Raw genomic sequence first — 54,409 nt, 5'->3', positions numbered from 1 at the left:
AGCCTGATCGAGGCCGTGCGCAACGCGGACGCGGTGGGCGCGCGGTACGCGCAGGCGCGTGCGGCGTTCCGCGAGGAGTTCTGCGACCTGGACGACGGCCAGGCGGCCCGCCGGATCGTCGATCGCATGCTCGAGAGGTAACCCGCGGGAGTGTTCTCCAGACGGGATGCGAACCGGTCCCGGCCCCACCGATGAGTTTCGGGGCCGGGGCCGGTCTGTATCTGCGGGCCGGATTCCCCGCCCCCCCCGCACACTCCGGAGGCAGTCATGGCGAGCAACCCCTTCACCACGTGTCTGTGGTTCGACGGCGCGGCGGAGGCCGCAGCCGACTACTACCTGTCGGTCTTCAAGGACGGCAAGATCGGCCGCGTGGGCCTTTTCCCCGAGCACGGCGGCGGCGTGGTGGGCGAGGTCATGGTCGTCGAGTTCGAGGTCAACGGCCAGAAGTTCGTCGGGCTCAACGGCGGCCCGCAGTTCCCCTTCACCGAGGCCGTTTCCTTCCAGATCAACTGCGCCGACGACGCCGAGGCGGACTACTACTACGAGGCGCTGACCGCCGACGGCGGCCAGGAATCCGCCTGCGGCTGGGTCAAGGACAAGTTCGGGCTGTCCTGGCAGGTCATCCCGGCCGGGGCCATCGACCTGATCTCCGACCCGGACCCGGGGCGGGCCGGCCGGGCGACGGCCGCGATGATGAAGATGAAGAAGCTCGACGTGGCGGAGATGCGACGGGCGGCGGACGCGGGCTGACACGGCCCGGCGCGCGGGCCCGTGCCGGCCGGTGGGCCCGTGCCGGCCGGTGGACCCGCGCGGCTAGAGGCGTGCGCCTTCCGAGGCGATCCGTGCCAGCAGGGCGGGCAGTGCCGTCCCGATGGGCTCGCGGATCACCTCGTCGGCGAGGGGGTCGTACGGGGTCTCCTGCGCGTTCACGATGATCAGGCGGGCCCCGGCCTCCGCGGCCATTGCGGCCAGCGAGGCCGCGGGCTGCACCTGGAGCGTCGAGCCCACGGCCACGAAGACCTGGCACCCCTTGGCGACCGCGACCGCCTGCGCCAGCACCTCGGGGTCCAGCCGCTCCCCGAACATCACGGTCGCCGCCTTCAGGATCCCGCCGCACGCCAGGCAGGCCGGATCCGGCTCCCCGGCGGCGACCCGGGCCAGCGCCTCGTCCATACCGGTACGGGCACGACAGGCCGTGCACACCACCGCCCGCGCCGTGCCGTGCAGCTCGAACACCTTCCGCGCGGTGGTCCCGGCCAGCTGGTGCAGCCCGTCCACGTTCTGGGTGATCACCCGCAGCGGGATCCCGGCACGCTCCAGATCGGCGACGGCGAGGTGCGCGGCGTTCGGCCGCGCCCCCAGGGCGCCGATCTCGGCGCGCATCAGCCAGGACCGGCGCCGGATCTCCGGATCGGCCATGTAGGGCGCGTAGGTCACGAGCTTCTCGGCGTCGGGCTCCCGCCGCCACAAACCCTGCGGCCCCCGGTAGTCGGGAATTCCCGAATCGGTGGACATCCCGGCCCCACTGAACACTGCGACGAGCGGCTTTCCCATGCGCCGAGCCTAGGGAGCGGGCGGGCTCTTCTCCACAGGGTTTCGCTCAGCCCGACGCGGGCGACCGCACGTTCGTGTCCGTGTCCGTGTCCGCGCCCGCGCCCGCGTCCAGGAGCTCCTGGAGGCGCGGGACCGCGAAGTCCACGAGGGCGGCCACCGGAAGGAGGCGGCAGACCGCGCCACCCACCTCGGACTCCGCGATGCCCGCATGGCGTTCGAAATCGGCGCCGAGGACCGGGAAGTGGGTGTCGTTGTCGTTGCCCACGTCCGGGGTTTCGACCCAGACCCGCTCCCCGGCCACCTCCATCGGGAACCGCCGCAGCCTCAGCCGGGGCCGCGGCACCAGGGACTCGACGTAGTGCAGAAACGAGTTGCGGTTGTGGCCGACGCCGATCAGCAGGATGTGCGCGCCCAGGTCGTGCAGCCGGCCGAACGGAGAGGTGCGGCCCAGGGCGAAGCCCAGCGACTGCCCGGCCGTCACCTCCGCGGCCCGGGCGCCCACCGCCGCCACCGAAGCCTGCGGATGTCCGCTGCGCAGGCTCTCGGGCAGGGACCGCAGGGCCTCCGGTACGGCGCCGAGGGCGCGGGTGACCGGCAGATCCGGCCGGAACAGCGGCACCGCCGCCCGCCGCGCCGCGACCGCCGCGTCGGGCACGCCCCCGTGCTCCGGGTCCGGATCGGCCACCTCCCAGGTGAAGGCCGGGACGGCCACCGTCCCGGCCGCCCCCACCGCCTCGCGCAGGCTCGCCACCACCGTCGCCGCCCCGCCGTCCACCCGCCCGAGCGCGGACAGCGAGGCGTGCACCATGAGCGCCATGCCCTCGCCGACGCCGGCCGTCCGCCAGCCCGTGACCAGCCCGTCCATCCCGAGCACGTGCACCCTCCCGCTCTCCCGCCGGCTCCGATCCCGGTGGCCCGTACCGCCGACGGTTGCCGGGGCCACCGAGATCAGATCATCCCGGCGGGCGCCCTGGTCATCCGGCCCCCGCCTCCGCGCCGGAATCCGTAGGGTGGCCGCATGCCGACCACCGTCCTGTACTGCTCCGATCCGCTGAACGGGCGCCGCGCCGACGCCCACTTCGCCGAGGAGGCCCGCGCCGTGCGCGACGCCGGGGGCGGCATCGGGCTCATCGATCACGACGCCCTGCTCGCCGGGGACGCCGGCCGGGCCGTGGCCGGGGTCCCCGCCGGGACGGGGGCGCTCTGGTACCGGGGCTGGATGATTCCGGCGGGCCGGTACGCCGACCTCGACGCGGCCCTGCGCGAGCGCGGCGCCGCACTGCGCGTCACCCCGGAGGCGTACCGACGCGCCCACGAACTCCCCGGCTGGTACGAGGCGTTCGCCGGACTCACCCCGCCCAGCCGCTGGCTGGCGACATCCCCGGGGAAGACCCCGGAACCGGCCCGGCTCGCGGACGCCGCCGCGGCCCTCCCCTCGCGCGCCGGCATCGTCAAGGACTACGTCAAGTCCCGCAAACACGAGTGGGCCGAGGCCTGCCACCTCCCCGACCTCACGGACCGGACCGCCGTCCACCGCGTGGTGAACCGGTTCGTGGAACTCCAGGGCGAGGACCTGGCCGGCGGGGTGGTGCTGCGCGCCTTCGAAGAGTTCACGGCGGCCGAGGGCGAGGCCGGCGAGGCACGGGTCTGGTGGCGCGACGGCGAGCCCCGGCTGGTCACCGCCCACCCCGACAGCCCGTACGCCGTCGCCCCGGCGCCGGACCTGACGCCCGTGCGGGCCGCCGTCGCGGAGCTCGGCTGCGCCTTCGTCACCACGGACCTGGCGCTGCGCGCGGACGGCGTGTGGCGGGTCGTGGAAGTGGGCGACGGGCAGGTGAGCGATCTGCACCGGGATGCCGATCGCACGGCGTTCGCCCGTCTCCTGACGGGTCGTTGAGCCCGGCCTGGGCGCGGGCCGGGGTGCGGGCTGGGACGCGGGCCGGGGCGCGGGCGGATCTGGTACAACATCGGGCATGACGGGACTCGCTGGATTCGAGATCAACGGCGCGAGCGTCGCCGACCTGGCGCTCATCCGGGACTGGGCCGATGAGGAGGGCTGGAATCCCGGGGACTCCGACCGGTTCGCCTTCGCCGTCGCCGATCCGGGCGGATTCCTCGTCGGGCGGCTCCGCGGGGAGCCCGTCGCCTGCATCTCGGCCGTCCGGTACGGGGCCGGATTCGGCTTCATCGGCTTTTACATCGCCCGTCCCGACGTCCGTGGCCAGGGGTACGGGATCCGGCTGTGGAAGGCCGGAATGGAGCGGCTCGACGGACGGCTCGTCGGGCTGGACGGGGTGGTGGAGCAGCAGGACAACTACCGCAAGTCCGGCTTCCGCTCGGCCTGGAACAACGTCCGCCACGAGGGGGTGCCGCAGGCGGCCGGGCTGCCCGGCACAGGAAGCGAGGAGGCCGCGCCCGGGGTGCGGATCGTGGACGCCGCCACCCTGCCCTTCGGGCAACTCGCCGCGTACGACCGGAGGTTCTTCCCCGCGCCGCGCGACGCCTTCCTCGCGGCCTGGGTCGGGCTGCCCGGCCGCACCGCCCTCGCCGCCGTCCGGGACGGCCGGATCGAGGGACTCGGCGTCGTCCGGCCGAGCAGCGGCGCCTCCCGGATCGGCCCGCTCTACGCGGCCGACCCGGCCGTCGCCGCCGCGCTACTGCTCCGGCTCGCGGAGCGGACGCCCGACGGCCTGGTGGCCGTGGACGTGCCGGACGCCCATCCGCGAGCCGCCGCCCTGCTGGGCGGACTGGGCCTGACCCCGACGTTCGAAACCGCCCGGATGTACACGGGCCCGCAGCCGGACCTCGACCTGACCGGCATGTACGGGGTCACGAGCCTGGAACTGGGCTGATCCCGAAGCGGGGCCGATCCCCGAAGCCGGCCCGAGCTCAGATGGCGAAGAGCGTGCCGACGCTGTTCCACAGGGCGCATGGGTTCGCGTAGGTGTAGGAGTAGCTCATCCGGCGGCCCTGCCACACGCCGTCGGCGGTGACGGTCACCGGGCTCCACTCCCGGGTACACGCCGCGTCGGGGCGCGGCTCGGCCAGCGCGTCCAGCTCGGGTGCGTTGGCCCGTAACTCGGCGCACGCCGCGTCCGGGGCCGGGTGGGTTCCGCCGGGCCGGGGCGCGCAGACCAGGGTGACCGCGCGCAGCACCGTACCGCTCGCCGCGTCGTCGCCGTCGGTGACGCTCATGACGAGCGCGGACGGGGCGTACAGGCTTTCGCCGCCGGCGGGCGCGGCTCCGGCGATGCCGGAGCCCGTCAGGGCGGTGAGGGCGGTGAGCCCCATGGCGGCGGACGACAGTCCCAGGGTCCTGGTGACGGATCGCATGTCGAACACTCCTCGCGTCGTTGCGTCGGATAACGGACGCGAGTCTTGCCCATGCGGAACCGGAACGCCCGTTCGCACCTCTACTTCCCGTCACGCACCGCGCACGCATGACCGCAGACCGCAGCGGTCCCGGGTGGCTGACCTGTGGGGGAGCGCCCGGCGGAATCGGCCCGAACCCGACCGGATCAGCTCGCGGCGAGGCGGGGGGCGTACAGGTCCATGAGGCGGGTCCGGGTCTGGTGCAGCCGCAGGGCGAGGACCCGCCCGACCCAGTGGCCGAGGGCGGACCCGAAGGCCGGGTCGGCGTCCATGAGCATCCGTACGGTCGTGGCGTCGAACTCGTACGCGCGCACCGGCGTCATGGCCTCGGCGCCCAGCTGCCACACGTACGGCGGGAAGAGCCACGACCACCCGACCAGTTCTCCGGGGCCCAGGCTCTCGATCGGGGTGGGCCGGCGGCCCGGTACCGGGATCTCCAGGGTCACGGTGCCGGAGCGCACGATCCAGAAGGAATCGGCCCGGCTGCCCTCGTCGAAGATGCGCGCGCCCTCGTGGAAATTGACGTCACGGGCATGGGACATCAGCCGCCCGCGATGCTCGGTCGACAGGACGGCAGCGATCCGGATGGGGGAAGGTGTGCTCACGACGGCCTCCGATCGGGACCCCCCGCTCACCCCAGTGTCGCCGACGGCGGACCGAATCCGGGGCGTCCGTCTCCGGGCAATTGTCCGATTTTCGGCGAGGTAAACCCCGGGGGCCGGAACGGCTGCCCCCGGCTACTCCTCGGCGCCCGCCTCCAGGCAGGCCAGCTCCATGGCGTCGAGCACGGCCTCGTGGGTGCGCCCGCTCAGCTCGGAGACGTTCTCGATCTGCGCCGTCGCCCAGGCCGCCAGGGTCATGACCAGCACGCGGAGCCCGTCGGTGCCGTGCTCGGCGAGGATCTCGTCGGCGGTGTCCATCGCCCTTTCGGGCACCTGTTCCGGTGGTTCGAGCCCGGCCAGGCAGCGGAGCAGGGTCAGGGTGCGGCGGGAGATCTCGGGGGTCATCCTCGCCAGTCGCGTGTCTTCTTCGTCGTTCATCCCGCTCATCCCGCTCCGCCCCTCCGGTTCCGCGCCCGGTTCCGCGCCCGGTTCGGTGCCCGGTTCCGCGCCCGCGTACGTGCCCGGGCGTGCGCTCCTGCCCGAGCCTGTGCCGTCCCCCCAGGGCACCGTAGAGGGGTGCGGGCCCTTGCGGGGCGGCAATCGGGAGAACGGGCCCCGGCGTCCCAGGTTCCGGACGGGTGGATCCGGGCGATGGGTGCGCGATCGGCGCGATTCGGCATCCGATGCGTCAAGTGCGGTGAACGGAAGCGGGATTCCCCCTAGGGTGCCCGTGGCCACGGACGTGGACGTCCGTACGATGGTTTCCGGCCATTCGGCTTTTCACCACGCGTCATCGATTCACCGAACTGGGGGGTTCATGCGTAGATCCAGAGGGCTGGCAGCCGCTCTCACCCTGGCCCTGGCCGGCACCTGCACGGCCATGGGCCTCGGCTTCACCGAAGAGGCCGCGGCCGTCACCCCGCCGGTGGCGTTCACCGCCGACGAACTGCCCACCTGGCAGGCCAACGGTGTCGTCTGGGCCCTCGCCGAGGCCGGCGACCAGGTCTTCGTCGGCGGCACCTTCTCCGCGGTGCGTCCGCCGGAAGGCGCCGCCGGCACCGAGCAGGAGGCGGTGAACTTCGCGACGCTCGACGCCGCGACGGGCGCCCCGACCTCCTGCAAGCTGTCGTTCACCGTCGGCTCCGGCACCGCCACGGTCCGTGCGCTCGTGCTCTCGCCGGACAAGACGACCCTGTACGCCGGCGGCTACTTCGGCGCGGTCAACGGCACCGCGGTCTCCAGCATCGCCGCCGTCGACGTGGCGACCTGCACCGTGAAGACCGGCTTCCGGCCCGCCTTCGCGGCCACCGTCCGGGCCCTCGCCGTCAGCGGCGACACCGTGTACGCGGGCGGGGACTTCCTCACCGTCGCGGGCCAGCCCCGCGAGCGGTTCGCCGCCGTCGACGCGGCCGACGGCACGCTGAAGCCCTTCACCGCGAACGCCGACGAGCCGGGCCGGGCCGTCGAGCTCACCCCGGACGGCGAACACGTGCTCCTGGGCGGTGACTTCTTCACCGTGGGCGGTACGAACAGCCACGCCCTCGCCGTCGTCGACGCGACGAGCGGAGCCGTCACCAAGGCCTACCCGGGCTTCATCGAGACCAACTCGGTGGTCAAGGACATCGCCACCGACGGGACCGGCTTCTACACCGGAAACGAGGGAACGGGCGGAGGCGTCTTCGACGGCCGGATCGCCCTGAACCTGAACGACTTCGGCCAGCGCTGGCGCGACACCTGCCTCGGGGCGACCCAGGCCGTGCTCCCGTACCAGGACGTGCTCTACAGCGCCTCGCACGCGCACGACTGCTCCAGCGTCGGCGAGTACCCGGACGGCCAGCGCCACCACCTGCTCGCGCAGCCGACCGCCGCGACCGGCAAGCTGGGCTGGGCCCCCGACACCAACGACGGCATCGGCGAGGGCATCGGCCCGCGCGTGATGGCGGTCGGCGCCAAGAGCGGCGTCCAGTACCTCTGGGTCGGCGGCGAGTTCACCACCGTCAACGGCGCGGCGCAGCAGAGCCTGACGCGCTTCGCCTCCACCGGGGACACGGGCGCGCCCAGCGTCCCGGTGGTCAGCGCCGTCAGCTTCAAGCCCGGTGAGGTCCAAGTGCGCTGGCGCACCAGCCTCGACCTGGACGACAGCGCGCTCACGTACAAGGTCTACCGGGGCGGTTCGGCCACGCCGATCGCCACGGTCGCGGCGGACTCGCTGTTCTTCCGTCGCCCGCAGGCCTCCTGGACCGACACCAACGTCACGGCGGGGCAGTCCTACACCTACCGGGTGACCGCCACCGACGCGGCCGGCAACGCCAGCGCCCTGTCGGCGACGGCGAGCGTGACGGTCCCGAACTCGGCCGACGCGTACCCCAGCGCGGTCCGCGCGGACGGAGCCCAGCTGTTCTGGCGCTACGACGAGTCGGCCCTGCCCTTCGTGGCGGACTCCTCGGACGGCAACCAGAGCGGTGTGCACCTGAACGCCCCCGCCCTGCGCCAGACGCCCGGTGCGGTCTCGGGCGCGAGCACGGCCATCGGCTTCAACGGCACGGACACCCAGGTGTACGGGGACCGGCGGCAGAACGTCGGCTCGACCTACAGCATCGAGACCTGGTTCAAGACGAACACCACCACCGGCGGCAAGCTCGTCGGGTTCGGCAACAACCAGTCCCGCGGCAGCAGTCAGTACGACAAGCACATCTACATGACCAATGCCGGCCGGCTCGTCTACGGCGTCTACAGCGGCGGCACCCACACCGTCACGACCGCCGCCGCGTACAACGACGACCAGTGGCACCACGTCGTCGCGACCCAGGGCCCGGGTGGCATGACCCTGTACGTGGACGGGGTCCAGAAGGGCACGCTGGGCTTCACCGCGCACGAGAACTTCGCCGGCTACTGGCACGTCGGCGGCGACAGCCTCGGCGGCTGGCCGGACCGTCCGGTCAGCGAGTACTGGGCGGGCAAGCTGGACGAGACCGCCGTCTACCCGACGGTCCTGAGCGCGGCCCAGGTCCAGAACCACCACGCCCTGGCCACCGCCCCGGCCGACTCGGTCGTCGAGGTCCAGGCCGCGGAGGACACGTACGCCAACGCGGGCGCCCCGGGCACCAACTACGGGACGTCCGGCTCGCTCGCGGTCCGCGGAAGCTCGTTCTACGCGAGCTACCTGCGGTTCAACCTGCCGGCCGCGCCCGCCGGCACGGTGCTCAAGTCGGCCACGCTGAGCGTGAAGACCAGCACCATGAGCGGCGCCGGTACGACGGACACGGTCTCCGTGCTCCCGGTCACCGGCTCCTGGACGGAGGCTGGGACCACGTACGCCAACCGCCCGGCGCTCGGCAGCCCGGCGCTCGGCAGCTTCGCGGGTGTCGCGGAGGGGTCGGCCGTCCAGACGACCGGCCTCGACAAGGCCGCGGTCGCCGGAGGGCTCGGCGGTGCGTACAGCCTGGCGCTGAGCAGCGCCGGTACGGACGCGCTGTGGCTGTGGTCCTCGGAGGCCGCGGCCAACGAGGGCTCGCCGAAGCTGACGCTCACCTTCGGCGCCCCGTAGCCGGAGCCGTTCCCACGTCCGGTTCCTACGGGCGTCCGCCGTGGTGGACGTGCGCCAGGATCTGGCGGAGCAGGGCGACGACGTGCTCGTCGTGGAGTTCGTAGATCACGCTGCGTCCGTCGCGCCGGCCGGTCACCAGGTCGAGGTGGCGCAGGAGCCGCAGATGGTTCGAGACGGTGGGCTGGCCGAGGTCGAGTGCCTCGGCCAGCTCGCCGACCGAGCAGGGGGCCCGCAGCAGGCGCGCGAGGATGCGGATCCGGGCCGGGGAGGCCAGGCCCTGCAGGACCTCGGCTACGGCGGCGGCGTCCGGTTCGGTGAGCGGTTCCGGTTCCATGCCCGTCACCTTAGATCAATACATCAGGATCTCTCCAGATCCATATATTTCAACATGCTGATATGTTGATGTCATGAATGAAGTGGAGAATGCGACCACGAGCGGTGCCGCGACCACCCACCGCCACGGATTCCTCGGAGAGCGCGCGGAGCTGGTCAGCGCCCTGCTCGCCCTCGCCGTCTACCTCACGGGCCTCACCCTCCAGCTCACCGGATACGGAGGCCCCGTCCCGCAGGCCCTCTTCGTCGCGGCGTACGCCTTCGGCGGGTTCTTCACCCTCCGCGAGGCCCTGCTCGCCGTGCGCGGCGGCCGCTTCCAGGTCGACTTCCTCATGCTCGTCGCCGCGGCCGGCGCCGCCGCGATCGGGCGCTGGGAGGAGGGGGCCGTCCTGCTCGTCCTGTTCAGCCTCGGCCACGCCCTGGAGGGCTACGCCATGGGCCGGGCCCGCCGCTCCATCGAAGCGCTCGGCGCGCTGGCCCCGCGTACCGCCCTGGTCCGCCGGGGCCCGGGCGCGCCGGTGGAGGTCCCGGTCGAGGAGCTGGCCGTCGGTGACACCGTCGTCGTCCGCCCCCACACCCGTGTCCCGGCCGACGGCTTCGTCGCCGCCGGCTCCGGCAGCGTCGACCAGGCGCCCATCACGGGCGAGAGCGTGCCCGTGGACAAGGTCCCCGTCACCGACCGGGCCGGGGCCCTCGCCGACCCGGGCGCCATCGGCCCGGACAGCCGCGTCTACGCCGGCACGGTCAACGGCTCGGGCGCCCTCGACATCGCCGTCACCCGTCTCGCCGGGGAAAACACCCTGGCCAGGGTCGTCAAGCTGGTTCAGGACGCCGAGGAGCGCACCTCGCCGACTCAGCGGTTCACGGAGCGGTTCACGAAGTTCTTCGTACCGGGCGTCCTCGTACTCGTCGCCGTACTGCTCGCCGTCGGCGCGCTCACCGGCGAGCCCTTCGCCGACACCTTCTACCGCGCCATGGCCGTCCTCGTCGCCGCCAGCCCCTGCGCCCTGGCCATCGCCACCCCGGCCGCCGTGCTCAGCGCGGTGGGCCGGGCGGCGCGCGGGGGCGTACTGGTCAAGGGAGGGGCGCCGCTGGAGGAGTTCGGCCGGCTGCGGACCATCGCCTTCGACAAGACCGGCACCCTGACCGAGGGCCGGCCCCGCCTCACCGAGATCGAGCCCGTCCGCACCGCCGGGCGCGAGGAGCTGCTGCGCACCGCCGTCGCCGCGCAGCGCCTCAGCGACCACCCCCTCGCGCAGGCCGTGGTCCGCGACGGCGCGGCACTCCTGCCGGCCGTCGCCGCCCCGGAGGAGTCGCTCTCCGGGGTCGCCCCTTCGGAGGCCGGCGCTCTGCGCGCCCTCGTCGGCCTCGGGATCGTGGCCGAGATCGACGGGGAGGCCGTCCACATCGGCAGCCTCGCCTACGCGGACACCCTCGAGGGCCCGCCCGTACCGGCCCGGCTCCGCGACCGTACGGAGGAACTCGCCCGGACCGGCCGCACGACGATGCTGGTCCGCCGGGGCGACCGCTGGCTCGGCACGCTCGGCCTGATGGACGCCCCGCGCCCCGAGGCCGCCGCGACGGTGGCCGCCCTGCGCGGGCTCGGGGTGCGGCGGACCGTGATGCTGTCCGGCGACGACCAGCGGGTGGCCGACGCGGTGGGCCGCGCGATCGGCATGGACGAGGTCCGGGGCGGCCTGCTGCCCGAGGACAAGGTCGCCGAGGTGACCCGGCTGCGCCGCACGGCCCGTACGGCGATGATCGGCGACGGCGTGAACGACGCCCCGGCCATGGCCGGAGCCACCGTCGGCGTGGCGATGGGCGCGGCCGGCTCGGCCGTGGCACTGGAGACGGCGGACATCGCCCTGATGTCCGACGACCTGCGCCGGCTCCCCTTCATCACCGGTCTCAGCCGCCGCGCGAGCCGCATCATCCGGCAGAACCTCTGGCTGAGCCTCGGCATCGTGGCGGTGCTCGTCCCGGCCACCGCGCTCGGCCTCGGCATCGGCCCGGCGGTCCTGGTCCACGAGGGCTCCACCCTCGTGGTCGTCGCCAACGCGCTGCGCCTGCTGCGCTACGCCGACTGATCCGCGGGCGCTGCCGCGGGCGCTGCCACGGGCGCTCCCGCGGCCGTTGCCGCCGGCGTGAACGCGAAGTCGAAGGCGTACTCGACCGAGGTGTCGCCGTAGCGGTGGACGAAGGAGCCCGAGCCGCGGAGACCGATCAGGCCGCCGGTGCCCGATCCGGGGACCACGGTGAAGTCGCAGTGGGTGCCGGTGGCGTCGAAGGAGCCGCGTTCCTCCAGAACGAAGGCGCCTTCGCGGCCGTCGACGGTACCGGTGACCAGCTCCATGCCGGCGAAGGTGCCGGCGGCCTCCCCCGTGTAGGCCACGGTGTAGGCGCAGGTCGTCGCGGGGGCGGTGAGGGCGCCGGTGAAGGCGTTGGTGACCTTGGCCTGGGCCAGGCGGGGGAATACCCCTTCCGGGCCCACGGGGTGCTCCTCCCAGTCCTTGAAGGTGAAGCTGTTGGCGGCGGATGCGGTGGTCGGGGTGGTCTCGGTGGTCTGGGTGGTCTGGGGCACGGGGGTCTCCTGGTCCGGGTCCTGCGGGTGCGGGTGTGGTGCGTCCTGCGGGGGCGGGCTGTCGGCCCGTCCGCGCACAGCCTGGGCGGTGTACCTGACACCTCCTGTCAGGTATGCCGGACAATGACCGCATGCGCGCCGACCGGCTCCTCTCCCTCCTCCTGCTGCTCCAGAACCGCGGCCGGATGACCGCCCCCGAACTCGCCGCCGAGCTGGAGGTCTCCGTCCGGACCGTGTACCGGGACGTCGAGGCGCTCGGCGCCTCCGGGATCCCCGTCCACGCGGACCGCGGGCCGGCGGGCGGGTTCCGCCTCGTCGACGGCTACCGGACCCGGCTCACCGGTCTCACCGACGTCCAGGCGGGCTCCCTGTTCCTCGCCGGCGCCCCCGGCCCCGCGCGGGACCTCGGCCTCGGCGCGGACCTCGCCGCCGCCCAGCTGAAGCTCCAGGCCGCCCTGCCGGCAGAACTCGCCGACCGGTCCCGCCGGATCCAGCAGCGCTTCCACCTCGACGCTCCCGCCTGGTTCCGCGACGCCGACCCCGTGCCGCACCTCGCGCGGATCGCCGAGGCGGTGTGGGAGCACCGGATCCTGAAGACCCACTACCGCCGCTGGCGGGGAGCTGTCCACCGGGAGCTGTGGCCCCTCGGACTCGTCCTCAAGGGGGGCATCTGGTACCTGGTCGCCCGGGCCGCGGAGGCGGAGGCGGCTGCGGAGGAGGCCGAGGGCGCCGTGCGGACCTATCGGGTGGGGCGGTTCCTCGCGGTGGACACCCCGGGCGAACGCTTCGAACGCCCCGACGGCTTCGAACTCGCCGCGTACTGGGTGGAGTCCACCCGCCGCATGGAGGCGGCCTCGCGCCGGCAGACCGCCGTCGTACGGCTCTCCCCGCGCGCCCGGCGCCTGCTGCCGATGTGGTTCGGGGCGGCGGGCGTCCGCGCCCTCGCCACCGCGGGCCCGCCCGACGCGGAGGGCTGGGCGGTCGTGGAACTCGCCGTCGAGTCCGATGCCATGGCCGTCGGCGACCTGCTCCGCCTCGCTGCGGAGGCCGAGGTGCTCGGCCCACCGGAACTGCGCCGGGCCCTCACCGCCGCGGTGGCCGAACTGGCCGGGCGCTACCGTGAAAGCGGGCGAGAAGCCGGTGAGAGCTCGTGAGAAACCGGTTGCGCCCGGCCGGCGGCACGGCGAAGATCCACGCCATGACGATGCGAAAGGGCGTTCTGCGCCCGGGGCTTTGAGCCCCCGACCGCCGGGTCCCGAGGGCCCGGCCGGCCTTGTGGACGCCTGGCTGGAAGAGGCCGGGCGGGATCGTACGGGCCATGCCCACGCGGCGGCCCGCTCCGCGGTCTTCGACGCCGTACGCCGTGACGCCGACGGCCCCGAAGCGCGGCGGCTCGCCTCCCTGGCGACCGAGGCACGGGGCGACGCACGGCTGTGGGTGCTCCGGCTGCTCACCGAGCTGACGTCCGGCGCCGAGGACCGTACGGCCGCGGCCCGGACCGCGCTGCCCTTGCTGGCCGACCCCGACCCGCCCGTGCGGCGGGCGGCCGCCTGGCTGCTCGCCGCGGCGGACCGGGCGGGGGCCGTGGAGATCCTGACCGCCCCCGGAGACGACCCCGGCGCACCCGACCCCGGCACACCGGACCTCGCCGCACCCGACCCCGGCGTACCCGACCCGGTGGCCCGCCTCGCGCTCGCCGAGGCCTTGCTCGTACGGGGCGGGGACGGCCTCGTGGAGCGGCTGCGCGGTGACGCCGATCCGGCGGTCAGACTGCGCGCCGCCCCGGCTCCCGAAGGCGAAGCGGTCCTCGAGGACCGCGACGCCGCCGGGAGTCGGATCGCCGGTCCCGGCAGCCTGGTGGCCTGGAGGATCGGCACCGTGTGGGGGATGAATGCGCGCCGCTCCGTGGACGAGAGCACCTGCTACGCGTGGGTCGCCCGGCTCGCGGCCCGGCCGACGGAGGCGGCCCGGCTCGCGGCCGTGGACCTGGCGGCGGAGGCGATGCGCCACTGGCGGGCCGCCCCGGCAGCCCTGGTACCGCACCTGCGGCCGCTGCTGGCGGACCCCGTGGCGGCTCCGGCGGCCGTACGCGTGCTCGGCGCCTCGCTGGAGGCCGCCCGGCTGTGCCGGGAGGAACTGGCGGAGCCGGGCCCCGCCCGGGCGGAGGCGGCCACCTTGGCGCTCGCCCGGATCGGGGACGTACGGGCCCTCCCGGAGCTCTGCCGGGTCGTCCGCGCGGGGGCGTCCGGGCGGCAGCTCGGAGAGGCCGCCAGGGGGCTCGCCGAGGTACCCGGCACGGACCTCGCCCCGCTCGTGGAGGCGGCCGCGGCGGCCGTGGACCTGCCCGGGCCCCACGACGCCGGACGGGCACTGACCGTCCTGAGCGCGTGCGGAGCGGCCGCAGCCCATGCGGTGCCGGTGCTGGTCAGGTTGCTGACCGAGCTGCCGGCCGGGCCGGCGAGCGGCCGGGGGGACGGCGGCCCGCACCACCAGCGGGCGGGCCGTCTGGCGGGCAGCCTGATCGCCGCGCTCGGAGCCATCGGTCCGGCGGCGGCCCCCGCCCTGCCCCTGCTCGACTCGCTCCCCGAGAACGGCCCGGGCACCCGGGGCGGGCAGACCGCCATGGCCCTGATCCGCATCTCCGGGGACCGCCGGCGCGCGGAAGAGACGCTCGGCGGGCTGGGGGACCGGCCGCGCGACATCGACCTGGCGGCCCGGATCCTGGAGTGGCTGGCCGACCACGGCGGGCTGGAGCCCCACCACCTGAGCCGACTCCGGGCGAACGCCGCCGATGCGGAGCGCGCGCACCCGCGACTCCTCGCCACCTTGTGGCTGCACGCCGGGGACGAGCCGACGGGACCGTCGCTCGACGCCTTCCTCGACCATGTGGTGCGCGACGGGTTCGGCCTGTACGTCTGCCGGGTCCTGGGATCCCTGGGTCCCGCCGCGGCACCGGCCCTGTCCACCCTGCGGGCGGTGGCGGAGCAGAGCGTTCGCGTCCCGATGTACTTCGGCGACCAGGAGGAGGAGATGCGCGAGGACGAACGGCTGGCCGAAGCGGTACGGAACACCCTGCGGCGGATCGACGGTCTCCGGACGGAAGGACCGGGCCCGGTCTAGGCGTCTCTTTCGGATCAGGCGGGCGCCGCGGTGTCCGGCGCCCCGCGGACCTTGGCCGACGACCCGGGGCGGGGGACGTCGTCCACCGCGAGGCAGATGCCGAAGACCCGGTCGTGGCCGGTCCAGCCGTTGACGCGGCCGCGGTTGTTGGAGATCTGGACCCGGCGGCGCGGGGCGTCCACGGCCGTGACGAGGTGCAGGTACACCGTGCCGGACACCCGGGCCAGCACGATGTCGCCAGGTTCGAGCAGAGTGGGGTCGGCCGGGGCGACGCGGACCCGTTGGCGGCTGTGGACGAGCGGGACCATGGACGTGCCGGTGGGCCGGAACTCCACCGTCGCGCCCGCGCGGACACGTTCCGCCTGGACTTCGAGCATTCCCATCGGGCGAGTGTGCCCCGGTGCCGGGCCCGGCGGACACCGGATTTCGCCGGCCGCCTCAGGGAGCCGGCGGTGGCTCGACCTCCAGGAAGCGGCGGCGGCGGGGGCCGCGGTACAGCAGGCAGACCCAGCCGAGCCGTTCGAGCGCGGCCGCGCAGGCCGTGAGGCGCTCCTGCTCCTCCTCGGCCGCGCCGCCTCCCGGCGGGCCGAGCCAGGTCACCTCGACGCGGCCGTCCCCCGACGCCGCGGGGCCCACCCGATACCCGGTCCGGGTGCGCGGCCCGTCCGGGTCCCGTGGATCCCGCGCCGACGGCGGGATGCCCGCCGCCTCCAGTGCGAGGGCCACCGCGCGCGGCATCAGCCGGAGCTCCCACGGGGCGGGAACCGCCGCGCCCGACGGGCCGTTGACGAGCCGGCGGATCTGCAGCAGGCCCTCGTAGGCGGTACGGAGCTCCGCCGCGCGGCCCGCTCCGGAGGGCGCGGGGCCGTCGCCGCTCGCCGGTTCGAAGCCCTGCCCGGGTGTGTTCACGTACGGCCGTCCCCTCGTCCGATCCGATCCGGTCCGATCCGGTCCCGTCCGGGTCCGTCCCGTCTCGTCCGGGTCGCTTCTGAGTACCTCACACCCAACGGTCTGAGTATCAGGCCCGATTCCCGGGACGGCCCCCGCTGATGGAATGGGGGCATGACCTCCGAAGCCGGCATCGCCACTGCCACCGCCACCGCGCCCGCCGCGAGCCGCCCGCGGATGCAGCAGCACGTGACCACCGCCGGCTCGGCCCTGGCCGTGGCCCTGGTCCCGCTCGTGGTCGGGGTCCTGGTGGCCAAGGGGCTCGCCGCCGATCCGCACGCACCGGTCAACGCCCTGATCACCGGCGGCGGCCAGCGTGCCGGTCTGCCGCGGGCGGAGTGGCGCCGCCGGGGGCACGCCACTCTGCGCCGGCTGCGCACGGTCCGCCGGGGAGCCGTGCGCGGCACGGTGCGGGGCGCCGCGCGGGGACGTGCCTACGTGACGCCCGGCCGCCCCGCCGGGCGCTGAGCCCGCAGCCAGGCTTCGGCGGCCTTCGGGGAGCGCAGCCGGACCACCCGCAGCGGGGCGAACCGTGCGTCATCGGCCAGCGCGCCGATCTCCGCCCGCCGGGCCCCGTACTGGGACCAGGCCCACCACGCGGGATGGTCGGCGAGCAGCCACTCCCGCCACCGCTCGCGGTTGCCCCCGAACAACCGCTCCCGCAGCAGGCTCCGGCGCAGGGAGCGCACCAGCACCCGGCGCATGACGGTACGGCGCGGCTGGTCCAGCCACACCACGGTGTCGGCCCGCCGCCACAGGAACTCGCGCGCGGCCTCGGGCCCGTGGGAGTCGAGGATCCACCGGTCGCCCTCCGCGATCAGCGCGAGGTCCGCGACGTAGGACGGGCTGACGGCCCACCCGGGCCCGGAGAAGTGCAGTTCGTCCATCTCGTGGTACGGCAGGCCGAACAGTCGGCCCAACTCTCGGGCCAGGGTGGACTTGCCGGCTCCGCTGATGCCGACGACGAGTACGCGTTGCATCAGCGGAGCCTAACCGGGGGAGCGCTCCCTCAGGCGCCGAGGGGTTCCTGGAGTTCGGTGACCCACTGGTCCCGGTCCGCCGGGCAGGACAGGGACACCTCGCGGGCGTAGCCGCAGGAGCGCTCCCCGTTCGCGTCGATCCACTGGGCCAGGGCCTGTGCGGTCGGCAGGACGGAGTCCATCGAACCCCGGTGCACGACCGTCGCCGCCCGCTCGACGGCGGGCAGCACGACGATGCGTACGTCGCCTCCGAGGTCCTCGGCCCGGACGCCGGCGGCGACCGCCACCCCGGCGTGGACCAGGACGGCACCGGGCCGCGACGCGTCACCGGCGTCCTCGTAGTACGCCACGCCCGGCTCCGTCAGCGTGACTCCGGCGGCCTCGACACGGCCGAGCAGCTCGTCGTAGAGCGGGCCGATGACGGGGCCGATGTCCTGCCCCGCGTAGCTGGCGGCCACCCCGCTCAACTCGGCGAGGCGGACCGGCGGAAGGCTTTTGACGACGATGTCGATGGAAGACATGGTTCCCTCGTTCTCGATGATCCGGAGCCTCGTCTCGACCTGGGTCAGCCGGGCCGCCGCGGCGGCCATGGCCGATTCCAGTTCCGCCTGCCGCAGCCGCAGCATGCCGCGCAGCTCCTCCGCGCCGACCAGCTCGTCGAGTATCGACCCCACCTGTTCCAGGCTGAAGCCGAGTTCCTTGAGCGCGATGACACGGTTGAGGCGGGCGAGCTGCCCGGCCTCGTAGTAGCGGTAGCCACTGGCGGGGTCGACACGGGCCGGGTGCAACAGTCCGAGGGCGTCGTAGTGACGCAGCATGCGGACCGATACCCGGCCGTGCTTGGCGAAGTCTCCGATGGTGAACATGACGCCTTCCAGTGCAGGCCCTGACACGGTGTGAGAGTCAAGCGCGGCCAGACTATGCGGGCGTCGGGCCAGGTCAGCGGTCGGCTTGGCGGATGCAGAGATCCACGATGGAAGGCGGCAGAGAACCCTCCGCCGCCGCGCACAGCTCGTCCGTGCGGGGGAGGGGCGGTACGGGGTTGCGGGCGGGGCGGTCGGGCCGGACGGCGGTCGTCTTGGGCGGGTGCGCGCGGCGCGGCGCGGTCGGCTTCGCGCGCCGATCGGCCGCCGGGCGGGGAGCCTTCGCGGGCCGCCGGGAGGGTTCGCGGCCACCGTCCGGGTCGGCGTCGGACCGGTCGGCGGCGGCCCTCGCCGGGAGTTCGCCGAGGGGCGGCGGCTCGGCGGGGAGCCCGACCGGGCCGGCCGTGGAGGAGGCGTCGGCCGGTCGGCTCAGCTCCGGCGCGTCGGCGGGGGTCACGGAGTCACGCGCGGGCACACCGGTGTCCCGCGGGCCGCCGACGGACACGCAGCCGGCGCTCGCGAGGAGGGCGACGAGGGAGAGGGGCAGGGCCCGGCGCAACCGCATCGGACCACCATGCCGCACCGGCGGGCGGGCCGGTTCCCGCTCTCGCGCGTGCGGGCGGGACGGGGACGAGGGCGGAGCGGGCCGGGAAGAGCGCCGCAGGGGCTGCTGAAACGGTTCGGCGAGCTCACTGTGACCGTTTCCGCCGTGACGCGAGGTTCACCGGTCCGGGAGGACGCGCACCTGGACGGGGGTGGACCTGACGGAGAAACCCAGACAAGGTTCGGAGGGGAACGACAGTGCGGATGCCGGGGGAGGCGCGACCTCCGGTGCTCCGCGTTGCCGTGCCGGCTCCCCGGACCGGCGCCCGCCCGAGCGGCGGGAGCGCTCCGGTGGGCCGCCCGCCTGCCCTCCCGCCTGCCCTGTACGGAGTCCCGCCCCATGACCGCAGCCCCCGCGCCCGGCAACGAACCCGACGCCCCGGAGCCGAAGCACCCGCCGAGCCCCGCGCCCGCCTCCGACCCCACCACCACGACCGAGGACCGGGCCGTCGCCGGGTGGCGGGGGTGGGGGGCCGTAGGGGCCGTGGCGCTGGGGATCTTCTGCCTCATCACCTCCGAGTTGCTGCCCGTCGGCCTGCTCACCCCCGTAGGAGCCGATCTCGGTGTGTCCGACGGCACCGCCGGGCTCATGGTCACCGTGCCGGGGCTCGTCGCGGGCCTCTGCGCGCCCCTCGTCACCGTGGGCGCCGGCCGGCTCGACCGGCGCTGGGTACTGGTCGTCCTGATCGCCCTGATGGCCGTCGCCAACCTGGTCGCGGCACTCGCTCCCGGGTTTGGCGTGCTGCTGGCCGCCCGGCTGCTCGTAGGAGTCAGCGTCGGCGGGTTCTGGGCCATAGCCGGCGGCCTCGCCGTCCGCCTCGTTCCCGCGCACCACGTCGGCCGGGCCACCGCGCTCGTCTTCGGCGGAGTCCCCACCGCCTCGGTGCTCGGCGTCCCCGCCGGGACCCTGCTCGGTGAACTGGGCGGCTGGCGCTTCGCCTTCGCGGCCGTGGGCGGGCTCGGAGCGCTCACCCTGGCCGCACTGCTCCTGCTGCTCCCGCCGCTGCCGCCGACCCGGACCATCACCTTCGCCCAACTCCCCGCCCTGCTCCGGCGCAACCGCGCGGTCCGGGCCGGGGTCGCCGTCACCTTCCTGCTGGTGACCGGGCAGTTCGCCGCGTACACGTTCGTACGGCCGATCCTGCAGGACGTGTCCGGTGTGGACACCGCCTACGTGAGCACCCTCCTCCTCGGGTACGGAGTCGCGGGCGTGGCCGGCAACTTCCTGGCGGGCGCGCGGGACCCGTACCGCACGCTCTTCACCGTCGGGGCCTCCCTCGCCGTGATCCTCGCGCTGATCGCCACGGTGCCGGGCGCGGTCGCCGGGACGGTGCTGCTGCTGGCCTGGGGGCTCGTGTACGGCGGGGTCTCGGTCAGCCTCCAGAGCTGGATGATCAAGGCCGCACCGGACGACGCGGAGGCCGCCTCCTCGCTGATGGTGGCGATGTTCAACCTGGCCATCGCCGCCGGCGCCCTGTCCGGCGGTCTCGCGGTCGACGGGATCTCGGTGCCCGCCGCCGCATGGGCCGGAGCCGCCCTGATGGCGCTGGCCGCCGTCACCGTGCGGGTCACCTCCACGTCCCGCGCGGCCGGTCGGGCCGTCATGGGCACGGGTGCGGCGGCCGCCCCCGGAGTCACCGGGACCGGAGGCCGCACCGAGGACCGCGACGCCTCACCGGCCGACCGGCGATAGCCCGGAGACGGCCGGCAGGTCGCCCGGGTGATCGGCCAGTACCGGATCCCGGACCGGGAGTTGACCGTCCGCAATCCGGACGGTCGGCCGTCCGGGCCCGCGGGACGGCCGCTTCCGACGGGTCGGTTTCCGGGGAAGAGGTCATGCCCGGACGGGGCGGATGGGGCGGATCGGACATCCGGCTTGACCTGGGGCGTCTTCTGGAGAAAGAGTGCGCCGGTCGAACACCATCATCCGGACCGAACCTGCCCGAATCGTCCGGACGTCCAGCGCCACCGCACGACCGCACCCCGGAGACACCTCACATGCCCGCATCCGCCCGCCCTCCCCTCGCCTCGGCAGCGGCCGGCGGTTTCCTCGCGGCGAGCGCCGCCTGCCTTCCTGCGGCTGCCGGCGTCGAGACGGTTCCGGTCGCCCGGCGGCGCAGGACCTGACCGGTCGGGTGCGGGGGCCGACACCGCACCGCCGCGCCGGCCCCCGCACCCGCCGGGCGACAACCGCGCCCCGTGGCTCCCGCCTTGCGACCCGTGAGCCTTGCCCTGTGACCTTGCCCTGTGACCCCTGACCCCTGACCCCGATGAGAGTGGGATCGTGCCCGACGACGATCGCTTGCTCGTACGCCCCTACGTGGCCCCCTCGGGCCCGTTGCCCGGCTCGCCCGCGCCCGCCTGGCCCGAGGAGTCCGGGCGGATCTTCGTACCGACGCACTTCGGGCCGTCCGTCGTGGAGCCCGGGCCGTCACGTGCACCCGGGGAGGCGGACCGCGCTCCCGCGCAGCGCACCGAACCCCCGGCGGCCACGTCGGCTTCCGCCGTCGACCGGCGGGGCAGCCGGCTTCCGCTCGTGGGACTCGCCCTGCTCGCGCTCGGGGCGGCGGGGGCCCTCGCGTTCCTCCTGCGCAGCCCGGACCACGCGCCGCCGCGCGCCGTGGTCCGGCCGGACCTGTCGGTGCCGGTCCTCCCCGCGCGCAGCCCGGGCGCGGGCGAGGAGCCCCCGCCGGCCGGGCAGCCCGCATCCGGCCCGTCCACGCCCGGAACCCCGTCCGCGAAGGCAACGCCGGGCACGGGGCAGCCCTCTTCCGGCCCGTCGGCGAGTGCGAGCCGGGAGCCGAAGCCCGTGGGCCCGACGGGCACGCGCCCCGCGCCGGGAGGGGGCGGGACCCTGGGCCCGGGGGACCGCGGGGCCGAGGTGCGAGCCCTGCAGGAACGGCTCCACGGGCAGGGGTTCACGTACGTCTCCGTCACCGGCGTGTACGACGAGCAGACCCGGCGCGGCGTCCTGCAGCTCCAGCAGAACCGGAGCATCGAGGGCGACCCGCCGGGCGTCTACGGTCCGGCCACCCGTGCGGCCTTCGGAAGCGAGGGCTGACACGGCCGGTCCTTCCGTGCCGCGCTGAACGCCCTGCCCCGCACCGGTCGGCCGGGTCCGGGGTCCGTTCAGCGCCCGCCCGCGACGCGCAGGACCGTACCGGTCGTATACGCGGCGTCCTCGGACAGCAGCCAGGCGATGGCCGCGGCGACCTCCACCGGCTGCCCGGCCCGCCGGAGCGGGATCTCCGCGGCAGCGAGCGCCGGGCGGTCGGGGTCGCCCATGGCGGCGTGCATGTCGGTGTCGATGATGCCGGGGGCCACCGCGTTGACCCGGATCCCGTCCGGGCCCAGCTCCTTGGCGAGGCCCAGGGTCAGGGTGTCGGTGGCGGCCTTGGTGGCGGCGTAGTGGACGTAGCGGCCGGGGCTGCCGAGGGTGGCGGCCGCGGAGGAGACGTTGACGATGGCCCCGCCGCCCGACTCGGCCATGTCCCGGGCGGCCCGGCGGCAGCAGAGCAGGTAGCCGAGGAGGTTCACGTCGAGCACGCGGCGCAGGTCCTCGACCCGGATGTCGGCGAGCCGGCCCGGGGTGCCGGTGACTCCGGCGTTGTTGACGAGGCCGGTCACCGCACCGAACTCGGCGCCGGCGATGTCGAAGAGCCGCTCCACGCCGCACTCCTCTGAGGTGTCACCGCGTACGGTCACACACCGGGCGCCCGCCTTCCGGACCCGCTCGGCGGTGGCCTTGGCGGCCTCGTCGTCATGGAGGTAGCCGAGGACGAGATCGTGCCCGTCGGCGGCGAGCCGGACGCACGTGGCGGCGCCGATACCGCGACTGCCTCCGGTGACGATGGTGACTGGTCGACGTGACATGTGAGCCTCCTGTGTGACGCATTACCCCGTGTCGTGCCCACACCTGGGATGGCCGCAGGCTAACACCGCGACACCCCGGCCGACCAAGGAGAAGGTCCTCCGTGGAGCGCTCCCGAGGACCCGGAGAACTGCACGGCGCCGCCCACCCGTTGACCAACCAGGCTTGGGGGAAAGGGACTTGATGTCACAACAACTCTTTTGAAACAACTATTGTGGGTCTACTCTCGGCGCATGGTCGCTCCCCCCGCTCCCCCCGCCACCTCCGTCACATCCGCCGAGCCGTCGGGGCAGGACGTCGAGCTCGACACGGCTGCCCTGCGCGTACTCGCCCACCCCCTGCGCCTGAACATCCTCACCCTCCTGAGGGAGCGTGGTCCGTCCACCGCCACCCGGATCGCCGACGAACTGGGCATCAACCCCGGGGCGGCGAGCTACCACCTGCGGCGTCTCGGGGCGGGTGGGCTCATCGTCGAGGAACCCGGGCGCGGCACCGGACGCGAGCGGTGGTGGAAGTCCGCCCATCGCCAGTCGGTCCACGATCCCGCTTCCGCGTCCGGCGAACAGCGGGAGGCCGGCCGCGCCTACACGCACGCGGTCGCCCGTGCCGCGGCGGATCGCCTGCGCAGGGCCGCACACGAGGTACCGCTCCTGCCCGAGGAATGGCTCGACGCGGCCACGTACGCCGACTTCCTCCTGTACCTGACGCCGGGGGACGTGGCCCGGATGCGCTCGGAACTCTTCCAGGTGATCGCGCGCTATCACCACGGAGAGGGCGAAGCCCCCGAAGGGGCCGCTCCGGTGGCGCTGCAGGTGCAGGTGTTTCCGGTACCGGGCACGGCCCTGCCGCGGGCCGGTGGCGGCGCGTGAAGCCGGACGGCGCGGTCGCGCCCCCGTACGCAGCCGGGTCCGCGTCCGCGTCTACGTCGGTGTCCGCGCGGCCCGCCTACCGGGACGCCAACGTCCTGCGCTGGCTGGTCGCGTACACGGCTTCGATCACCGGTGACGTCGTCTACTTCCTCGCCCTGACCTGGGCCGCCGTGCGCGTCGGCGGGCCGTCGCAGGTGGGCCTCGTGGTCGCGGCCGGAGCCCTGCCCCGCGCGGCGCTCATGCTCGGGGGCGGCGTGGTGGCCGACCGGTTCGGGCCGCGACGGGTCGCCGTCGTCAGCGACGCGGTGCGCTGCGGCGTGATCCTCGGGGTCGCCGCGGCGCTCACGTTCGCGTCCCCGGGCGTGTGGCTGCTGGTCACCGCCGCGCTGGTCTTCGGCGCCGTGGACGCGGTGTTCATGCCGGCCGTGGGCGCGCTCCCGCCGCTCATCGCGGCACCCGCACAGTTCGCCAGGGTCCAGGGGATGCGGGGGCTGTCGGTCCGGCTGAGCAACGCGGTGGGGCCACTGCCGGCGGCAGCCCTCCTGGTGACGGCCGGTGCGGCCGGTGCGTTCGCCGCCGCGGGCATCCTCTTCGCCCTGTCGCTGGCGACCCTGCTCACCGTGCGGACCGTCTCGCCGGCCTCTTCCGCGCGACCGCCCCGGAGCGCTTCCGCGGGTGCCTCCGTACGTACCTCCGCCCTGCGCGAGCTGGCCGACGGCCTGCGCTACGTCCGCCGCCACCGGATGCTCGCCCCACTGGTCGTGGTCATCGGGCTGGGTGAGATGTGCTTCAGCGGTCCGGTGGCCACCGGTCTGGTGCTCCTGGCCGAGGAGCGCGGCTGGGGTGCCCCGGGCATGGGATGGATCGCGAGCGCGTTCAGCGTGGGAGCGGCGGCGTCGGCCCTGCTGCTCACCGTCTCCGCCCGGATACCCAGGGCCGGGCTGGTCATGGGTGCGGCGCTGCTCGTCACCGCCGGGGGAGCGGTCTCCCTGGGGCGCGTGGCCTCGCTGCCGCTCGCCGTCGTACTCGGTTCCCTGATTGGACTGACCAGCGGGATCACCACCACCGTGACCGGTGCGCTGCTCCAGACGGAGACGGACCCCCGGTACCTCGGACGGGTCACCGCGGTGACGACCCTGTGCACGTTGGGCCTTGCTCCCGTCCTCTTCCCCGCCGTCGGCGTCACGGTGGCGCTGTGGGGGGCGGACGTGTTCTTCGCCGGCTGCGGCGTGATCTGCCTGCTCGCCGCAGGGCTCGGCCTGGCCGTCCCCGTGCTCCGCCGGGCCGAACTCCAGGGCCCCGAGTCCCTGTCGCCCGCCGCCGTCGCCGGTGGATCCGGTGTCCCCTCCGAGGGGTGACGGGGGTCCGACCGGGGCCCGGGAGAGGTCTGAGCGCGGGCGGCTACAGTGCCGACATGGACGCAGCGAGCACGGCCACCGGTACGGGCACCGGAACGGCCACCGGCACCGGAACGGCCCCGACCCTGGAAGACGTGGCCCGCGCGGCCGGGGTGTCCCGGGCCACGGTGTCCCGCGTGGTGAACGGGGTCCGCAATGTGGACCCCGCCATCCAGCAGGCGGTCCAGCGGGCCGTCGCCGCGACGGGATACGTGCCGAACCGCGCGGCCCGTTCCCTGGTGACCCGCCGCTCGGGTGCGGTGGCGCTGGTGGTCTCCGGCGCGGGCGCGGACACCGGGCGGGTGTTCCAGGACCCCTTCTTCGGGCGGGTGGTGAGCGGGGTCGTACGGGCCCTGCGCCCGCGCGGGGTGCATCCGGTGCTGCTGTTCGCCGACGGGGAGGCGGACCGCGCGCAGGTGGTCTCGTACCTCACCCAGGGCGGTGGGGACGGAGCACTGCTCGTCACCACCGACGGCCACGACCCGCTCCCCGGCATGCTCGTGCGCGCCGGCCTGCCCGCGGTGCTCTTCGCCCGGCCGGCCCCCGAGATCCCGCTGGACTGGGTGGACCTGCGCCACCGCGAAGGCGGGGCACTGGCCGCGCGGCACCTCCTCGCCCGGGGCTGCCGGCGCCTCGCCGTGATCGGCGGTCCGGCGGACGTACCGGCGAGCTGGGACCGGGTGGCGGGCTTCCGGGAGGCGCTGGAGGGAACGGCGGTACGGGTGGCGGAGGCGGACTTCACCCTGGACGGCGGCGAGCAGGCGATGCGCGCGCTCCTGGCCGAGCACCCGGACCTGGACGGAGTGTTCGCGGCGAACGACCTGATGGCCCAAGGCGCCTGCCTGGTGCTGCGCGAACACGGCCGCCGGATCCCCGAGGACGTGGCGGTGGTCGGCTTCGACGACTCCGGCGCGGCGGTGGCGGCGAGACCCCGCCTGACGACGGTCCGCCAGCCGGTGGAGGAGATGGCGGCGGAGATGGTGCGCCTCCTCCTGGACCGGGTGGCCGGCACGGCCGCGCCGGACCCGGCGGCGGTGCTCTTCGACCCGGAACTGGTGGTCCGCGACTCGGCGTGAGCGCCGGCCGCGGCCCGCGGGGAAATCCGGGTGCGGCCCGGCCGACATCCGGCGATCATGCCCGGATGGGTGGTGAGCTGCGGTGGGACGAAGTGAGCAGCCTCTTCGGCAAGGAGGGGAGCTGCATCCTCGAGGGATGGGTGGAGGGGGCCGGTCTCGAGGGCTGGCGAGCCGTCCTGGACCTCGTCACCGAGAACGGGTGGCGCGGCGAGTACTCCGTGACCGAGGGGGACCCGCTTCCCCTGCCGTCGGCCGAGGCGCTCTTCGACCGGCCCGTCGGCGGCGATCGACCGAGGCTGCGGGTCTGGCCGCACCCGGAGGTGCTGGTGATCTTCGATGCGCTCTCGGTGGCCGAAGTCGACTTCGACGTGGACATCTGCCAGCTCCAGGGGCAGGAGCGGGTAGACGTGCTGGGCGGGTTCCTCGGCGCGGTCGGCCGCAGGCTGCGCCGGCCGGTGGTGCTGGTTTCCGAGGGTGACGAGGGTCGGGGGCGACCGCTCATCGGCTTCGACGTAGGCCGCGACCGTGTGCTGTTGCGGCCGAACGGCCAGTCACTGTACAGGACATGAGGGCGGCGGGGAGCGCTCCCCGGGCCGGAGGCCGTGTTCAGCAGGCGAAGGCCTTCAGCAGTCGAAGGCCGACCAGCAGATGTCGTTGCGCAACCGCTGGTCGTCCAGGACGAGTGCGCGGATCGCTTCCGGGAGCTGGTCGCGCTGCCAGAGGCACTCCCGCCGGCCCGCCGCCTCGCCCTCGCCTTCCGGCGCCGCCGCGCGCGCGGCCTTGATCGCATAGGCGGCCGCGCCGAGTTCGTGCGCCGCGACATGGGCGACGGCCCCGGCCTGCCCCGCGGCGTACGCGGCATGGCGGGCCGCCCCGCGCAGGTCCCTGGCCGCGCCCATCGCGTGGCCGCCCGCCGCACGGGACGCGGTCATGGTGACCTCGCCGCGCACCCACGCGCGGGCGTGCTCGATGGCCCGGCGCGGCCGCGGGTCCTCGGGCCGGGCGGACTCGAACAGGCCGAGGACGTGCTCGGCGCAGGACGCCGCCCATAGGGCCAGGAGGTGGTGATCCGCGTCGGTGAGGGTGCCGCCGCGGCGGATCGTCACGAAGCGAAGGTCGCGTTCCTTCGGGAGGATCATCGTCGGCTCTCCTTCGGTGGCACCGGCCAGGACATTCCAGAGACGGCCTAGGTCGTCTCTTTCTGATCTCGTCGGCCGTGCCAGGCGTCGCGGGCCCGGCAAGATCCGAAAGGGACGGCCTAGCCCCGGGCCCCGGCCGCCGCCCCGCCGCCGCGGGAGCGCAGGGACGTCTGCCAGCCCGGAGCCTCCGTCGTGGGCTCCGGCGGCGTGCGCCGGCCGCCCGTGGCGAAGAAGGCCGCCAGGGGGAGGGTGGCCGCGCCCACGGTGACCGCGTCCGGGCCCAGTGAGCCCATGTCGATGGTGACCCGGGCGGCGGGATGGCGCAGGGAGTAGCGCGTCGCGTGTTCCCGTACCGCCGGGAGGATGTGCGGGCCCAGCATCAGGCCCGCCCAGCCGCCGATCAGGATCCGCTCGGGCTGGAAGAGGTTGATCAGGTCCGACAGGCCCGCGCCCAGGTACTCCGCGGTCTCGTCGAGCACGGCCAGCGCGTCCGCGTCCCCGCCGGAGGCCGCCGCCAGCAGCGCGGTCAGGGCGTCCTCCTCGTCCCGCGCGACCGCGTCCGCGGCGACCGCCGCCCCGTCGCCGCCCCGTTCCGCCCACCGCGCCAGCAGCGACTCCGCCCCCGTGTACGCCTCCAGGCAGCCCAGCGCCCCGCAGCGGCAGCGCCGTCCGCGGACCTGCACCGTGAGGTGGCCCCACTCCAGGGGTGCGCCCTCCGTGCCGGCGCCGTCCGGGGAGCCGTCGGTGATCAGGCTCGCTCCGATGCCGGAACCGAAGAGCACGACCACCGCGTCCCGGGCCCCGCGACCCGCGCCGAACCACATCTCCGCCTGCCCGAGCGTGCGGGCCCCGTTGTCGATGAGGTACGGCACCTCGGGCGGTACGGCTCCCGTCGCCCGCAGCAGCGCCTCCAGCGGGACCGCGTCCCAGCCGATGGTCTGCCCGTGGACGACGGTTCCGCCCGGCGCGTCTCGGTCGACGATGCCGGGGACGCCGATGCCGACCCCCAGGAGCCGGTCCGTCCCGACCCCGGCCCGCTCCAGGACGGTGGCGATCCCGCTCCGTACGTGGTCGACGATCGGACCGACGTCGTAGCAACCGCGCGGCTTCAACGGGAGCTCGGTGCGCGCCAGTTCGGTCAGCGTCAGGTCGAACAGCTCGACCCTGACCCGGGTTTCGCCGACGTCGATGCCGATCAGGTGCCCGCTGCCGGGCGCCACCCGCAGCAGCGTACGCGGCCGGCCGCCGTCAGAATCGACGACGCCCGCCTCCTCCAGCAGTCCGTCCGCGACGAGTTCACCGACCACGTTGCTGACGGATCCCGAGCTCAGCCCGGTCGCCGGGCCCAGCTCCTGCCGGCTCATGGGCGTGCCGAAGTACAACTGCTGCAGCACGGCGCTGCGGTTGCCCCTTCGCAGGTCCCGCACCGTACGTCCACTGCGCCCCGTCGTCATGTGGCTCCTTCCGCCCTGACACCGATCGCAACATACCCTTGCGCGACCCCTGGGGGCGACCCTTTGCCCGGGCTTACCTCACATCGTGAATTAATTCCGCGGGGCGGCGGGGCCGTCACGGTCGGCCCTCCGCCGCGCCGCGCCCGCCGCTCCTCCCGGGGTGGGCGCGGTTCTTCGTGGTGGGATGGGGGGCGGGGGCAGGCGCACGGCTCACGGAGAGGCGAGAAGGTATGTCCGAGGACCAAGAAGGCACCATGCGGGCCATGACGTACGACACGTATGGCGGAGTGGAGGTGCTCTCCGAGACCCGGATTCCGGTGCCCAAGGTAGGACCCGGCGAGGTCCTCGTCCGGGTCCGGTGCGCCTCCGTCAACCCCGTCGACTGGAAGATCATGGCCGGCGGGCTCGACGGCCTGATGGACGTCGTGTACCCCGTCGTTCCCGGCTGGGACGTCGCCGGGACCGTCGAGTACGCGGGCATCGACACCCCCGAGTTCACCGCGAGCGACGAGGTCATCGCCTACGCCCGCAAGGACTACGTGCACGGCGGCACCTTCGCCGAGTTCGTCACCGTGCCCGTACGGGCCCTCGCGCGCAAGCCCGTCTCCCTGACCTGGCAGCAGGCCGCGGGGCTGCCGCTGGCCGGGCTCACCGCGTACCAGCTGCTCACGCGCCTGGACACCGGCAAGGAGGACACCGTCCTCGTGCACGGAGCCGCGGGCGGCGTCGGCTCCATGGGCGTCCAGATCGCCCGCGCGCTCGGGGCCCGTGTCATCGGCACCGCCTCGGCCCGCAACCACGACCGGCTGCGCGAGCTGGGCTGCGAACCCGTCGAGTACGGGGACGGCCTCGCGGAGCGGGTCCGCGCCCTGGCGCCCGACGGGGTCACCGTCGTCGCCGACTTCGTCGGGGAAGTCCTCGACACCACCCTGGCGGTACTGGCCGAGGGCGGCCGGCACGCCTCCATCGCCGACCACACCGTGCTCGGCTCCGGCGGCCAGTGGATGTGGGTGCGGCCCGTCGGCGCCGACCTCGCCGAGCTGGGCCGGCTGGCCGACGCCGGGCAGCTCACGGTCACCGTCGCCGAGACCTTCCCGCTCGCGGAACTGGCGGCCGCCTTCGAGCTCAGCCAGAAGGGCCACGCCGCCGGGAAGATCGTCCTGGAGGTCTGACCCCACCGGAACCCGCGCGCGCACGATGGCGGGCACGGCCGTGCGCTCGACCGCGCGCACGGCCGCGCGCCGCCCGGATCGGGTCCGGGCGGCGCGCGGGTGTACGGGGGCGTCGGGCCCGGGGTCGGGCCGGCGGGAACCTCCTTGGGAGGGTGTGGGGGAGCGGGCGCCTACGGGAGGCGGCCGTCGGGGCCCAGCACGGTGCCGGCCTCCGGGTGGAACTGGTCGTAGCCGCGGTTGTTGCACTGCAGCCCGCCCTTGATGCAGTGCTCGACCATGGCGTTCAGGGTGCGCTCGTCCCACGCGTTGAAGAAGTCGTAGTGGAAGGAGTGGCCGGTCCCGCTGGACAGCCTGACTTGGGACATGTCACCGCTGACCGGGAAGGCCATCTTGAACTCGACCATCGGGACCGCGACCGGGTGCGAGGCGGGGCAGACGTTGTCGTTGTTGCCGGGCTTGGTGACCGGGTAGGCCATGTGCGCCTTGTGGTCCGGGACGTCGAGGTTCTTGCCGTCCCAGCAACTGGGGGACTGCATGCGGATGTTGAGCTGACTGCCGGCCGGGCAGCTGGCCGGGAACTCGGTGTTCTTGAAGCTTTCGCCGCACTCCCAGCCCTCGACCCAGCCCTTGTGCGCGCGGAACTCCGCCGCGGTCTGGGTCGGGCTGCCGACGAGGAAGCGCAGTCCCTTCGGGAAGGGGCGCACACTCGTGTAGTCGGTGACCCCGGTCTTGTAGTAGATGACCTGGGGGCCGGTGGGCAGGACCTTCTGGCTGCCGTTGAGGAGCGTCGGCATCCAGTAGCCGGACAGGTCGCCGAGCGCGGTACAGGCCGTGCTGCCGGCGCTCAGGGAGGCGGTGGTGCTGTTGCCGTTCGTGCCGGTGTTGCCCATGAAGGTGTGGTCGTGCGAGGCGCCGGGCCGGCCCGCGTACACGATCGGGTCGTCGGGCGCGGTCTTGGTGACCGAGCAGTTGGCCTGGAACTCGTGGAAGTAGCGGTCCGGCGGGTTGTTCCAGGACGGGGTCACGCCGGTGACCTGCGGAACGGCCGGGATGTAGCCGTCGCCGTCGGGGTCGTCGCCCCCGGCGACCGCCGCGACGGCGGAGTGGTCCATGTTCATGTGGACCGCGCCGGAGTCGGGCGAGGCCTGTGCGGTGAGCGTGGTGGCGCCGAGACCGGCGGCCGCGGTCACGGCGATGGCCGCCGAGACCAGGAGCGCGGACAGGGTCCGCGGTCGGAGATGCATCGTTCGTTCAGCTCCTTCTGGAGGGAGGGGGAGGGCGCGGAGTTGGGAGAGCGCTCTCTCGTATGCCCCGGAAAACGCGGGGCGGCCGGTGGCCGCCCCGCGAGCCGGGCGTCAGGGGTTGATCAGGGGAAAGAGACGACGGTGGAGGGGGTGGTCGAGGTGCCGGAGGTCGGCGCGCCCGTGTTGTTGATGACGTGCTCGTACTGGCCGTTGCCGCCGAGTGAGACCACGAGGATGTCGTGGAACTTCACGCCCGCCTTCACCGGGACCTGGAAGCCGTGGTCCTGACGGATCGTCGGGTCGACGTTGTAGTAGCAGTAGCTGCCCAGACCCCAGCCCTCGTGGGTGTTGACGGAGTCGGCGACCTTGTAGGCGGCGTACCCCTTGACCGAACCGTTCTGGATCGCGGCCTGGTTGGGCGCGTCGTACGCCTTCTCGTTCTGGAAGAAGATCGTGCGGCCGCGCTCGCCGTTCCACTCCACGTCGTACTTGTTGAAGTGCTCGACGAACAGGCCGGTGGCCAGGACGTCGTCGCCGTTGACGCGGAACCCGTAGTCGGAGCGGTTGGTCTCCCAGCCCACCCCGTCGCCGTGGTCGGCGCGCCAGATCCAGGTGTGGTCGACGATCGTGTCGTGGTTGTTGATCACCATGCCGACCGTGGCCTTGCCGGCGCCCGCGCCGCCGACGCGGATGAACACGTCCTGGACGGTGGTCGGGTTCGCCGCATGGTCCGTGGTGGTGCCGGCCGGGCCGACCTCCAGCAGGCTGGGGGAGTTGACCTGGCCCGCGTCGACCAGGAAGCCGGCCAGCTTCACGCCGTCGACGTCGCCGACCTTCATCGCCGTCACCCCGTTGTCCGGGATGATGGTGGCGAGGCCCAGGCCCAGGACGACCGTGTCCGCACGGTTGACCTGGATGGTCTGGTTGACGTGGTAGACGCCCGGGGTGAAGAGCAGGTGCAGGCCCTGGGCCAATGCCTGGTTCATCGTCGCGGCGGTGGTTCCGGGCTTGACCACGTAGAACTGGCTCAGCGGGATCGAGGAGCCCTGCGGGGCTCCGTTGCCCCAGGAAGTGCCGCGCGCGTTGGTGCGCTTGGCCGGGACGAACACCTTGTACTCGGAGCCGTCCAGGTACAGGAACGGCTTCTCGCGGGAGACCGGAGTGGTGTCGAGGGTGGTGTAACGGGGCTCCGGGAAGGCCTGGGCCGGCGCGCCCTGGGTGCCGGAGAAGACCTGGTTCCACACGCCGTTGGACCAGCCGCCGATGGAGCTGTCGCGGGTGTACCACTGCTGCTGCGAGTAGTTGCCGACCTGGCCGTCGATCTTCGAGTCGGCGATGAAGCCGCCCGAGGACCAACCGTAGCCGGACGGGGCCAGGTTGAGGCCGCCCTTGACGTGCATCCGGCGGAACGGCGCGGCCTGCGACACGGCCCAGCGGTCGGTGCCGTTGACCGGGTTGAGCGCGAGGTTCTCGGCCGAACGCCAGAAGTTCTGGGTGGCGTTGCCGCCGAACCAGCCCGCGTCGACGGTGACGTCACCGTTGATGGTGGTGTCGTCCGGGCTCAGGCCGAGGCCCGAGATCGAGGTGTAGAAGCCGATCTGGGCGTTGAGGCCGTTGTAGGTGCCCGGCTTGAAGAGGAACTGGTAGCGCCCGGAGCCGAACTGCGCCGACTCCTGCTGGGCGAAGACCTGGTCCAGCTTGGCCTGGATGTTCGGCGTCGAGGGATCGAAGACGATCACGTTGGGGCCGAGGTCGCCGCCGCCGGGGAGCGTCGGACCGGTGCCCCCGGTGGTGCCGTAGACCTGGAACTCCCAGAGGGAGTAGCCGTATCCGGTGGTGCGCTGGGTGCCGTACACGCGGACGTAGCGGGCCGTGCCGGTGATGTCGTGGGTCTGCACGCCGCCGGTGCCGTTGGCGGTGGAGTACGCCGTGGACCAGTTGGCGCCGTCCGTGGACAGCTCGACGCGGTACGCCTTCGCGGCGGCGGTCTCCCAGCGCAGGACCACCTGGCTCAGCTGGGCGGCCGCGCCGAGGTCGACCTGTATCCACTGCGGATCGGAGAACTGGCTCGACCAGCGGGTCCCGTTGTTGCCGTCGACGGCCGCGGAGGCGGGGGTGCCGGCGCCCTCCGAGGAGGAGGCGGTGGCGGGCTTGCCCTGGGAGAGGAGCGTGGGCGCGGCGGTCGCCGCGGTGCTCGGCAGGAGCACGAGGAGGGCCGCGACGAGGGCCCCGGCCAGGGAGGCCACGGTCAGGCGGGACGGACGCGAGGGGCGGCGCGACGGTTGACGCGATGGGTGGGGAGGGTGAGCGGAGAGGAGGGGCATGCGGGGCTACTCCTGACGTTGTGGATCCGGGGGGATCGAAGCGTGAGTGAACTGCCCGGCGCCTGGGCCGTCAAGGGTTTGAGCGTTCATGAACTGAAGATCCAATGACGTGTCAAACACGCATCAGGCCTGTGAACTTGGAGTTTCTTCAATCCTTGTGAAAAGTATTGACGAAAAAACTTTGCCCGACTGTACTGAGGCTCTGACCGCTCCGTCCCGCCGTGCCCGCTACGGCGGGGCGGAGCTCAGGTCGAGTGCTCGTCCACCGCGTTCGGAGAGTGGGCCCGGATGGCCGGACCGATGCTGCCGTGCGTTCGTTACTTGTCGTCAGGGAAGGTCCGGGACGGTGCCGCAGTCCGCCCACGTCACCTCGGTGCCGGGGAGCGTCGCCGACCAGGGTGCGGCCAGGGCCGCAAGGGCGCTCGCGTCCGGCGGCGTGTGGCCGAGGCCGATCGCGTAGCGGGCCAGGGCCGGGGTCCGCTCGAAGGGCCGGGGCCAGGCATGGGCCTCCACGCACCCCGTCTGGGCCAGGGCGCCGAGCAGAGCGCGCAGTCGGCCGCGGGTGCGGCCCAGGTTGTCCTCGAAGTCCGCGGGCCGGGAGCCCGTCACGGTGACCACGGCCCAGGCGGCGTGCCGGCGGTGCGGGGGAGCGGCGGGGGCGGGTCGCGCGGTGGGGCTCGACTCCAGTGCCTCCCACGTGGCGAACAGCTCCCGCGTCAGCAAGTCGGCGATGCCCGGTGTTACTTGGGCGGTGCAGCTGCGGACCGGGGCGGAGGGCGTCAGCACGGTGACCGGAAACTCCCCGGCGGAGGTGTCGTCCGGCGGCGCGGTGAGGCCCACGGGGGTGCGCCAGTCCCGGGCGGCCCAGGTGGCGAAGAACGCGCGGAGCAGGGGGCCGGGGGAGAGGTCGCGGGCGGAGCGGACCGTGTGGGCGGCCAGCACCGACCAGGCCAGTCCGGGCAGGCCGCCGAAAGGCGCCGAGTCCAGACCCCGGGACCGGGCCCAGGCCTTGACCTCCCGCGCCAGCCGGGCGAAGGCGGCGTGCTCCGGGCCCACGAAGTCCCGTACCGCCTCGGCGTCGCTCACCGCGCTCAGCGCCACCGCCGCGGCCTCGCCGAGCTCCGCCCGCCGGGCGACGGCACGGTCCGGCGGCACCGGTCCGCTGGCGACCACCACCAGATCCACGTCCAGCCCGGCGACGCGGAGCCGCAGGCCCGGTACCCGGGCGCCGGTCACCTCGCGGAGCCGCTCCGCCTCGGGCAGGGCCGAGGCGACCCGCGCCCGTACCTCCGCCGACTCGACGGCTCCGGGCAGGACCATGACCAGGTCCACGTCGGCCTCCGGCAGCGCGCATCGCATCCGGCGCGAGCCGGCCGGATGCACGACGCCTTCCGGGAACGCCGCGGCGATCCGCGCCGTGAGGTCCGCGGCGCGGGCCTCGGAATCGGCCCCGGCCTCCGCCCCGGCCCCCGTCGGCTCCGTGTCGCTCGGGCGGGGTGCCGTGGGGCGTGTGGGTTCCGGGATCCAGTGGGTGGTGCCGGTGCCGAGGTCTACCGTCGCCCGGATCTCCATCGGGCCGTCGCCGCGCCGGGACAGCACGGCGAGGGAGTCCACGCGGGCCGACCGGCCCCCGCCGAGGCGGGCCGTGAACTCGCGTTCCGCGCGTACGGGATCGGCGCTGCGGCCCAGTGTCAGGTGAGGGGTGAACCCCTCGGCGCGGCCCCGGCAGCCCGGGAACCGCGCCGCCAGGGACCGGCGCAGCTCCTGCCACGGGGCGTCGCCGGCCGCTGCCGGGTCCAGCCACAGGGTCGGGCCGAAGCCGTACACGCCCTCCAGCCGCGCCGTGAACGCGGCCGATTCCGCGGCGGCTTCGGCCAGGAGGGGCAGGGCCGCCTCGAAGGAGGATTCCGGTACGAAGCCGAAGAGCAGGTTCACGTGCGCGGGCCAGCGCTCCGCCTGCGGGTCGTGTGCGCGGCGCACGGCCGCCACCGCCCCGTCCGGTGGCGGCAGCCAGGCCACCGCCGTGCGCGAGGTGGCCCGGACATCCATGCCCGCGTGCCCGGAGCCCGCGCCTTCGTCGGTCGACGCGTCGAAGTCCAGGGTGGCCTCGACCCCGTAGTGGTCGGAGATGAACAGCCCCTCCGGCCCGGGGGAGTCACCGCGCAGTGCGGCCCGCTCTACGCGCACTCCCGCCGACCGCAGCAGGATCCGGTCCAGGCGGGCGGCCCGGCCCGACAACGACCCCACCGCCGCAAGGGGATTGGCGACCGGATCGAAGGTCGGGGTTTCGTCCCGCGATCCGTGCACCTCGGTCCAGGCGTCCCGCAGACCCAGCGCCGCCGCCGGACCCTCCGCGCCCGACCGGCCGTCGTTGAAGTCGCCGAGCAGGGCCACGTCGGCCGACTCGACTCCGGCCAATCCCTCGCGCAGTCGCGCCAGTTCCGTGGTGCGGCGGTCCTCGCCCCGCTCCGTGTGATCGCTCGTCAGGTGTGTGGCGGCGACCACCAGGGGCCCGCCCGCCGTGTCCACGGTCACGGCGACGACCGCCTTGTGCGGGCCCAGAACGTGAACGCCCGCCTCCCGTACCGGCAGCCGGCTCAGCACGAGCAGTCCGCTCTCCGCGACGTCCCGACCGTCCGGGTCGGCGGCGATGGTGTACCCGACCCGGACCCAGGGCTCGGCGAGCAGCATGCGGAGCAGGTCGCGCTCCACCTCCTGGAGCGCGATCACATCGGCGTCGGCCGCCGCCAGATCCGCCAGCAGCAGCGGCCTGCGCCGCTCGGTGGCGATGCGCGGGGCGTCGTACCGGTCCCAGAGTGTGTTCCATGTCAACAGCCGGACAGTAGAGAGGCGTTGGGGTCGAGGTACATCCTCTGGCGTCGTCCGCCAGGCGCCGCCGCCGGACGCGTCCCACGCGTACGGGGTCCGTGCGGTGAAGAACGGCGCCCGGAGCATCCTCGGGGCGCGGACCCGCCCGGCGGCGGTGCTGTCGATGGTGTCGACGCCCGTGGCGCGGTCCCACACCAGCTCGCCGTCGGCTTCCACGAACAGCACCCGGTGCCAGGGGATGTCGCCCCCCGGCACGAAGGACGGGAGGGGCACCCGCTTCGGCGCGGCTCCGCGCTGCAGCAGGCCCAGGGTGAACCGGGCGGGATCGAAGCGGGGGTCCCAGCGGACCTGGTGGTAGAGCTCTTCACTGGTACGCATCAGCCCTCCTCGCGGGTCGCCGCGGGGGCGGCCGTGGGGGTCGTCGTGTGGGTCGGCGGCGCGATCGTGCCCGCCGTGTCCTCGACGGTTCCGTCGGCCCCGATGTACCAAGTGCGGTGCGCCTCACCGGGATACGGCGGAGCGAAGCGGCGCAGCTGCGAGGTCAGCACCGGCTCCGGCACCGGGTGGGCGCGCGTGGAGTTGCGGCGCAGCAGCTCCGCCTCTCCGACCAGCAGCACGGCGTGGGTGACCAGCGCGTCACGCCGTCGCGCGACCGTGCCGGCCAGAGCGCGCTGCTGGGCGGTGAGGGAGGTCGCGTCCCACACGACCGTGCCCCCGCGCCGCGCGGCCGAGGCGAGGGCGGAGTCCAGCCGGTCGAGGCCCTCGCGGAGCACGTCCGCGTTGTCCCGCTGGTCCGCGCGCGAACCCCGGGCGCCGCGCAGTTCGTCGAGGCTGATGTAGGCCTCCACCCCGGGCAGGTTGCGGGCGTACGTGCTCTTCCCGCTGCCCGAGGGCCCGCAGAGCTGCACCAGCCGGGGGAAGGAGGCGCCGTCGCGCCACCGCCAGGTTGCCGCGACCGCCTCTTCGGGGCCGGTCAGCTTGCCCTGCCCGTAGGCCCGGCGTGCCTCGGCCCAGCAGCGGTCGGCGGCGTCACCGCCGATACGGCCGCCGCCGTGTCCGCCCGCACCGCCGTCACCGTCTCCGCCCGTGTCTCCGGCGCCCCGGCCGGCTCCGGCCAGGGCTTCGCGGAGCCCGGCCCGCAGTGGCTCCAGGGGCGCGGGCCCGAGCAGCCCCGCGTCCTCGGCGTGCAGCGCGGACCACTCGACGCACTCGGCGGACCCGTCGCCCCGCTCGGAGAGCGCTCCCGCCAGTGCGTGCAGCACCCCCAGGTCGGCCGCCTCCGCCATCCGTACGAGCCCCGCGCGCCGTTCCGTGTCCGGGTAGGGGAAGGGCCGGCGCAGCGCAGAGTGGAGCCCGACCAGGTCCGCGACCCGCCGTGCGGTGGCCATCCCGAGCGGCCCGGCCGCCAGCCGGGACGCGAGGGCGGCTCGCGGCACGGCGTGCAGGGCCGCCGCCAAGAGCCCGGCCAGCCGCTCCTCACCGGACCTGCGCACGTCCAACCCGTCGATGCGGTCCGCCACTTCGGCGACCAGCGCCTCGACTCCGGCCGCCTCGACTCCGGCCGCCTCGACTCCGACCGCCCCTGCTCCGGCCGCCTCGAACCCGGCCGCCTCGACTCCCGCCGCCTCGGCCACCGGGTCCGCTCCCACCGCCCGGAGGAGCCCGGCCGTGTCAGGATCCGCGCCCGACCGGGCGTCCCACAGGGCGGCGGCCGGACCGAGTCCGTTGGGCACCACCTGGGCGTACATCCAGTGCGTGTCGGTCTGTACGTGGCCGCCCCGCACCCATTTGGCCACGCACCGGCCGAAGTCGGCCCGTTCGAAGCCGGCCGCCGTGCGGACGACGTACCCCTCCTGCCGCGCCGTGTCGAGCCGAAGCCGGCGCAGCGCCCGCTCGTCGAAGACCCCGCGCCACAGGACGCGCGGCCCCGGGACCCCGAGGCCGCGCAGGAAGAGCACCGTCCGGTCCCAGTCCAGACAGTGGTCGCCGTCCCACACCGAGAACCCGTAGAACCAGGCGTCGAGTTCCTCGTACGCGAGCGAGTGCCGGGCGTAGACGTTCTCCCCGCACACCCGCCAACCGGCGGGGATCCCGGGGCCGATACGGCTCTGCAGGCCCTTCACCCAGGCCCGCGACGGATGGTGGCCCGAGTCGAGCGACCGGGCGTGCAGGCCGTCGGCGTAGAGGGTGGTGTTCTCGCCGTCGAGCTTTTCGGTGACCACGACCTCGCGCCCGGCGAACCCCGCCAGCATGCCGGGCCCGGTGGTCCGCACGTCGTCGGACGTCGCGCCCGGAGACCAGGGCAGGTGTGGGGTCCGCGGGTAATGCGTGCGCATGATCCGCTCCCTGCGGGCCGAGGCTGATGCCCGGCCACTCTAGGGAGACGGAACCCGCCCGGACCAGCGAATATCGGCGGCGCGGCGCGGCGGGGCGGGGCGGGGCGAGACGGGACGGGCCGGAGCGGGTGCGGGACGGGACTCAATACCCGACGGTGAACCGCTTGCCCGCGTGCGCGTCGCGCTCGATCTCGTCCAGCAGCGCGACCGCGAAGTCCTCCGTGGAGATAAGGCTCTTGCCGTCGTCGTCCACGACGAGCTCGTCGAGCCCCAGCCGGTACGTGCCCGTCCGGGTGCCCGGCTCGATCGTGGCGGCCGGGCTGAGGTTGGTCCAGTGGACCTCGTCCACCGGAACCGTCCGCAGGAAGTCGAGGGCGTCCCCGTGGGCGTGCATGACGGCGAGCACCGGCGCCGGGATCCCGGCCTGGTCCCAGACCTTCGGTCCGCCGGGGGTGCGCAGGGACCCCGCTCCGCCGACGGTGACCACGCGCGGCCGGGGCCCGTCCTCGCCGTGCGCCTGCACGCCGCCGATCAGCGCCTTGGCCGCGGCGACGAGCGTGCCCGGATCCCCGGAGCCGGGACCGTACGCGCTGACCACCACGTCCTGGCCGGTGGTCGCCCGGGTCACGGACGAGGGATCGAGGACGTCTCCGCGTACGACGGTGACGTCGGCGGAGCTGGCCTCGGACTCGGCGAAGTGCGCGGGATCGCGCACCACGGCCGTGACCTGGTGTCCGCGCCCGAGTGCTTCGTGGAGCACCCGGGATCCGATGGTGCCGGTCGCGCCGAAGAGAGCGATCTTCGCCATGGCCACTCCTGGAGGTGGAGGCTGGAGGGGCCCCGGTCGGGGTCCGCCGGGCCCATCCAAGCGAATCCCGCCTCCCGCACCCGGCAGCGCCACGCGGTCAGCGGCAGGCCGGTCCATGGCAGGCCGGTCAATGGCACAGCGCGACGATGGCCGGGTCCACCGTCCCCCGGGCCGCCGCGCACAGCGGCGCCATGTCGTACGAACGGTTCGGCGCGGGCCGGCCGCGCCGGGCCTTCGCGGCGGGCGCCGCGGGCTTCTTCTTCGGAGCGGCCCGCCGGGGCCGCTCCGTCCGGTGCCGGGGCGTGGCGGGCTTCACCCGGCTCCGGGCCCGGGCGGCGGGCCCCCGGGGAGGGTCCGGCTGGCGGGCGACCACGGTCCGGGGCGCGGGCGCCGAGGCGTCATCCGCTGCCGGTACCGGCGGCGGAGCCGCATCCTGCGGGACCTCCGGCAGCGTCCCCAGCGGACCGGCGCCGTCGGCCGGTCCCGGCAGGCCCGTCCGTACCTCCGTCGGTACCGGCCCTGCTGCGGGCGCCGGCCCGGGAGCGCTCCCCGGCCCGGCCGGACCCACGGTCACACATCCGGTCAGACACCCGGCCGCCACGGCCAGCGCGACGATGATCTGGGGCACCCACGGGCCCCGGCGCGACTCCATCCGCCCACCCTGCCCGACGAACGCCCGCACCCCCGCACGCGCTCACCCGCACGGGTGGTCCGGTTTCCCCGACGGGATGAATCAGCCGCAGGTCACGCTGTCCCTCGGCGTGTAACGGGTCTTCATCGTCTCCCGCTTGACCTCTTGCCCGCCCCGCACGAACACCCGGTCGACGGCGACGTCGAAGCCCTCCAACGGGGACTGCGGTTCACACTTCGGGCCGGTGTCCGTGCGGGTGGCGGGCGGTTTGACGTTCGTCCGGGGGCCCTTGGCCGCGCGGATCTCGTCGTACTTCTTCGTTCCCAGGAAGGTGATGGTGATCGAGGTGTCGGTCGCCTCGGCCTGGATGTAGAGGGCCTTGCCCGAGTCGTTGGCGAAGCGCAGGTCCAGGCTGCCCCACGCCACGGTGGCCTCTCGGCCCTCCGGGTAGCGCTCGATGTAGAAGGAGTGCGCGCCGTACTCGACGGGCTTGACCCCGGAGAAGAACATCGCGTTGAAGACCGTGGTGGCCACCGCCGAGACGCCGCCGCCCGCGGCCTTCTCGTACTGGCCGTTGTTGATGATCAGGCCGTCGACGAAGCCGTTCTCCTTCGTGCGCTCGCCGACGCGGCGGTTGAAGCTCCATGTCTCGTCGGGCAGTACGAGCGAGCCGTTGATCAGCTCCGCGGCCCGTCCGATGTTCGTCGTGCGGTAGGGGGCCTTCTCGAAGTCGACGGTGAAGGAGGACACCTCCTCCTTGATGCCCAGCTGCCCGATCGTGTTCCCGGTCAGCTTCGGCCGGACCTCCTCCGTGGCGACCTCACCGGTACGCTCCGCCGCGCCCACCCGCGTCAGCAGCGGCAATACGGCGGCGGACAGGCCCTCCTCGGCGACCCGGCGTCCGGCCCGGCCCTCCTCGGCGACGGAGACCGCGCCCGCGGAGTCCGTACGCAGCTTCGCCTCGACGGGTCCCGGCGTGGCCTGTCGCAGGGGACCGGACAGCTCCGGGTCGGCGAGCAGCGCCTTGGCGTCGAGGCCGGGCGCGAGCCGGCCCCGGCCGTCGTCCTTGAGAGTGAGGTGCTTGGCGAGGACCGCGGGGCCGACGGGTATGCGCTTGCCCTGCACGGTCAGGGTGACCGGCGCGGACACCGCGGGTACGGCGAACTCCTTCAGCGCCCGGTCGGTCTCCTGCTGCCCGATATGGGGCTGCGTGCTCCGGACGGGGAGCACGACGGGCTCCCCGCCCGCCGGCCGGGTGTAGGAGGAGCGGAGCACACCGAGGGAGCCGTCGACGTCGAGCTCGCTGCCGGTGACCGGGGCGACCGCCTTGGCCTTGCCGTTCTCGAAGGAGACGGAGCCCTCCCGGACTTCCCGCCGGGTCTTCGCGGCGATCCCGTCCAGGGCGGAGCGGGCCGCCTTCTCGTCGAGGCGGACTACCGGTTCCACCGCGGGATCGCCGGAGGAGAACAGTCGGCCGATCACGCTGACGGGGTCGGAGCCCGAGCGGGCCGCCCGGTCGACGGTGGCGCCGGTGTCCAGGGAGAGGCCGAGCGTCGCGGGCTGCGCCCGCTCGGTCCGCTCCCCGATCCGCAGGTCGAGCGGGGACGCGGCGGACGGGCCGAGCGCACGGTTCAGGGTCTGCCGGGCCTCGGCGCGGCTCATCCCGCCTATGTCGACGCCGCGCACCTTCGTGCCGGAGGCCACGTCGTCGCCCGCCAGCAGCAGGCCCGCGGCGTACAGCCCACCGAAGCCGAGGACCGCGACGCCGCCCGCCACCCCGGCCACGCCCGGCACGGTCCACCGTTTTCCGGCGGCCGCGGGGGTGTCCGTACGGGGTGCGCGTCGCATGGGTGGGTCTCTCCTCGGTTCGGTGACGTGGTCGGACCGGCGGTTTTCATGCCGCCAGTCCGCCCCGGGAACGTAGCAAGATCCGTGTAACCAGGTAATAAGGAGGTATAGGGGTGGCAAAGGGGAATGTGTTGATCTCCGTAACCCGGGGGCCGTCCGGGCTGTTGCACAGCCCGTTGCCCCTACGGTGAACGGAGTCCGATGCCGCAGCTGACCGACGAGGACGTGACGCAGGACACGGGCGCCGCCCCGCCCGCGCGCCCCGGCACGTGGATGACCCCGGAGGAGTACGGGGCCTCCCGCGCCACCCTCTGGACCGGCGCCGTCGTCCTCGTCACCGATGCCGACGGACGCGTCCTCGTCCAGAGCGTCGACTACCGCCCCGACCGGCTGCTGCCGGGCGGCGCCGTGGACGCCGGCGAAGCACCGGCCGCCGCGGCCGCCCGCGAGATGTACGAGGAGCTCGGCGTCGAAGGCCGCTACCCGCGCGGCCTCGCCGTCGACTGGATCCCGGCCGACGCGCCGGGCATGCCGCCCGGGATGCGGTTCCCCGGCGAGATCCTGCACGTCTTCGACGGCGGGACCTGGACCCGCGACCGCATCGACTCCGTCCGCCTCCCCGCGCAGGAGATCACCGGCATCCACTTCGCCGAACCGGCCGAACTGCCCACCCTGATGGACGCGGGTGACGCCCGCCGGGCCCTGTCCGCCCTGCGCGCCCGGATCAACGGAGGCGGCGCCGCGCTGCTGGAGGACGGCCGCCCCACCGATCCCACCGTCCTGGACCGGCTCGGCGTCCTGCGCAGCCGCCGCGTCCCCCTGCACGGCACGTGGCACCCGGGCCCCGCACCCGCGCACCTGACGCCCCGGGACCCCGCCGGCTGGCTCTTCGCCCCCGACGGGCGCGTCCTGCTGCTCGTCGCCCGGGCCACCGGCGCCGCCCACCTCCCGCCCCCGGCGCCGGGCCGCACCGCGGGCGCGCTCCCGCTCGGGTACCGGTACGCCGACCAGGGCGCCCACCCGCGCACCGCGGCCCGGCTCACGGCGCTGCCCCCGGGCCCGGACCCGGCGTACGCCCGGCTGCTGGCCACCCCCGAACAGGTCCGCGAACTCAGCGACTGGGGCCCGGCCGGCCACGAGGAGCTCGCCGCCGTCCACGCCGCCCGCGCCCACCTCTCCCTCCCGGCACCGCCCCGCACCCCACCCACGGAACTCCCCGAGGAGGGCTGCCACTGGTGAGCGCGGAGCGGCTCAATCCCCGCCCAGCGGGCCCCGGTCCCGCAGCATGAGGGGATGAGCGAGACTGCGATCACCTACACCGTCTACGTCCAGGCCGATCCCGCCCGCGTGTGGCAGGCCCTGACCGAGCCCGCGTTCACCCGCCGCTACTGGGGGCTCGACTTCGAGACGGACTGGCGGGTGGGCTCGACGATGGACTGGGTGGAGCGCGGGGCACGGACGAGCGATCCGGAGCAGGTGGTGCTGGCGTGCGTACCGGAGCGGCTGCTCTCCTACACCTGGCACACCTTCACCCCGCAGTGGGCCGCCTCCGTGGGCATCGGCGAGGAGCTGCGCGCCGAACTGGCCCGCGAGCGGCGCACGAAGGTGACGTACGAGATCGAGCCGGTCGGTGACACCCTCTCCCGGCTCACCGTCCTCCACGAGGGCTTCGAACCGGGCGGCACCCTCATCGGCATGTGCGGCCGTGCCTGGCCGATGCTCGCGTCCAGCCTCAAGACCCTCCTGGAGACCGGCGCCCCGCTCCCGGAGCAGGGGCACGCGAACGACCGGGGTTCCGGCGGTTACGAGAGCCACGACTCCCGGGCCTGAGCGCACGGTCCCCGGTCCGAGCGGGACGCGGTCCCGCCGGATCCGGTCAGGTGCGCGAGGGGACGGTGCAGCGCGGCGGGCCGGCGGGGATCTCCGTGCTCTCGTCGTACGGGTCGACCACCGGCCACGGCCGGTCGGCGGTCTTCGCCTCCTTCGAGAAGTAGGGGTGGACGAAGCCGTCGACCGTGCCGCAGTCGTGGTTGCCGAGCTGCCGGCGGTAGTCGGCCGCGATCAGCTTCCCGGCGCTCACCCCGGGGGACCCGGCCGGGGCGTAGAGCAGGACCAATTGCCGGCGGACGACGACCCGCGCCACTTCCTCCGTGCCGTGGGCCGGTCCCGGCTCCCAGAGCGGTTCCGTGCGCCGCAGGGCGTAGACGAAGGTGTAGTCGGCGCGGATCCGCAGCTGTCCGGGGACGCCGCCCGCCGCGAAGGACATCCGGCCGCGCACGCGGACGCCCTCGTCGGCCACGGTGAGCTCGGCGGGGTCGAAGCGCGTGAACATCTCGGTGGGATCGGCGTCCGGGAGGCCGGGCGAGCGCAGGTGGCCGGCCAGCCGGGCACGTACGGGATCCTGGGGATCGAGCAGCTCCAGGGCCGCCGTGGGCTGCCCGCCCCGCAGCACCCCCGGATCCAAGTTGGCCGCGACCACGAACTCCCGTGCCCGACGCAGTCCTTCCCCGACCTGCCGCGCGGACAGGGAACCGACCGCCGCGGGAGGGGGCAGCGGGAGGTCCTCCGCGCCGGCCGCCCAGCCGCGGGCCGGCGAGCCGCGCAGCGGCAGGTTGGTCGTCGCCGGCCAGGCGTCGGGCCACAGCTCCTCCTCGAGCGCGGCGGCGGCGTAGGGCTCGTCGGCGGGCCGCGGCCCGGTGCTGGTCACCAGCCACGTGGCGAGGCCGGCCAGCGCGAGGGCGGCGACGGCTCCGACGCACGCGCGCCGCCGCCGCTGCCGGCGCCGGTCCGCGAGGAAGGCCTCCTCGCGGTGCGGGCCCCGCGCCTCCGCCCGTAGTCTCGTGATGTAGTCCACCGGATCCGACATGCTCGGCCCCCGCCCTCGGTCTTGGTTCGGGCCATCCCATCGGTCGCCGCTCACCTGGCACAAGACGTGCCGTGATCAAGTAATGCTCCTGTGACCTGCGCGGATGCGGTCTCGGCGGATGCGGCCTCGGCGGGTGCGGAACCAGTCCGGCGGCACGTAGTCCGGCGACTTGATGCCACCCTGACAACCTGTCGTTCACCGGTGTCGTGTGGAATGGCCGCATGGGGAGAAGCGAGCACCAGATACGCCACGGCGGCCCGGAGCGCCGGCCCGCCGGGATCGACGGGACGACGGGCGCGGTGGCGGTGAACACGCCGCCCGAGCACTGGCGCTACGCCCGGCACCTGGAGTCCCTGGCAGCCGTCTCCGGCCAGCCCGCGGAAGCCGAGGCCGTGGCCGCCGTGCTGCGCGACCCGGACCTGGTGATGGCCGAGAGCGCCGTGGTCACGCACCTGGACCGACGGGCGGCCGGGCTGCTGGCCGACGAGGCCTTCCCGGCCTGGGCGCAGGCCGTGGGAGCCGCCATCGGCGGCCGCACCTTCGCGGCCCGCAGGCTGCGCGAATGGACCCTGCTGAAGGCCGTCACGCGCGGCGAGCCCTGGTCCGCGGCGGAGCTCCTCGCCGCCTCCGACTGGTGTCAGGGCACGGCGGCCCGGTCCCTGCACGCGGACGATGCGCTGCGGCTGCTCGCGGAGGGCGCCCGGACCCGTCGGGTCCGCAACGCGGCGGCGCAGCGACTGCTGCGGCGGGCCGCCGTCGGCGCGTGACCCGATCGGAGTCCCGGAACGCACGGGAGGGCCGGGACCGCACCGCGGTCCCGGCCCTCCCGTGCTGCCGTAGCCCCCTGCTCGGCGCTACTTCGTGCCGCGCCGCACCCGCGCCGCCGCGCGGGCCTCGGCGGCCTGCCGGGCCTCGATGGTCTTGCGCGACTCCTTGCCCTTGCCGGGCCGCCCGGGCCGGGTGCCGATGCCGCGGAAGCCGAGGTCCGAGCCCGAAGGCCGGCCCTTGGCGTCGGTGGCCGCGGCGCCGGCCAGCGGCACGCCGGAGGGGGCCTTCGCGCCGGTGATGCGGCTCAGCGCGGCCTCGCCGGAGCGCACCTGGGTGATGGTCGGCCGGATCTTGGCGTCGGCCATCAGCCGGACGATGTCCCGCCGCTGGTTCGGGGTGACCAGGGTGACGACCTTGCCGGACTCGCCGGCGCGCGCGGTGCGGCCGCCGCGGTGCAGGTAGTCCTTGCTGTCGGCCGGCGGGTCCACGTTGACCACGAGGTCGAGGTCCTCGATGTGGATGCCGCGGGCGGCGACGTTGGTCGCGACCAGGACGTTCAGCAGGCCGTCCTTGAACTGGCCCAGGGTCCGGGTGCGCTGCGGCTGCGACTTGCCGCTGTGCAGTCCCTCGGCGCGTACGCCCATGGCCCGCAGGTGCTTCACGAACTGGTCGACCCCGTGCTTGGTGTCCAGGAACATCAGCACCCGGCCCTCGCGCGCAGCGATCTCGGTCGCCGCCGAGATCTTGTCGGCGGCGTGGATGTGCAGCACGTGGTGGTCCATCGTGGACACCGAAGCGGACTGCGGGTCCACGGAGTGCCCGACGGGGTCCTTCAGGTACCGCTGGACCAGCTGGTCGACGTTGCGGTCCAGGGTCGCCGAGAACAGCATCCGCTGGCCCGCGTGGTGGCACTGGTCGAGGATCTCGGTGACCTGCGGCATGAAGCCCATGTCGCACATCTGGTCGGCCTCGTCGAGGACGACGATCTTCACGCGTTCCAGGTGCACGTCGCGCCGGCCGATGAGGTCGCTCAGCCGCCCCGGGGTGGCCACCACGATCTCGGCGCCGGTGCGCAGCGCGCCCGTCTGCTTGCCGATCGACAGGCCGCCGACGACCGTGGCCATGCGCAGCTTCAGGGCCTGCGCGTACGGGGCCAGGGCCTCGGTCACCTGCTGCGCCAGCTCACGGGTCGGTACGAGGACCAGCGCGAGCGGCCGCTTGGGATCGGCCTGCTGACCCGCCGTCCGGGCGAGCATGGCCAGGCCGAAGGCCAGCGTCTTGCCCGAGCCGGTCCGCCCGCGGCCGAGGATGTCGCGGCCCGCCAGGGAGTTGGGGAGGGTCGCCGCCTGGATGGGGAACGGCTCCGCGACCCCCTGGTCGGCCATCGTCGTCACCAGCTCAGGGGGCAGGCCGAGCTCCGAGAAGGACTCCACCGGCGGCAGCGCCGGCGTGGTCGTCCGGGGCATTGAGTACTCGCCCTGGGGGCCGAGGGTCCGCGGGGTCTTCCCGCCGCCCTTCGCACCGCCCTTCGGGCCTGCCTTCGCTCCGGGCTTGATGCCGAAGCGCCCATGAGGTGACGGGTTCTTCATGCAGAACCTTCCGTGAGACGCGTGTCGAAAATGGCGGGGCAAAATGTTTGGTCAAGATGATCGGGAGCGCGACGAGAACGTCGCCAAAAGGCAAATTTTACCATCGGGCCTACGGGGCCAGCGGCCCGAGTTCCCCGGCCCGTACCCGGTCCAGATGGGCGGTGACCTCGGCCGTCGCGCGCCCGAACCAGTCGGCGATGACGGCGATCTCGTCGGGGGTGTACTCGGCGAACACCGCACCGAGCCGGGCGTAGAAGGGCTCGTAGACGGCGAAGATCCGCGCGGCGGCCGCGGGCTCCGCGACCACCCGTACGCGGCGCCGGTCGGCGGGATCGGGCTGCCGGCTCGCGTACCCGGCGCGCTCCAGGCGGTTGAGCACCCCGGTCACCGCGCCGGTGGTGAGGCTGGTCAGCTCGGCGAGGTCGCCCGCGCCGAGCGGGTTCTCCCCGGCGCCCAGGATGTGGCCGAGGCAGGTCAGGTCGGTGACGTTCAGTCCCAGGAGCTGCGCCACCTCCTGCTGGCCGACGATGCCGAGGGCGACGTACCGGTCCATGCGCGTGAGCGCGTCCTGGACCGTGGCCGCGGGGCGGGGCTTGCCCTGCACGCAGATACTCCTTAGCATCTAAGTTACTTAGCTCGTGAGATAAATGGCTTTCTCGGTAAGAGAACGCACTTCGAGCCTACTGACCCGACGAACCAGGGGAGAACGATGAGCGCTCACGGCCACGTAGACCTCGGCCACACGGTGGCCGGTTGGACCGGCACCGCGATCGCGCTGGTGGGAAGTGCGACGGCGGGCGCGGCCCTGTGTGCCTCCTGGACCCCCGGCATCTGGATCGGCCTCGCGGTCGTGGCCGTGGCGGGGCTCGTCACCTGGCTGCTGCACCTCGCCGGCTGGGGCAAGCCGAGCGGGCCCCGCCCGGAGAGCCAGTGGGACTGGCGGGTCCGAGACACCGCCGCCCACACAGGTCACGCGGACTGCCTGGGATGCCGCGTCAGCGGGCCCCGGCGAGCGCTCGCAGCAGCCCCTCGGCCTCGATCCGCCGCGTCGTTGCCCGCTGCGGATAGCACCGCATGAACATCCGGGTGAAGTGCTCCCCGTAGTGGATCACCGAGCCGTCCCCGCGGTCCTCACCGGTGTGGGCGAGGGGGCGGACGCGGGCGCCGAAGCGCGGCTCGTGGAAGTAGGCGAGGGCGTACCGCTCCCGGTCCGCCAGTCGCACCCGGTGCGGGGTCGACAACAGCGCGCCGCCGGTCGTGAACTGGAGGATGTCCCCGGGGAACACCGTCAGCACCCGCGCCACGGGCCGTACGGCGCTCCAGCCGGGCCGGTCCTCGGCGAAGCCCGCCGTGCTCTCGCCCGGCAGCCAGTTGCGCGGGCGGTCCTCGCCCGTCACCGGAGGCCGTACGAAGAGACCGCCCACCTCGTCCTGGGCGGCGATCACGAGCAGCCCGTAGTCGGTGTGGGCGCCGATCCCGCGCTCCGCGGTCCGCTCGGCGGCGGGGAAGCGCAGCACCCGCATGTGGTGCCAGCCGCCGCGGGTCAGGCCCGCGAGCCGGTCGATGCCGGCCGGACCGAGGCCGAGCCCGAGGGCCACGAGCCGCAGCAGCCGCTCGCCGAGCCCGCCGACGCCCGCCAAGTAGGCCTCCATGGCCGCGCGGTAGCCGGGGGAGGGCCAGGGGACCGGACCGTGGCAGGGCAGGCCGCCGGCCGCCGCCGCGGGGATGTCGGGGGTGATGGTGAAGATCTCCGAGGCGTCCGGCCGTCCGGCTGTCACCTCCTCGCCCGAGGCGATGTACCCGCTGTACGAGGTGTCGTTGACGTACGCGGCCTTCTCCGCCGCGGGTCGGGCGAAGAAGCGCCGGCTCGCCGCCAGCGCGGCCCGCGTACGGGCCTCCTGCCGTCCGTCGACGGCCACTTGGAAGATCCCGTCGCGCTGCCAGGCGCGGACCATCGCCCCGCCGAGCATGATGTCCGCCGTCGTTCCCGTGATCCGAGCCGGCACCCGGAACGTCGCGAGCTCGCCCATGTCCGTCCCCTCTCGAAGACTCCTTCGGAGCGCCCCGCCGGGAGCCCTTCCCAGGGCCCCTGCGAAGGCCTGCTCCCCCGTTTCACGGACGGGCCGGAGAAAAGTTCGAATATCCGGAAGCACCCCGGTTGGCCGCGCTTGGCGTGTGCTCGGGCCGATCAATGGGCAGGATCGGGTCCGGCCGCGTGTGCGGCCGGTGGAACGTTGTGAAGGATCAGTACAGATGGCAACTGGCATCGTGAAGTGGTTCAACTCGGAGAAGGGGTTCGGCTTCATCCAGCAGGACGACGGTGGCCCCGACGTGTTCGTGCACTTCTCCGCAATCCAGACCACCGGCTTCAAGGAGCTGGCGGAAGGCGCGAAGGTCGAGTACGACGTGACGCAGGGGCCGAAGGGACCCCAGGCGGAACAGGTGGTCACCATCGGGTAGCACCACTTCACGAGCCCGGCCCGTGACGTGAGCCCCGCCGGATCTTCCGGCGGGGCTCACGCACGTCCGGAGCGGGCGGGTAGCGTGGGCCGGATGATGACCGGCACGCCGGACACCCGGCTGATCGTGCTGCGCGGCAATTCCGCCGCGGGCAAGTCCTCCGTGGCGGAGGGCATTCGAGACCGCCACGGCCGGGGCCTCGCGCTCGTGGGCCAGGACAACCTGCGCCGCGTCGTCCTGCGCGAGCCGGACACGCCCGGCGCGGCGAACATCGGACTCATCGGCAGCGTGGCGCGCTACGCGCTGGACCACGGCTTCCACGTGATCGTCGAGGGGATCCTCTACGCCGACCGCTACGGCCCCATGCTCGACGCCCTGCGCCGGGCCCACCGCGGGCCGACCCACTTCTACTACCTCGACGTGCCGTTCGAGGAGACCCTGCGGCGGCACGCGGGCACACCGCGGGCGGCCGACTACGGCGAGGCGGAACTGCGCGAGTGGTACCGGCCGCTCGACCTCCTGCCGGGCGACTGGGAGAGCGTCATCGAGGCGGAGCACTCGCTGGAGGACACCGTCATCCGGGTCATGGCCGAGACCGGACTGGTGGCCGAACACGGCTGAACCGCCGCGGGATCATCCCGCCCGGTGCAGGGCGATCAGGAGCGGCCAGATCCGGTCCGCCAGCGCGGCCGGGTCCGCGAGGTCGGCGGGCAGGTCGCCGTGCAGCCAGTCCGCGAGCACGGCGGTGAAGGTGGCGGCCACGGCCGAAGCCACCAGCTCGGGGCGCGGGGCGCCCACCGCGGCGCGTTCGGCCCGGCTGCGCTCGCGCAGCTCCCGGTACAGGCGTTCGCCCAGCGGGCCGCCGCCACCAGGCAGGAGCAGGGTGCGGTAGAGCGGTCCCCGGTCGGCGGCGCCGCCCAGGAAGGTGGCCAGCGCGGCCGGGGGACGGGCCGGGGGAAGCGCCGACGGATCCGTCTGCCAGGCGTGCAGGGCGTCGACCGCCGCGTGCACGACGTCGGCGCAGGCGTCCACCGCGAGCGCGGTGAGGTCCTCGTAGTGCAGGTAGAACGTGGCCCGGCCGACGCCCGCCCGGCGGACCACCGCCGAGACGCTGACCTCGCCGAGCGGCCCGTCCGCGCACTCCGCGAGGAGGCTCTCGCGCAGCCGGGCCTTGGTGCGGGCGGTGCGCGGGTCGGTACGGGAGCTCATCCGGCGAGCAGAGCCGCGCCCAGGGCGAGGGCGCCGGGCAGGGCCTGGGCGACGAGGATGCGGCGGTTGGCGGTCGCGGCCCCGTACACCCCGGCGACGATCACGCAGACGAGGAAGAAGATCTGCGTGGCGAGCGAGTCGATGACGAGCGACCAGACCAGGCCCGCGGCGAGGAATCCGTTGTAGAGGCCCTGGTTCGCGGCGAGCGGGGCGGTCAGGCGGGCCGTGTCGGCATCGAAGCCGGACAGGGCGCGGCCGGGCGGCCGCTGCCACAGGAACATCTCCAGGACGAGGAAGTACGCGTGCAGTGCGGCGACGAGGCCGATGAGGATCGCTGCGACCGTGTGCACGGCCACCTCCCGGAGGGATCGGGTTGAGCGGAGGGTGGTCCCGCCGACTTCCTGGGCAACTGTACAGGAACTTTCTGGGCAGCTGTCCAGGAAGTCGGGTAGCGGCCGGGGCTCCGCGGCGCGGCTACGCTGACCGCATGACTGCGCACGTATATGAAGACTTCGCCCCCGGCACTCACCGCGAGGCCACGCTGATCCGGCACGCGCTCGGCAGCGTGCACGAAGAGGCCCTGGTCGCGGGCCTGGCGGGCGGTATCGGCTTCATGTACTTCGTGTTCGAGTACGCGGGCCGGCCGCCGATGCCGACGATCGTCGCCCAGGCCCACCCCGACCCCTGGGTCCAGGTCGCCCTCGGCCGCCTGCGCATCCCGTACGAGGCCACGCGCAGCGCCAAGCCCCGCTGGAACCGGGTCGAGGCGGCCCTCGACGCCGGGGCGCCGGTGTTCTGCACCGTCGACCGGTCCGCCCTGCCCTGGCACGGCCCCGCCCCGATGGCCGAGCTGGCCGCCGCCGATCCGTACGTGGTGGCCGTGGTCGGCTACGACGGGGACACCTTCCAGGTCGACGACCCGGCGGCCGGTCTGGACGGCGCCGGAGCCCCCTACGCGATCGGCCGCGAGGAGTTCGGCGCGGCCTGGTCCGGGCACAAGAAGGGCCGCCACCAGATGGTGGTGACCACCGGGAAGCCCGCGGGTGAACCCGACCTGGACGAGGCGATCGCCGCCACGGTCTCCCGCCTCACCGGACCGGTCCTCGGCAACCACTTCGACGTCAACTTCGGCTTCTCCGGCATGGAGAAGTTCGCCGCACAGCTGCGCGACACCGGCACCAAGACGGGCTGGGAGCGCCGCTTCGCCACGCCCGAGGCCTTCGCCGTCGGTACGGAGCGGCTGTACGCGTGCCTGGAGGAGGAGTGGACCGCCCCGGGCGCCACCCGGCCGCTGTACGCGGACTTCCTCGACCTCGCCGGGCACGGCGAGGCGGCCGCGCTCTTCCGCGACTCCGGGCTGCAGTGGTCGCGGCTCGCCGAGCTGGCCCGTGCCGCCGACCCCGACACGGACGCCGCGGGACGGCGGGAACTCTTCGACGCCTGCGCCGGGCTCGTGGACGGCGCCCTGGTGCTGGAGCGGCAGGCGGTCGCGCTGCTGCCGCAGTCGGGGCCTGCCGAGTAACGGCGGCACGGCGGCGCTGGGCCGCTGGGCCGCTGGGCCGCATCAAAGGTGGAGTCGCTCAATTTTTGACGCGGTGAAACCTCGGGGCGTACGGTGGACAAATCGTCCCCGAGCACCCCTAAGGCCCTGTACCGCGCATGGAAATGACCCTCGTCTCGATCGTCGGCGTCAGCAGCATCGTCGCCGTCGCCGCCTTCTCGAAGAGGCTCGGCCTCGCCGCTCCGCTGAGCCTGGTGGTCGTCGGCATCGCCCTCAGCTTCGTACCGGGCGTGCCGGCGCTCGCCATCGAGCCGGAGTGGGTCCTCGCGGGCGTGCTGCCACCGCTGCTCTATTCCACGGCCGTGAACATGCCCGCGTCGGACTTCCGTCGCAACATCAAGGCGATCAGCGGTCTCGCGGTGCTGCTCGTGGCCGTCACCACCCTCGGTGCGGGCTGGCTCTTCCACTGGCTGATGCCCGGCCTCGGCTGGCCCGCCGCCTTCGCCCTCGGCGCCGTGGTCAGCCCCACCGACGCGGTCGCCGCGACCTCCATGGGCAAACAGCTCGGTCTTCCGTCGCGGCTGCTGACCATGCTGGAGGGCGAAGGCCTCGTCAACGACGCCTCCGCGCTGGTGCTGCTGCGCTCCGCGATCGCGGCCATGGCCGGAACGGTCTCCCTGGCCGGGGTCGCCGGAAACTTCCTCTTCTCCGTGGCCCTCGCCACCGCCGTCGGCATCGTCGTGGGCCTCGTCAACGTGCGGGTCCGTGCGCTGCTCAAGGACAGCCTGCTGAACACCGCGATCTCCTTCGTCGTGCCGTTCGTCGCCTTCCTTCCGGCCGAGGAGTTCCATGCCTCCGGTGTCCTCGCGGTGGTCGTCGCGGGGCTGGTCACCGGCCACCAGGCCCCGCGCTTCCTCAGCGCCCAGGACCGGCTGGCCGAGGCCATGAACTGGCGCACCCTCGCCTTCCTGCTCGAAAGCGCGATCTTCCTCCTGATGGGACTCGGCCTCAAGGGCCTCCTCGACGAGGTCGCCGCGGACGGACTCAGCGCCTGGCGCGCCCTGTTCATCGGCCTCGCGGCAGCCGCGCTGGTGATCGTGGCGCGCATGGTGTTCGTCGCCCCGCTCATCGCCTCGCTGCGCAAGGACGCGCAGCGGGCCGCCGCGAGCAAGCCCCGGCTCGACTGGCTGATGGACCGCCTCGGAGCCCCGGAGTCCGAGCAGCAGGCCAATCCGCTGCGCCCCCGCAGGGAGCTGACGCCCCGCCGCAGGGAGCAGATGAAGGAGCGCGTCACCCGGGCCTCGGCCGACGTCGACTTCAAGGTCAACGAGAGCCTCGGCTGGCGCAGCGGCGTGGCCCTGGCCTGGGCCGGGATGCGCGGCGCGATCACGGTCGCCGCGGCGCAGACCCTGCCCGAGGACACCCCGTACCGCCCCCAGTTGCTGCTCATCGCCTTCGTGGTCGCCACCACGACCCTGTTGCTCCAGGGCCTGACCCTGCCCGCCGTCATCCGGTCGGTGAAGATCTCCGGCGACGACCCGGTCCGCTTCCAGGAGGAGTACCGCAGGCTGCTGGAGGAGGTCGCCGAGGCCGGCCGGGCCGTACTGGAGGAGCCCGGCCTGGTACGGGGCGACGGCAGTCCGTACGCGCCGGAGGTCCTCGCGAAAGTCCGCGAGGACGCCCGGCTGGACCGGAAGGACGAGGCCGCCGCCGTCCCCGCGATCGAGGGAGCCCGTGAGCAGTACGTGGACCTGCGGCTCGGCGTGATCGCGGCCTCGCGGGACGCCGTGCTGGCCGCCCGCTCGACCGGGGTCTACAGCTCGCAGGCCATCAACCAGGCACAGCGGGGGCTGGACCTGGACGAGGCCATGTTCCAGAGGCTCAGCGCCACCGCCGGGCTCTGAACGGCGGCCGGCTCCCGCTCAGGCCCCTTCGACCCTGATCGCCGACACCGGGCAGGCCCGGGCGGCCTCCCGCAGCAGCGGGCTGCCGGCGCCGTCCTCGCGCCCCGGCAGCAGGGCGCCGAAACCGTCCTCGTCCTGGGTGAACACGGCCGGGGCGGTCAGGGCACACTGTCCGGCCCCGATGCACCGGTCCGTGTCCACGGAGACCCGGGTCACCCGGCTCACCACGCCACGGGGAGTTCGAGCATGCCCTGGACGGTGTCCCCGGGCTTGAAGGGGATCCGGTCCGGCTCCGCCGCCAGCCGCAGGCCGGGGAGCCGCCCGAAGAGGGTGCCGAGCGCGATCTCCATCTCGGCGCGGGCCAGGTTCTGGCCCAGACACTGGTGGATGCCGAAGCCGAAGGCCAGATGGTGCCGGGTCGACCGGTGCCAGTCCAGGGTGTCGGGCTCCGCGAAGACGCTCTCGTCGCGGTTGATCACGGAGGTGGAGAAGATCACCCCGTCGTCGGCGCGGACCGTCACCCCGCCGATCTCGATGTCCTCGGCCGCCACCCGGAGCATGCCGTCCGCGATCGACAGGAACCGCATCAGCTCCTCCACCGCCGCCGGCAG

The 54,409-nt window shown here is 74.1% G+C and carries 54 protein-coding genes (2 of these 54 cut by a window edge); 24 read left to right on the top strand and 30 right to left on the bottom strand.

Translation table 11 applies throughout. The features are described 5' to 3' along the window. On the top strand, positions 1-141 hold the 3' portion of the coding sequence (locus ACFYYB_RS21015; RefSeq protein WP_389436729.1) for a CDP-glycerol glycerophosphotransferase family protein. The gene continues 3,450 nt to the left of window position 1, outside the view; 141 of the gene's 3,591 nt are visible here — the last part of the coding sequence; its start codon lies off the left edge, out of view; its stop codon occupies positions 139-141. Positions 142-267: 126 nt separating this feature from the next. Further along, positions 268-750: a VOC family protein gene (locus tag ACFYYB_RS21010; protein WP_389436728.1), complete on the top strand. Its 483-nt coding sequence runs from the start codon at positions 268-270 to the stop codon at positions 748-750. A 63-nt stretch (positions 751-813) separates the two neighbouring features. Here ACFYYB_RS21010 and ACFYYB_RS21005 read toward each other — a convergent pair whose 3' ends face one another. Together ACFYYB_RS21005 and ACFYYB_RS21000 are read right to left on the bottom strand one after the other, a co-directional pair. Then, the gene (locus ACFYYB_RS21005) at positions 814-1,554 is read right to left on the bottom strand and encodes an NAD-dependent deacetylase (RefSeq protein WP_389436726.1); all 741 of its coding nucleotides are present in this window, start codon (positions 1,552-1,554) and stop codon (positions 814-816) included. A 46-nt stretch (positions 1,555-1,600) separates the two neighbouring features. After that, positions 1,601-2,419, bottom strand: coding sequence for an aminoglycoside N(3)-acetyltransferase (locus tag ACFYYB_RS21000; protein ID WP_389437225.1), 819 nt, complete (start codon positions 2,417-2,419; stop codon positions 1,601-1,603). Between the two features lie 153 nt (positions 2,420-2,572). On the opposite strand from ACFYYB_RS21000, the gene ACFYYB_RS20995 reads away from it, so the two are divergent. Beyond that, a complete protein-coding gene (locus tag ACFYYB_RS20995; RefSeq protein ID WP_389436725.1) occupies positions 2,573-3,451 on the top strand; it encodes an ATP-grasp domain-containing protein in 879 nt (292 codons plus the stop codon). Positions 3,452-3,527: 76 nt separating this feature from the next. Further along, positions 3,528-4,406 carry a GNAT family N-acetyltransferase gene (locus ACFYYB_RS20990; protein WP_389436724.1) on the top strand — a complete coding sequence of 293 codons (879 nt, stop codon included), beginning with the start codon at positions 3,528-3,530 and terminating at the stop codon, positions 4,404-4,406. A gap of 37 nt (positions 4,407-4,443) precedes the next feature. On the opposite strand, the gene ACFYYB_RS20985 is transcribed toward ACFYYB_RS20990, so the two are convergent. The 3 genes from ACFYYB_RS20985 to ACFYYB_RS20975 form a co-directional block, all read right to left on the bottom strand. Further along, complete coding sequence (locus tag ACFYYB_RS20985) at positions 4,444-4,887, bottom strand: subtilase-type protease inhibitor (RefSeq protein WP_389436723.1); 444 nt, start codon at positions 4,885-4,887, stop codon at positions 4,444-4,446. 185 nt (positions 4,888-5,072) lie between these two features. Beyond that, positions 5,073-5,531, bottom strand: coding sequence for a Crp/Fnr family transcriptional regulator (locus tag ACFYYB_RS20980; protein WP_389436722.1), 459 nt, complete (start codon positions 5,529-5,531; stop codon positions 5,073-5,075). 132 nt (positions 5,532-5,663) lie between these two features. Further along, positions 5,664-5,966, bottom strand: a complete 303-nt coding sequence (locus ACFYYB_RS20975) for a hypothetical protein (RefSeq protein ID WP_389436721.1) — start codon at positions 5,964-5,966, stop codon at positions 5,664-5,666. A 379-nt stretch (positions 5,967-6,345) separates the two neighbouring features. Here ACFYYB_RS20975 and ACFYYB_RS20970 point away from each other — a divergent pair, with 379 nt between their 5' ends. Then, positions 6,346-9,075 (top strand): DNRLRE domain-containing protein, encoded by a 2,730-nt coding sequence (locus ACFYYB_RS20970; RefSeq protein WP_389436720.1) that lies wholly within the window; start codon positions 6,346-6,348, stop codon positions 9,073-9,075. A gap of 25 nt (positions 9,076-9,100) precedes the next feature. Here ACFYYB_RS20970 and ACFYYB_RS20965 read toward each other — a convergent pair whose 3' ends face one another. Continuing rightward, positions 9,101-9,409 carry an ArsR/SmtB family transcription factor gene (locus tag ACFYYB_RS20965; RefSeq protein ID WP_389436719.1) on the bottom strand — a complete coding sequence of 103 codons (309 nt, stop codon included), beginning with the start codon at positions 9,407-9,409 and terminating at the stop codon, positions 9,101-9,103. Positions 9,410-9,482: 73 nt separating this feature from the next. On the opposite strand from ACFYYB_RS20965, the gene ACFYYB_RS20960 reads away from it, so the two are divergent. Continuing rightward, entirely contained in the window at positions 9,483-11,495 is a 2,013-nt protein-coding gene (locus ACFYYB_RS20960) for a heavy metal translocating P-type ATPase (protein ID WP_389436717.1), read from the top strand. On the opposite strand, the gene ACFYYB_RS20955 is transcribed toward ACFYYB_RS20960, so the two are convergent. Next, complete coding sequence (locus tag ACFYYB_RS20955) at positions 11,483-11,989, bottom strand: DUF3224 domain-containing protein (RefSeq protein WP_389436716.1); 507 nt, start codon at positions 11,987-11,989, stop codon at positions 11,483-11,485. The two genes, ACFYYB_RS20960 and ACFYYB_RS20955, sit on opposite strands and share 13 nt — an antisense overlap. Before the next feature lie 131 nt (positions 11,990-12,120). Here ACFYYB_RS20955 and ACFYYB_RS20950 point away from each other — a divergent pair, with 131 nt between their 5' ends. After that, positions 12,121-13,143: a helix-turn-helix transcriptional regulator gene (locus tag ACFYYB_RS20950; RefSeq protein WP_389436714.1), complete on the top strand. Its 1,023-nt coding sequence runs from the start codon at positions 12,121-12,123 to the stop codon at positions 13,141-13,143. Between the two features lie 121 nt (positions 13,144-13,264). Then, entirely contained in the window at positions 13,265-15,109 is a 1,845-nt protein-coding gene (locus ACFYYB_RS20945; RefSeq protein WP_389436713.1) for a hypothetical protein, read from the top strand. Between the two features lie 14 nt (positions 15,110-15,123). Here ACFYYB_RS20945 and ACFYYB_RS20940 read toward each other — a convergent pair whose 3' ends face one another. Both ACFYYB_RS20940 and ACFYYB_RS20935 read right to left on the bottom strand, forming a co-directional pair. Beyond that, positions 15,124-15,492, bottom strand: coding sequence for a S26 family signal peptidase (locus ACFYYB_RS20940; RefSeq protein WP_389436712.1), 369 nt, complete (start codon positions 15,490-15,492; stop codon positions 15,124-15,126). A 55-nt stretch (positions 15,493-15,547) separates the two neighbouring features. Further along, positions 15,548-16,018: a hypothetical protein gene (locus tag ACFYYB_RS20935; protein WP_389436711.1), complete on the bottom strand. Its 471-nt coding sequence runs from the start codon at positions 16,016-16,018 to the stop codon at positions 15,548-15,550. A 153-nt stretch (positions 16,019-16,171) separates the two neighbouring features. Between ACFYYB_RS20935 and ACFYYB_RS20930 the strand changes: the two genes are divergently transcribed. Then, positions 16,172-16,525, top strand: a complete 354-nt coding sequence (locus tag ACFYYB_RS20930; RefSeq protein WP_389436710.1) for a hypothetical protein — start codon at positions 16,172-16,174, stop codon at positions 16,523-16,525. Here ACFYYB_RS20930 and ACFYYB_RS20925 read toward each other — a convergent pair. From ACFYYB_RS20925 to ACFYYB_RS20915, 3 genes are all read right to left on the bottom strand, one after another. Further along, a complete protein-coding gene (locus ACFYYB_RS20925) occupies positions 16,492-17,037 on the bottom strand; it encodes an adenylate kinase (protein ID WP_389436709.1) in 546 nt (181 codons plus the stop codon). The two genes, ACFYYB_RS20930 and ACFYYB_RS20925, sit on opposite strands and share 34 nt — an antisense overlap. A 29-nt stretch (positions 17,038-17,066) precedes the next feature. Then, positions 17,067-17,903 (bottom strand): MerR family transcriptional regulator, encoded by an 837-nt coding sequence (locus ACFYYB_RS20920; RefSeq protein ID WP_389436708.1) that lies wholly within the window; start codon positions 17,901-17,903, stop codon positions 17,067-17,069. A 73-nt stretch (positions 17,904-17,976) separates the two neighbouring features. Continuing rightward, on the bottom strand, positions 17,977-18,465 hold the full coding sequence (locus tag ACFYYB_RS20915) for a hypothetical protein (RefSeq protein ID WP_389436707.1): 489 nt from the start codon (positions 18,463-18,465) through the stop codon (positions 17,977-17,979). A 378-nt stretch (positions 18,466-18,843) separates the two neighbouring features. Between ACFYYB_RS20915 and ACFYYB_RS20910 the strand changes: the two genes are divergently transcribed. Together ACFYYB_RS20910 and ACFYYB_RS20905 are read left to right on the top strand one after the other, a co-directional pair. Next, a complete protein-coding gene (locus ACFYYB_RS20910) occupies positions 18,844-20,196 on the top strand; it encodes an MFS transporter (RefSeq protein WP_389436706.1) in 1,353 nt (450 codons plus the stop codon). Positions 20,197-20,787: 591 nt separating this feature from the next. Next, a complete protein-coding gene (locus tag ACFYYB_RS20905) occupies positions 20,788-21,564 on the top strand; it encodes a peptidoglycan-binding protein (protein ID WP_389436704.1) in 777 nt (258 codons plus the stop codon). A gap of 68 nt (positions 21,565-21,632) precedes the next feature. Here the strand turns inward: ACFYYB_RS20905 and ACFYYB_RS20900 are convergent, their stop codons facing one another. After that, positions 21,633-22,376 (bottom strand): SDR family NAD(P)-dependent oxidoreductase, encoded by a 744-nt coding sequence (locus ACFYYB_RS20900; protein ID WP_389436703.1) that lies wholly within the window; start codon positions 22,374-22,376, stop codon positions 21,633-21,635. A 231-nt stretch (positions 22,377-22,607) separates the two neighbouring features. On the opposite strand from ACFYYB_RS20900, the gene ACFYYB_RS20895 reads away from it, so the two are divergent. The 4 genes from ACFYYB_RS20895 to ACFYYB_RS20880 all read left to right on the top strand — a co-directional run bounded on the left by ACFYYB_RS20895 (position 22,608) and on the right by ACFYYB_RS20880 (position 26,285). After that, positions 22,608-23,243: an ArsR/SmtB family transcription factor gene (locus ACFYYB_RS20895; protein WP_389436702.1), complete on the top strand. Its 636-nt coding sequence runs from the start codon at positions 22,608-22,610 to the stop codon at positions 23,241-23,243. A gap of 59 nt (positions 23,244-23,302) precedes the next feature. Continuing rightward, positions 23,303-24,601, top strand: a complete 1,299-nt coding sequence (locus ACFYYB_RS20890) for an MFS transporter (protein ID WP_389436701.1) — start codon at positions 23,303-23,305, stop codon at positions 24,599-24,601. 56 nt (positions 24,602-24,657) lie between these two features. Next, positions 24,658-25,716: a LacI family DNA-binding transcriptional regulator gene (locus ACFYYB_RS20885; RefSeq protein WP_389436700.1), complete on the top strand. Its 1,059-nt coding sequence runs from the start codon at positions 24,658-24,660 to the stop codon at positions 25,714-25,716. A gap of 65 nt (positions 25,717-25,781) precedes the next feature. Continuing rightward, positions 25,782-26,285, top strand: coding sequence for a hypothetical protein (locus ACFYYB_RS20880; RefSeq protein WP_389436699.1), 504 nt, complete (start codon positions 25,782-25,784; stop codon positions 26,283-26,285). A 54-nt stretch (positions 26,286-26,339) separates the two neighbouring features. Here the strand turns inward: ACFYYB_RS20880 and ACFYYB_RS20875 are convergent, their stop codons facing one another. Beyond that, entirely contained in the window at positions 26,340-26,855 is a 516-nt protein-coding gene (locus ACFYYB_RS20875) for a putative immunity protein (RefSeq protein ID WP_389436697.1), read from the bottom strand. Positions 26,856-26,974: 119 nt separating this feature from the next. Beyond that, positions 26,975-28,309, bottom strand: coding sequence for an ROK family protein (locus ACFYYB_RS20870; protein ID WP_389436696.1), 1,335 nt, complete (start codon positions 28,307-28,309; stop codon positions 26,975-26,977). A gap of 263 nt (positions 28,310-28,572) precedes the next feature. Here ACFYYB_RS20870 and ACFYYB_RS20865 point away from each other — a divergent pair, with 263 nt between their 5' ends. Then, positions 28,573-29,481 (top strand): NADP-dependent oxidoreductase, encoded by a 909-nt coding sequence (locus ACFYYB_RS20865; protein ID WP_389436695.1) that lies wholly within the window; start codon positions 28,573-28,575, stop codon positions 29,479-29,481. A gap of 170 nt (positions 29,482-29,651) precedes the next feature. Here ACFYYB_RS20865 and ACFYYB_RS20860 read toward each other — a convergent pair whose 3' ends face one another. The 7 genes from ACFYYB_RS20860 to ACFYYB_RS20830 form a co-directional block, all read right to left on the bottom strand. Then, a complete protein-coding gene (locus ACFYYB_RS20860; protein ID WP_389436694.1) occupies positions 29,652-30,725 on the bottom strand; it encodes a DUF1996 domain-containing protein in 1,074 nt (357 codons plus the stop codon). A gap of 122 nt (positions 30,726-30,847) precedes the next feature. Beyond that, entirely contained in the window at positions 30,848-33,049 is a 2,202-nt protein-coding gene (locus tag ACFYYB_RS20855; protein ID WP_389436693.1) for a discoidin domain-containing protein, read from the bottom strand. Between the two features lie 327 nt (positions 33,050-33,376). Beyond that, positions 33,377-36,256: an RNA repair domain-containing protein gene (locus ACFYYB_RS20850; protein ID WP_389436692.1), complete on the bottom strand. Its 2,880-nt coding sequence runs from the start codon at positions 36,254-36,256 to the stop codon at positions 33,377-33,379. Continuing rightward, positions 36,256-38,214 (bottom strand): RNA ligase family protein, encoded by a 1,959-nt coding sequence (locus ACFYYB_RS20845; RefSeq protein WP_389436691.1) that lies wholly within the window; start codon positions 38,212-38,214, stop codon positions 36,256-36,258. The genes ACFYYB_RS20850 and ACFYYB_RS20845 overlap by 1 nt, the downstream gene beginning before the upstream one ends. Positions 38,215-38,356: 142 nt before the next feature. Further along, positions 38,357-39,022 (bottom strand): NAD(P)-dependent oxidoreductase, encoded by a 666-nt coding sequence (locus ACFYYB_RS20840; protein WP_389436689.1) that lies wholly within the window; start codon positions 39,020-39,022, stop codon positions 38,357-38,359. Between the two features lie 127 nt (positions 39,023-39,149). Then, positions 39,150-39,674 carry a hypothetical protein gene (locus tag ACFYYB_RS20835; protein WP_389436688.1) on the bottom strand — a complete coding sequence of 175 codons (525 nt, stop codon included), beginning with the start codon at positions 39,672-39,674 and terminating at the stop codon, positions 39,150-39,152. 81 nt (positions 39,675-39,755) lie between these two features. Beyond that, positions 39,756-41,501: a VanW family protein gene (locus ACFYYB_RS20830; RefSeq protein WP_389436687.1), complete on the bottom strand. Its 1,746-nt coding sequence runs from the start codon at positions 41,499-41,501 to the stop codon at positions 39,756-39,758. 201 nt (positions 41,502-41,702) lie between these two features. Here ACFYYB_RS20830 and ACFYYB_RS20825 point away from each other — a divergent pair, with 201 nt between their 5' ends. Together ACFYYB_RS20825 and ACFYYB_RS20820 are read left to right on the top strand one after the other, a co-directional pair. Beyond that, entirely contained in the window at positions 41,703-42,740 is a 1,038-nt protein-coding gene (locus ACFYYB_RS20825; RefSeq protein ID WP_389436686.1) for an NUDIX domain-containing protein, read from the top strand. Positions 42,741-42,794: 54 nt separating this feature from the next. Continuing rightward, positions 42,795-43,331 carry an SRPBCC family protein gene (locus ACFYYB_RS20820; protein ID WP_389436685.1) on the top strand — a complete coding sequence of 179 codons (537 nt, stop codon included), beginning with the start codon at positions 42,795-42,797 and terminating at the stop codon, positions 43,329-43,331. A 46-nt stretch (positions 43,332-43,377) separates the two neighbouring features. Here the strand turns inward: ACFYYB_RS20820 and ACFYYB_RS20815 are convergent, their stop codons facing one another. Continuing rightward, positions 43,378-44,367 carry a hypothetical protein gene (locus tag ACFYYB_RS20815; RefSeq protein ID WP_389436684.1) on the bottom strand — a complete coding sequence of 330 codons (990 nt, stop codon included), beginning with the start codon at positions 44,365-44,367 and terminating at the stop codon, positions 43,378-43,380. Positions 44,368-44,588: 221 nt separating this feature from the next. Between ACFYYB_RS20815 and ACFYYB_RS20810 the strand changes: the two genes are divergently transcribed. Further along, complete coding sequence (locus tag ACFYYB_RS20810; protein WP_389436683.1) at positions 44,589-45,134, top strand: hypothetical protein; 546 nt, start codon at positions 44,589-44,591, stop codon at positions 45,132-45,134. 87 nt (positions 45,135-45,221) lie between these two features. On the opposite strand, the gene ACFYYB_RS20805 is transcribed toward ACFYYB_RS20810, so the two are convergent. Both ACFYYB_RS20805 and ACFYYB_RS20800 read right to left on the bottom strand, forming a co-directional pair. After that, positions 45,222-46,724 (bottom strand): DEAD/DEAH box helicase, encoded by a 1,503-nt coding sequence (locus tag ACFYYB_RS20805; protein WP_389436681.1) that lies wholly within the window; start codon positions 46,722-46,724, stop codon positions 45,222-45,224. Between the two features lie 109 nt (positions 46,725-46,833). Then, a complete protein-coding gene (locus ACFYYB_RS20800) occupies positions 46,834-47,328 on the bottom strand; it encodes a MarR family transcriptional regulator (protein ID WP_389436680.1) in 495 nt (164 codons plus the stop codon). Positions 47,329-47,433: 105 nt separating this feature from the next. On the opposite strand from ACFYYB_RS20800, the gene ACFYYB_RS20795 reads away from it, so the two are divergent. Continuing rightward, the gene (locus ACFYYB_RS20795; RefSeq protein WP_389436679.1) at positions 47,434-47,802 is read left to right on the top strand and encodes an HGxxPAAW family protein; all 369 of its coding nucleotides are present in this window, start codon (positions 47,434-47,436) and stop codon (positions 47,800-47,802) included. Here ACFYYB_RS20795 and ACFYYB_RS20790 read toward each other — a convergent pair. Continuing rightward, positions 47,720-48,754, bottom strand: a complete 1,035-nt coding sequence (locus ACFYYB_RS20790; RefSeq protein ID WP_389436678.1) for a 2-oxoglutarate and iron-dependent oxygenase domain-containing protein — start codon at positions 48,752-48,754, stop codon at positions 47,720-47,722. The two genes, ACFYYB_RS20795 and ACFYYB_RS20790, sit on opposite strands and share 83 nt — an antisense overlap. Before the next feature lie 223 nt (positions 48,755-48,977). Here ACFYYB_RS20790 and ACFYYB_RS20785 point away from each other — a divergent pair, with 223 nt between their 5' ends. Together ACFYYB_RS20785 and ACFYYB_RS20780 are read left to right on the top strand one after the other, a co-directional pair. Beyond that, complete coding sequence (locus ACFYYB_RS20785; protein WP_388495703.1) at positions 48,978-49,184, top strand: cold-shock protein; 207 nt, start codon at positions 48,978-48,980, stop codon at positions 49,182-49,184. 96 nt (positions 49,185-49,280) lie between these two features. Then, positions 49,281-49,805 (top strand): AAA family ATPase, encoded by a 525-nt coding sequence (locus ACFYYB_RS20780; protein ID WP_389437224.1) that lies wholly within the window; start codon positions 49,281-49,283, stop codon positions 49,803-49,805. 12 nt (positions 49,806-49,817) lie between these two features. Here the strand turns inward: ACFYYB_RS20780 and ACFYYB_RS20775 are convergent, their stop codons facing one another. Together ACFYYB_RS20775 and ACFYYB_RS20770 are read right to left on the bottom strand one after the other, a co-directional pair. Continuing rightward, positions 49,818-50,393, bottom strand: a complete 576-nt coding sequence (locus tag ACFYYB_RS20775) for a TetR/AcrR family transcriptional regulator (protein WP_389436677.1) — start codon at positions 50,391-50,393, stop codon at positions 49,818-49,820. Then, a complete protein-coding gene (locus ACFYYB_RS20770; RefSeq protein ID WP_327308407.1) occupies positions 50,390-50,743 on the bottom strand; it encodes a DUF1304 domain-containing protein in 354 nt (117 codons plus the stop codon). Before ACFYYB_RS20770 ends, ACFYYB_RS20775 begins: the two co-directional genes overlap by 4 nt. A 137-nt stretch (positions 50,744-50,880) precedes the next feature. Between ACFYYB_RS20770 and ACFYYB_RS20765 the strand changes: the two genes are divergently transcribed. Beyond that, positions 50,881-51,915: a BtrH N-terminal domain-containing protein gene (locus ACFYYB_RS20765; RefSeq protein WP_389436676.1), complete on the top strand. Its 1,035-nt coding sequence runs from the start codon at positions 50,881-50,883 to the stop codon at positions 51,913-51,915. A gap of 137 nt (positions 51,916-52,052) precedes the next feature. After that, a complete protein-coding gene (locus ACFYYB_RS20760; RefSeq protein ID WP_389436674.1) occupies positions 52,053-53,798 on the top strand; it encodes a cation:proton antiporter in 1,746 nt (581 codons plus the stop codon). Between the two features lie 18 nt (positions 53,799-53,816). On the opposite strand, the gene ACFYYB_RS20755 is transcribed toward ACFYYB_RS20760, so the two are convergent. Together ACFYYB_RS20755 and ACFYYB_RS20750 are read right to left on the bottom strand one after the other, a co-directional pair. Next, entirely contained in the window at positions 53,817-54,014 is a 198-nt protein-coding gene (locus ACFYYB_RS20755; protein WP_389436673.1) for a ferredoxin, read from the bottom strand. A gap of 5 nt (positions 54,015-54,019) precedes the next feature. After that, a protein-coding gene (locus ACFYYB_RS20750) for a cytochrome P450 (protein WP_389436672.1) crosses the window boundary here: on the bottom strand, positions 54,020-54,409 show its final stretch. It continues 801 nt past the right edge of the window; 390 of the gene's 1,191 nt are visible here — the last part of the coding sequence; its start codon lies beyond the right edge, outside the window — the gene reads right to left on this strand; the stop codon is at positions 54,020-54,022.

Origin of the sequence: Streptomyces sp. NPDC002886, assembly GCF_042888445.1 — a bacterium.
Classification (GTDB): Bacteria; Actinomycetota; Actinomycetes; order Streptomycetales; family Streptomycetaceae; genus Streptomyces.
The sequence above is the reverse complement of the archived record's forward strand: the minus strand, read 5'-3'. Positions and strand labels throughout refer to the sequence as shown.

Coding starts and splice junctions, on each gene's coding strand:
- ACFYYB_RS21010 (WP_389436728.1), top strand. CDS start 268: ATGGCGAGCAACCCCTTCACCACGTGTCTGTGGTTCGACGGCGCGGCG.
- ACFYYB_RS21005 (WP_389436726.1), bottom strand. CDS start 1,554: ATGGGAAAGCCGCTCGTCGCAGTGTTCAGTGGGGCCGGGATGTCCACC.
- ACFYYB_RS21000 (WP_389437225.1), bottom strand. CDS start 2,419: ATGGACGGGCTGGTCACGGGCTGGCGGACGGCCGGCGTCGGCGAGGGC.
- ACFYYB_RS20995 (WP_389436725.1), top strand. CDS start 2,573: ATGCCGACCACCGTCCTGTACTGCTCCGATCCGCTGAACGGGCGCCGC.
- ACFYYB_RS20990 (WP_389436724.1), top strand. CDS start 3,528: ATGACGGGACTCGCTGGATTCGAGATCAACGGCGCGAGCGTCGCCGAC.
- ACFYYB_RS20985 (WP_389436723.1), bottom strand. CDS start 4,887: ATGCGATCCGTCACCAGGACCCTGGGACTGTCGTCCGCCGCCATGGGG.
- ACFYYB_RS20975 (WP_389436721.1), bottom strand. CDS start 5,966: ATGAACGACGAAGAAGACACGCGACTGGCGAGGATGACCCCCGAGATC.
- ACFYYB_RS20970 (WP_389436720.1), top strand. CDS start 6,346: ATGCGTAGATCCAGAGGGCTGGCAGCCGCTCTCACCCTGGCCCTGGCC.
- ACFYYB_RS20965 (WP_389436719.1), bottom strand. CDS start 9,409: ATGGAACCGGAACCGCTCACCGAACCGGACGCCGCCGCCGTAGCCGAG.
- ACFYYB_RS20960 (WP_389436717.1), top strand. CDS start 9,483: ATGAATGAAGTGGAGAATGCGACCACGAGCGGTGCCGCGACCACCCAC.
- ACFYYB_RS20950 (WP_389436714.1), top strand. CDS start 12,121: ATGCGCGCCGACCGGCTCCTCTCCCTCCTCCTGCTGCTCCAGAACCGC.
- ACFYYB_RS20940 (WP_389436712.1), bottom strand. CDS start 15,492: ATGGGAATGCTCGAAGTCCAGGCGGAACGTGTCCGCGCGGGCGCGACG.
- ACFYYB_RS20930 (WP_389436710.1), top strand. CDS start 16,172: ATGACCTCCGAAGCCGGCATCGCCACTGCCACCGCCACCGCGCCCGCC.
- ACFYYB_RS20925 (WP_389436709.1), bottom strand. CDS start 17,037: ATGCAACGCGTACTCGTCGTCGGCATCAGCGGAGCCGGCAAGTCCACC.
- ACFYYB_RS20920 (WP_389436708.1), bottom strand. CDS start 17,903: ATGTTCACCATCGGAGACTTCGCCAAGCACGGCCGGGTATCGGTCCGC.
- ACFYYB_RS20915 (WP_389436707.1), bottom strand. CDS start 18,465: ATGCGGTTGCGCCGGGCCCTGCCCCTCTCCCTCGTCGCCCTCCTCGCG.
- ACFYYB_RS20910 (WP_389436706.1), top strand. CDS start 18,844: ATGACCGCAGCCCCCGCGCCCGGCAACGAACCCGACGCCCCGGAGCCG.
- ACFYYB_RS20900 (WP_389436703.1), bottom strand. CDS start 22,376: ATGTCACGTCGACCAGTCACCATCGTCACCGGAGGCAGTCGCGGTATC.
- ACFYYB_RS20895 (WP_389436702.1), top strand. CDS start 22,608: ATGGTCGCTCCCCCCGCTCCCCCCGCCACCTCCGTCACATCCGCCGAG.
- ACFYYB_RS20885 (WP_389436700.1), top strand. CDS start 24,658: ATGGACGCAGCGAGCACGGCCACCGGTACGGGCACCGGAACGGCCACC.
- ACFYYB_RS20880 (WP_389436699.1), top strand. CDS start 25,782: ATGGGTGGTGAGCTGCGGTGGGACGAAGTGAGCAGCCTCTTCGGCAAG.
- ACFYYB_RS20875 (WP_389436697.1), bottom strand. CDS start 26,855: ATGATCCTCCCGAAGGAACGCGACCTTCGCTTCGTGACGATCCGCCGC.
- ACFYYB_RS20870 (WP_389436696.1), bottom strand. CDS start 28,309: ATGACGACGGGGCGCAGTGGACGTACGGTGCGGGACCTGCGAAGGGGC.
- ACFYYB_RS20865 (WP_389436695.1), top strand. CDS start 28,573: ATGACGTACGACACGTATGGCGGAGTGGAGGTGCTCTCCGAGACCCGG.
- ACFYYB_RS20860 (WP_389436694.1), bottom strand. CDS start 30,725: ATGCATCTCCGACCGCGGACCCTGTCCGCGCTCCTGGTCTCGGCGGCC.
- ACFYYB_RS20855 (WP_389436693.1), bottom strand. CDS start 33,049: ATGCCCCTCCTCTCCGCTCACCCTCCCCACCCATCGCGTCAACCGTCG.
- ACFYYB_RS20850 (WP_389436692.1), bottom strand. CDS start 36,256: ATGCGTACCAGTGAAGAGCTCTACCACCAGGTCCGCTGGGACCCCCGC.
- ACFYYB_RS20845 (WP_389436691.1), bottom strand. CDS start 38,214: ATGCGCACGCATTACCCGCGGACCCCACACCTGCCCTGGTCTCCGGGC.
- ACFYYB_RS20840 (WP_389436689.1), bottom strand. CDS start 39,022: ATGGCGAAGATCGCTCTCTTCGGCGCGACCGGCACCATCGGATCCCGG.
- ACFYYB_RS20835 (WP_389436688.1), bottom strand. CDS start 39,674: ATGGAGTCGCGCCGGGGCCCGTGGGTGCCCCAGATCATCGTCGCGCTG.
- ACFYYB_RS20830 (WP_389436687.1), bottom strand. CDS start 41,501: ATGCGACGCGCACCCCGTACGGACACCCCCGCGGCCGCCGGAAAACGG.
- ACFYYB_RS20825 (WP_389436686.1), top strand. CDS start 41,703: ATGCCGCAGCTGACCGACGAGGACGTGACGCAGGACACGGGCGCCGCC.
- ACFYYB_RS20820 (WP_389436685.1), top strand. CDS start 42,795: ATGAGCGAGACTGCGATCACCTACACCGTCTACGTCCAGGCCGATCCC.
- ACFYYB_RS20815 (WP_389436684.1), bottom strand. CDS start 44,367: ATGTCGGATCCGGTGGACTACATCACGAGACTACGGGCGGAGGCGCGG.
- ACFYYB_RS20810 (WP_389436683.1), top strand. CDS start 44,589: ATGGGGAGAAGCGAGCACCAGATACGCCACGGCGGCCCGGAGCGCCGG.
- ACFYYB_RS20805 (WP_389436681.1), bottom strand. CDS start 46,724: ATGAAGAACCCGTCACCTCATGGGCGCTTCGGCATCAAGCCCGGAGCG.
- ACFYYB_RS20795 (WP_389436679.1), top strand. CDS start 47,434: ATGAGCGCTCACGGCCACGTAGACCTCGGCCACACGGTGGCCGGTTGG.
- ACFYYB_RS20790 (WP_389436678.1), bottom strand. CDS start 48,754: ATGGGCGAGCTCGCGACGTTCCGGGTGCCGGCTCGGATCACGGGAACG.
- ACFYYB_RS20785 (WP_388495703.1), top strand. CDS start 48,978: ATGGCAACTGGCATCGTGAAGTGGTTCAACTCGGAGAAGGGGTTCGGC.
- ACFYYB_RS20780 (WP_389437224.1), top strand. CDS start 49,281: ATGACCGGCACGCCGGACACCCGGCTGATCGTGCTGCGCGGCAATTCC.
- ACFYYB_RS20775 (WP_389436677.1), bottom strand. CDS start 50,393: ATGAGCTCCCGTACCGACCCGCGCACCGCCCGCACCAAGGCCCGGCTG.
- ACFYYB_RS20765 (WP_389436676.1), top strand. CDS start 50,881: ATGACTGCGCACGTATATGAAGACTTCGCCCCCGGCACTCACCGCGAG.
- ACFYYB_RS20760 (WP_389436674.1), top strand. CDS start 52,053: ATGGAAATGACCCTCGTCTCGATCGTCGGCGTCAGCAGCATCGTCGCC.